The following is a 57,671-nucleotide window of genomic DNA, read 5'->3' on the forward strand; positions in this document are numbered from 1 at the left end:
AGACGCTGCGCGCCACAAGACACTACGGCCGGACGTTCTGGAAGCACTGGACCGGATACCACGCCCGAAGCCGCATCAAGGCGAAGATGCGATGCCTCAAGGCATTCGGCGAGCGCATCGCCGCACGGGACCCCGACCGCCAGACCTCCGAAATCCACATCCGCGTCGCACTCATAAACCGCATCTCGGCCCTCGGCACCGCCGAGATCCTTCGCGTGGCATGACATCGGCGGGGAAAGGGAAAGTCACGCCTCAGGCGTGACTTACGCAACAATGCCGACCCGCAATGTGAATCCCGGGGCAGGCTTTGCGCAACAAGGCCCCCGCAAAGCGAACCCCGGGCACGCTCTGGGCAACAAGGTCGGTCACAGTGATAAAATCAAAGCTGCAGGTTTCAGCTTCATTCCTAACCTACGGCCTTCGCGACGTACGTCGTATTGACTCCAAATTGGCATCATTTCCGCCGCTCAACCTCCGCATTGACCGAGGATGGCAATCGGTCCGCAAGGTTTGCCGTCGATACGGGGCTCGTGAAAGCTCAACAGAGAAGGTATTCCGAGATGCACCAGCGTCGTGGGTTGAAGCATGTAGTCCTGAGTCTCTCCGCCATCGTTACATTGTGCGGAACGGCCTCGGCAGAAGCCTCGGTGGATTTGGAGTCAACAGCCGCCAAAGCCGCGGCTGCGATAGAGCGTCTGCATTACAATGCTTCAAAGGCCCTTGTCACAGCCGCGCAAGACAAGACGTTCGGCGCTTACTTCCACACTCACGACCATGAGGGACGAGAGGAAGTGAAGGGACGGATCGACAACGTCTCGCTCGCCGTGCAGGAACGATTCCACGTCGAGGAAATGTGCCTTATCGATCCAGAAGGAAAAGAGATTTCCCGTATCGTAGGCAAGGAGATCGCGCATGATCTCGCCATCGATGAAGCAGACGCACCCTTTTTCGAACCAGGGTTTAGCACTCCCCATCGCAAGGTCCACATTTCCCCCATCTATATGTCACCAGACGCCGAAAAGTGGGTGGTCGCGTATGTTACACCGGTGATCCTCGACGGCGAAAAGAAGTCGATTCTTCACTACGAGCATTCCCTTACTGCATACACCCTTCCGCTTGAGCACCAATCCAGAGCGACAGGTGCCAACATCATGCTCATGACTGAGTCCGGTCATGTGATCTATGACAGCACCCGAGAAATTGCGATCGAACTTGAAGAAAATTTCGAGAATCTAGACGATTACTTCTCTGAATTGCAGCTCTTCGATATCGAATATTTCAAGGCTGTAAACAGCGGTGGTTTCGGAGAAATCGCCGGCCCAAATGGCCCGATCGAAGTCGCTATCCGTGACGTCGGCGACTGGATCGTCGTGGCCTGGAGCGACATCTGAGCACGTTTGCAGAAATTGACTGGCTAAGGCAATAAATTATGGGACTTCGTCTTAAGGCGGCAGCTGCGCTGTTTTTCAGCGCGTTGCTGCCACTCGGGTTGGGAACGCTGGTCGCTACCGAGTTCAGTGAACGCGCGCTCCGTACCGAGGTGGAGAACAGGCTCGAACGCTCGCTGAGCACCGATCTCCAGCAGATCGAACGAGAATTTTCTCTTCGTCTCGATGATCTCACCACGATCAGCGAAGCTGGCGTCATGCAGGACGTACTGATTGCCGACGACGCGGGAGAAATTGCTGCATCGCTCTCGACACTCCGGAAACGCTACAGAGAGTTCGGCGCCCTTATCGTAGCGGACGAGTTCGGCAACATCCTGGCGTCTGACGGTATTCAGACGTCTGCCGACCTCCTGGCGCAGACCGAACAATTCCAAGCCACACTCTCCGGGGAGGCTGCGGTAAGCAAGTTCGGCGAAGCTTACGAGATTGCGGGCAACTCGGTTTTGATGAGCGTCCCGATCCGCGCGGCATACGATTCTGACACGGTTATCGGAGCCCTCGCCGGAGTCGTCGCGTGGGACAAGTTCCAGAAACGCCTCGCCTCGCTGTCCATCGACGGGAACACGCAGAGCAAGGATCGGCTACTGACTTTGACGACCGACGGCGGAAGCCGCGTCATCTACGAAACGGAAGTTTCCGCTGCCGATCCCGAGGTTGCGAAGGTTCGGGAGGCGATGGAGCGCACCACCCCTCTGGGTGTCGTCAGCGAGCAACATTACCTGATCATGTCAATGAGACTACCTGCGAAGAGCCCGTTCGGACATCTTGATCTCAGCTTCCATTCTGCCGTCGCCGAGCGGGTCGCTCTCTCTGGAGCGAAGACTCTCAAGCGCGACCTGATAATCACTGCGAGCCTTCTGGCAATCGCGCTGGTACCGCTGGGCTGGTTCGGGTCGCGATCGATGACGGGTCCTCTTGTCGCCATGTCGTCGACGATGTCGCGGATCACCCGGAATACCAATCACTCCCGAGAATGGGACATGGCTGGCTCGCAGCTGCTGTCCTCCAGCGTGCAAGCCCGCAACGACGAAATCGGGCTGCTGGGCCGCAGCTTCGCGGCGCTCATGGATCAACTCTCCGCAGCCCGACGTGAACTGATCGAGAAATCGGAAGCCGAGATCAATAAGCGCCGCGAGCGGCTCGACGCCGCGCTCGACAACATGTCGCAAGGTCTATGCATGTTCGACAATGAGCATCAGCTGATCGTCCACAACCGCCGGTTCCTGGAGATGCACGGGCTGACCCTGGACGCGATCAAGCCTGGAATGGAAATCGAAGAGGTCATCCGCAGGATGCAAAGGGCCGGCAATTATACAAGCCGGCTTTCATCGGACCTTGCCGACGACCTCACCGTCGAGATGGAGAGCAGAAAGCCGCACTTCTTCTCTGATCAGATTCAGGGTGAGCGAAGTGTGGCTGTTTCTCAGGTGCCGCTGGAGAACGGTGGCTGCGTCATCACGTTCGAGGACACCACCGAACGCCGCCGTGCCGAGGCGCGGATGGAGTACCTTGCGCATCATGACGAGCTTACTGGACTACCAAACCGCACCACATTCCGCAAGGAACTCGACCGCGCCCTAGCCTTCGTACGGCGCGGTGGCGAACTCGCGGTCTTCTGCCTCGACCTCGATCACTTCAAGTCGGTGAACGATACGCTGGGCCACCCGATCGGAGACCGCCTTCTCCAGCAGGTCGCGGATCGCCTGCGGTCCTGCGTGCGCGAAACAGACGTGATTGCTCGCCTGGGTGGGGACGAGTTCGCAATTCTTGCGCATGGTGCAGTCGAAACGCCCTCGGCTCTCGCGGACAGGGTCATCGAGACCCTTAGTGCGCCCTTTGAAATCGATGGCCATCAGGTCGTCGTGGGTGCCAGCGTCGGTATCGCCCTCGCGCCGACGGACGGAAATGATCCCCATGTGCTTGTCAAGGCGGCCGACTTGGCGCTCTACCGGGCCAAATCGGACGGTCGAGGCGTCCATAGCTTTTACCAGCCCGAAATGGATGCCAAGTTGCAGGCCCGGCGGGCCCTCGAACTGGACCTGCGTGCGGCTCTGGCGAAGGACGAGTTCTACGTCACGTACCAGCCGATCATCAACGTCGCGACCGATCAAGTCGCCTGCTTCGAGGCGCTGCTCAGGTGGCGTCATTCCGAGCGGGGCCTCGTGCCGCCGGATCAGTTCATAGCCCTTGCTGAGGATATCGGCCTTATCCACAAGATCGGTGCCTGGGTACTCAGACAGGCCTGCCGAGACGCGGCAACCTGGCCCTCGGATATCCGCGTAGCGGTCAACCTCTCACCGGTGCAGTTCAAGAACCCCGCCCTCGTGAGCGAGGTGGAGGCCGCGCTGATCGAATCCGGACTTGGCCCACGCCGCCTGGAACTGGAGATCACCGAGACCGTCCTGCTGAACCAGACGGACGCGACGCTCGAGGTTCTGATCCAATTGCGCGATCTCGGCGTGAGGATATCCATGGACGATTTCGGAACGGGCTACTCTTCGTTGAGCTATCTGCGGAAATTCCCATTCGACAAGATCAAGATCGACCGCTCCTTCATCAGTGACCTTCCTGATAGTCCTGACGCACTTGCGATCATCCGAGCTATCTCCGGTCTCGGCTCCAGTCTTCATATGTCGACGACGGCGGAAGGCGTCGAGACGCTCACGCAACTCGAAGCCATCCGAGCCGAAGGCTGCACCGAAGTTCAGGGCTATCTTTATAGTCCGTCGGTCGAGGCGGCAGAGGTGATGCATCTTCTGCAGAAATTTACACGAGAAGAGAGGAGCGTCGCGTAGGGCCTGGCGCAGGACTCGTTGCACAAAGGGGTTGAAGGCCAGGCTCCCCCTTTCCCCGTGGGGGTCATCCGACGGGCTGCGTGACGGGGATGCCGAGGGTGGTGTAGCGGTTGAAGATGGCGATGCGGGTTCGGCGGTCTGGCGGTCGAAGTCTCGGGCGGCGAGCTCCTGGCTAGGGGCTTCATGCAGTTCATTCTGGTCTCGGCGCGACTGCGGCGATGGTCCCCGCTCCAGCGGCGCCAGATCGTCCGGCCGAGGCGCTTGATGGCGCATAGGGCCTCGTTCCGCGCACCGGCTCCGGGGCTGTCCTTTTTCCACGACTTGGCTTACTGCTATCGGTCAGCGTATAAATGGCGCTTCACATTACATCCCATCGTGACAGACTTTACCATAGTGGTCTCCAGTCTTCGGAGAATTGCCGTTTTTTCCAATTTCGGCTCGTGGGCGCCTCGCGCGTCCACCCATGCGCGTGCGTCATCCGCTGTCTTGACAGTATCGTTGTATCCGGGCGCATAAACCGTCTCGAAGAAGGTAAAGCCATGAATGGCAAGCTCGATCGCTGGACTATCGAGAAAGAACAGCAAGGCGCAGGTGCCGACTGTAGGTGGCCGGTCACCAATCTCTGCGCGCATCTTACGCATCATCCATGGCGGTATCAGTGTTAACGGTGGCCCGCCCTCTTCCTTCAATGCTTTGCGCTTTTCTCTGAAAAGTTTTCTCAATCTGGATTTATGCCAATGAGGATAGACGATTCCTCCGACCTGATTCTCGAGTAAGAACGACGTCGGAATAGCGCCGGCGCTTCTGTCGCCATACTCTCGCAGGTTGTGAACCAATAGATCTGTTCTTTGACCTAGAATATCCGGGGACGCGTTTTTAAGGGCTATCCCATTGTTCAACCTGACCACGACATCATAGTTATCGACTATCGTGTTCTTCAGATCGTCGAGTACGGTTTCGGCCGGCCCAACAACGATCACTCGCTTTCCCTCGAATGCTTCCGGTTGAAGGAGCTCCGGGCCCCATGGAGCCCATGGACTTGCATATAGCTGATTAATCGCATTTCCGGGATGGCGAACAATATCTCGGATCAAATTCGCCATTCTGCGATCCCTTCGATCGGTCCACAATTTCGAGTGTTACATTGCATATATAGGCCAGCACGGCACGGAATTTTAACGCCAAGAAACCTTACCTTGCAGAAGGTTATATATAGCATGAATCACTATTTCCGTCATGAGCGATAAAGACAGTCTTGCTTCGATCCAAGTCGGTTCACGTAAGGGCGCGGCGAGACCACGCAAGTGAGCAGCCAAAGCGGCACGTCGGTGAGACATGGAAGTTTCTGCGGTCGCGAAACCATAATCAGGAGAATATTCGAAGAAGGATTCATAGCGAACTCTCTCTGCCGACTCCGGCCAAGCTCATAGATCTGCTCGGCCGGCCGTTCCCTTTCCCTTTTCTGCTCGCGCGCCCGCTCCGCCATGTCGGCGCGCCCGAGGTCAGCGTTGATGTCCCGTGCCCAGGCTTCCCCGATCCTGCGGGTGGGACGGCGCGAGGAGCTCCGTGTGATCGACACCGCCGCGCGCCCCGTCGTCGAAAACGATCAGGCGCGTGATCCTCCAGACACTCCCGTGGGCGAAAGTTGACATCTCCGACGGCGCCACGCAACACGGGAGTCCCCGCCAACAGGCCCGGCGGCATGAAGTCCACTGGCCTCGCCGGCCCTACGGAAAAGCCCTGAGATGACCCGTCCGATTGCCATCGTCTTTGCCAACCTCAAGGGCAATATCGGCGATTTCGCGATCCTTCACGCGATGCTGCTGGACATCGGGACCGCCTTTCCCGACCAACCTGTCCATGTCTATTCGCATGGTTTTCTGCCGGTCGATCAGGCGCGGATGGCGGCCTTCATGCGCGAGGCCCCATTCTTTGAACATGCGGGGGTCACCTTCGCCGGAGCCCGGAAGCCGGCAGCGGCGACCTCTCGCCTCCTGCGGCTTTTTCGGCTCCGGCAGCGCTATCAGGCACGGCGCATCCGGTCGCTTGCCGTGAAGTCAACCCCCAAGGCAGCGCGGTTCTCGACGTATGACGCTGTCTATCTCGCCGGAGGCGCACAATGGACGGGGGTCACGACCGGCGTTTCCATGTTCGCCACACTTCGGGCCATCCGTGCCCATACAGATCGCGTCTTCAGCTATCCGTTCTCCGTTTCTCCCTCCTTATGGAAGGTGAACAGCCGGGCAGGCCTCAGGGAGGATCTGGCACGGATCCGGTCGCCGCTCATCGCAAGAGACAGCGGCTCGGCAAGCGCGCTGTCGGAACTCGGCCTGGAAACGGTCCTCGGCGCCGATTGCGTGTTCTCGCTCGCGGAAGCGGCTGAACGGATCGCGCCAATATCTGAGCGGGATCCGGCGCGGATCCTCCTCGTTTTGACCGGTCAGAAGCCGCAGGTGCTGTCGGAGACGCTGCAGGCGCTGCGGGGACAAACCGGACCGATGGCGCTGCTCACCACGTGTGCTCCCGAGGATGTCCCGGTCCTGGGGCCGGTCGCCAAGGCCGCCGATGTCCCGTTGCTTGCGCCGCTAACCTGGCAGGAGACGGTGGCCGAGATGAAAGCGAGCTCGATGGTGATCACCAATCGGCTGCATGGCTTTATTCTGGCTTCGTTCGCCGGGGTTCCCGTTCTTCCGCTTGCGGGTCGTCCCAAGCTGGAGGCGGTGGTGCGGGATGCGGGCCTGCCGCTGGAGCTCCCTGATCTGTGCAAACTCGATGCCGGCCTGATCCGTTCGGTCCAATCCCGGCGCGCGGAGATCGTCGAAAAAATCGCCGGCTACCGCGAGACAATGCAGGGGCGGCTCCGCAGTCCCGTTCAGGCGCATGACGCAGGACAGCTGTGACATCGAAAACATCAGGTCGGGTCGCGCGCTCCACCGCGGTCAGCGCCAACCTCGCTTCCGTGCTCGCAAGTCCCGGGCGGATTCGTGCCGCGGACCAAATCCGCCGCCGTGGGACAGCTTACGCGGCTCGCTACGAGGACATGGCCAAAACGGGGCAGGATGCGCGGGCCCGGATCCGCGCCATCGTGGATGCGCTAAGAGACGTGACGCACCTCGCACGCGGATCGAAGATTGACCACCATCGCGTCGCCCGACTTCGGTCGCGCGACCTACATCGTGGATGACAATGCGAAAGCTCCTTCGATGGCTCCGCGCGACTGACGCCCCCGCCCGCGGCACGTCGCGCTCAGACGGGAGACGGCTTCCCGTTTGGCACGGAAAGCGCAGCGACAACCTGATCGTGGAATTCATCGGACCGCCGGCGGTTGGAAAATCGTTCCTCATCTCGATGGTGGCGAAACAGGGCAATCTGCGGAAGATGAGGCTCGAGGCCGGGGCTTCCATGCGTGGTCAAGCGATCTCCGCGGGCGACCTGCGCGTTGCCGCGCAGGCTTTGCACGATGTGACCGGAAACTCGCTCGAATTGAACTGGCAAGACCTCGAGACCGGGTTCACGAATGCCGCCCGGCAGCTCAACTATCTCAAAGAGGACGCCCTGATCAGGCAGATGAGCGGAGCCTTTCTACTGGACGAGACCGGTCTTTTCCGGAAGTTCAGACCGCAGGTGCAGAGCCTGCTGTCGCAGGGCCGACCGGAAGACCTGGACTTCCTCCGCCGTCTGCTGGCCCGCCGGGTTCTGGTGCATGTCGTTGCAGCGCCCGAAACAATCTCCGATCGGCTCAGAGACAGGGCACTCAGTGGCGAGAAGTCGCGGGACCGACGCGATGTTGCGTTCGGAGACGAGCTGTCCGGGCGCATTCAGGAGCGGCTTGACCGCAATGAACGGTTCATTCAGCAGATAGCGGAGCTCGGAACAGGCCGCTTCATTCGGGTCGACACGGAGCACGATCTGGCCGGGGCGGCGGCGGACATCCTGCGCGCGATGAAAACCTGATCGAGAAGTTCGAGCCTTCGTCGTCGTTGTTTGAGGGGAGGCTGACAATCGAATTTCCGCCCCAATTTCGAGACAAGGAAGCCATACTCTTGCGGCGATGCGCTCGCGGAGTGCCCCGAGGCGTCGCGTCTTCGCCTCGACACGGCTTCTGGCGCGGTATCCGGTCAAGCGCTTCCGGACCGCGCGGCCGTGGTGTTTCGTGGCGCGCAACGTCGCGATCCGAGCTTCGCTGTCGGGCAGTCTTCCTTCCAATGGTGTCCGTTTTTCCGGATCGGAATGATTGGTCCGGCTCGCCGGTCGATGATGGCGGCATGGCAGCGGGGGTGAAGGGCGTCCCGGAATTGATCCCGTGGATCAATTCAGTCCTGAACGGGCGAAGCCCCGGGGTGGCAAGCCCCGTCGGCGATCACGGAGCCTGTCTGCACGTCCTTCCCGCGAGGGAACTGACGACGGCGATCGTTATGAACTTGAACGGCCTGATGCGCTCGCCCGAAGGATCGGCGCAATATCGCGATCCGTTGGAACAGGTGCAGCGACCTGTTCCTCGCTGCCATTCGCCTCTCGTCTCAAGATTGATCGCTGCGCAGGCCCGCGGTGCCGAGGATCGCAGCCAAGCCGGCTGAGAGCCCTCTGGCGGATAGCTCGGGCTCCACATCGATCCATTCCTCGAGCGAGTGCGCGCGGCCCCCTGTCCCGCCGGATCCCAGACAGATGGCGGGGATGCCGAGGCTTATCGGGATATTCGCGTCCGTCGAGCCTGCGCGTTCACGCGCCTCGAAGCCGAAGGCGGCCAGCGCGGCAAACGTCGCCTGTACGATGGGCGACTGGTGGTCCGTCTTGCCCGCGGGGCGCTGGCCGATCCGCTGTAGATCCGCTGTGATCGCGCCGACCTCGGTCTTGCGGCGCGCGTTCTCGGTCGTGACGGCGGCCTCCACGAGCGCATGCAGGGCGCCATCCAGCCGGTCGAGTTCTTCCTGGCTCTCCGACCGCAGGTCGATCTCCACCCAAACCTCTTCCGGAATGGCATTGATCGACGTGCCGCCGCCGAAAACGGAGGCGCAGTAGGTCGTGCGTGGCTTGTCCGGGACTTCGAGCTTCGCCATGCCCGCGAGAACGTCGCCGAGCGCATGCGCGGGGTTCACGATCCCGAACGCGCTGAACGAATGGCCCCCTGGGCCGCGAAACGCCACCCTGTACCGGTGGGACCCCACGGCGATCGTGGTAACCTCCTCGACCTGAAGTCCGTCGATCGTGAAGAAGGCATCGATCCGGTCCCGGTACTGACCTTCCGTAAACAAGTGCCGCACGCCGCGCAGGTCGCCCTTCCCCTCCTCGCCCACGTCGCCGACGAACAGGAGGTCGGCCTCGGTCTCGACTCCGCCCGCGTCAAGCGCGCGGACGAATGCCAGAAGCGCCGCGAGGCCTCGGCTGTCATCGCCGATACCCGGAGCGAAGAGCTTCGTTCCCTCCCGCCGGACGGTGCAGTCGGTGCCTTTGGGAAAGACGGTGTCGAGATGCGCCGCCAGAACGACAGCGCGTCCATTGGCACGGCCCCGCCGGATCCCGGTGACGTTGCCGATGGCGTCGCGCCCCACCTCTTCCAGTCCGTGTTCGCGAAACATCCCCTCGTAGGCCGCGGCGCGCTCGTCCTCCTCGAACGGGGGCGCCGGGATCTCGGCGATCCGAACGATATCCTCGACGAACCGGTCGTGGTTCTCACGCAGATCATTTGCGGCCGAGGAAAACGCCGCCGAAGAAAGTATCTCGCCAATCTCGTACGTCGTTCTCATGCTGTCGTTCCTCTTCGCGTCCCGCGTCCGGATCATGTCGCCGCCTCGCGCGGCCCGTCTTCCTTCTGTTCAGGCATTGACGGCACCGGTGCCGGCGCCAAGCGTCTCGGCCGATGGCAACCCGCCCGTGAACCACAGGCCGGCGGCGGCGCGGCCCATGGCGTTTCCGTCATGGTCGACGCCCGGCACCTCCGTGAGGCGCCAGCCGAAGGAAATGCCGAGCGCCTCGGCCGCGGCGCGGCCCGTCTCCAGATAGTTGCGCGCGCGGTGCAACCGGCCCGGCCCCTGCGCCCGCGCTTCGGGCTGGGAGGGAAGGTTCTCGGCGCCTGCCTCGCAATCCTTCTGGCCCGCGAGAATCCATAGATCGGAGGCGAGGAGCCGACGCAGATCGTCCTCGCCAAGACCGATCCCGCCGAGGCCCGCAGGGAACTCCACGTCGAGTGTCGGCAGGGAATACCAACCCGCATTCGCCGCGATCACCGAATCGAAGGGGCCATAGCCAACCAGGGAGACCATGCGGTGCAGGAACTGGCCCCCGGCCGAGTGGCCGAAGATGCGTGCCTTGCCCTCGGCCATCAGTCCGGCCTCGGTCATGGCATCGACGACGCGGGCGGGGACGTGGTAGATCCAGCTCTCGCGGCGGGTGATAGCGCCGTCGTCATCCCGCACCATGCCGTTGTTGTAGCGTTCCGCCTCCGGAAAGAGGTCGTCCGAAAAGGTCGGCGCCACGATCAGCAGATCGTGCCGGTCGGCGGCATCGATCCAGAAGTCGCGGTAATCGTCACCGTTCCGCTTCATGCCATGCTGCACGAGAACCACGTCGCCCCCCGGGCGATAGCCTGCTGCGCGATAGCAGTTGAGCAGGATGCTCCGCCCCGGCTGTCCATCGAAATCGAAGGGGATCGCGCTCGTTCCCTCGCGCTCAAGAAGTGTGGCTAGTGTCATGCGGATTTCGATCCTTGTCGTGAAGATGGCAGGCGGCGGTGCGGCCGGGCGCGATCTCTCGCAGCCTCGGGGCTTCGAGCGAACAGCGGGGCATCGCGTTCGGGCAGCGCGGATGGAAGGGGCAGCCCGGGGGCGGCGCGAGGGGGGACGGCAATTCGCCCTTCACCGCCTCGAACTTGCGCTTGCGATTGCGGACCGACGGGATCTGCTCGAGCAGGGTCCGCGTATAGGGATGCGCCGGCGCGGCGAAGAGTTCGGCCGCGGGCGCCAGCTCCACGATTTCTCCCAGATACATGATCGCGACGCGGTCGGCCATGTAGCGGACCACGGAAAGATCGTGGCTGATGAAGAGGTATGTGAGCTGCCGCCGCGACCGCAGGTCGAGGAAAAGATTGATGACCTGCGCCTGGATGGAGACGTCGAGCGCGGCGATCGGCTCGTCGCAGACGAGGAATTGCGGCTCGACGATCAGCGCGCGGGCGATGCCGATGCGTTGGCGCTGCCCGCCCGAGAACTCGTGCGGATAACGGTCCCGGTAACTGGCGTCGAGACCGACTTCGGCGAGCGCCGAATCGACCCTTTCGCGGATCTCCGCGGCGCCCAGGTCGCGGCGGTGAACGCGGAGTGGCTCGGTCAGGATGGCGCCCACGCGCTGACGCGGGTTGAGCGAGGCATAGGGATCCTGAAAGATCATCTGGACGCCCAGGATGAACGCTTTCCGCGCCGCGCGGTCGAGCTCCGAAACGGGCCTGCCGTCATAGGCGACTTCGCCCCGCGTCGGCGGGGTGATTCCGGTGATCATGCGCCCGAGTGTGGACTTGCCGCAGCCGGACTCGCCGACAAGGCCCAGAACCTCGCCGCGCCGGATGGAAAGGTCGACGGACCGCACGGCCTTCAGCACCGGAATATCCGGCGCCCGGCCCATGAGCGACAGCACGCGTTCCGCCATGACCGGCTTGCGCGTGAAATCGCGGCCGAGTCCGCGCATCTCCAGAATGGGCGCGGACCGGTCGGCGGTCGCGTGCGGTGGCGACACGCGGGCGGTCATGCGGCGGCTCCATCGTCGAGCGGGTGGTGGCAGAGCCAGCTTCGGCCGGAGGGATCGGCATCCCGCGCCGGCTCCTCGCGCCGGCAGATTTCCGTGGCACGGTCGCAGCGCGGGTGGAACGGACAGCCGACCGGACGGGCGGAAAGCGGCGGCGCGGCACCCGGCACCTGCCGCAGCCCCTGCCCCGGCGGGGCATCGCCGGGAACGGATTCAAGAAGACCCTTGGTGTAGGGATGGCGGGGACGATCGAGAACCTCGTCGGTCGAGCCGGTCTCGACGATCCGGCCGGCATACATGACGGCGATCCGGTCGGCGAGCTCGGCCACCACCCCGAGGTCGTGGCTGATCCAGATCAGCGCCGCACCGCTCTCGGCCTGGAGGCGCTGCATCTCGGCGATGATCTGTCCCTGAATGGTGACGTCGAGCGCGGTCGTCGGCTCGTCGGCGATGATGAGCGCCGGATTGTTCAGCAGCGCCGTCGCGATCGCGACGCGCTGGCGCATCCCGCCCGAGAACTCGTGCGGATATTGATCGAGACGCGCCCGGGGCGAGGTGATGCCCACCTTCTCGAGGCTTTCGGCGGCGCGGCGCCGCGCCTCGGCCGGCGCGACATCGGCGTGTTCGGTGATGGCTTCGACCATCTGCTCACCGATGGTGAGGACCGGGTTCAGGGTCGTGAGCGGATCCTGGAAGATCATCGCGAGCTCCGCGCCGCGCAGACGCCGCAACCCTTCCTCGTCGAGGCGGCGCAGGTCCTGCCCGCGGAACGTCACCTGCCCGTCGGTGATCTCGCCGGGCGGGTCGATAAGGCCCAGGATCGAGAAGCCGGCGACGGACTTGCCCGAGCCCGACTCGCCGACGAGGCCCAGAACCTCACCGCGATGGACCGTCAGGTCGATCCCGTCGACCGCCGGCCAGGCGCCGGCGGCGTCATGGAACACCGTTCGCAATCCGCGCATGTCGAGAACAGGGGAATTGTCGGTCATGAGCGCCTGGGGTCGAGCGCCGTCCTGAGACGGTCGCCTACGAGGTTGAGCGAGGAGATCAGGACGAGGAGCGCGATGCCCGGATAGAAGCTGATCCAGTAATCGCCGCTCAGAAGGTAATTGAAACCGCTCGCCACCAGCAGGCCGAGCGAGGGCTCCGTGACCGGGACGCCGACGCCCAGAAAGGACAGCGTCGCCTCGAGCGTGATCGCCGAGGCGATCTGCACCGTCGCGACGACGAGCACCGCGTTGAGGCTGTTCGGCATGATGTGCCGGAACATCACGCGGAGCCGGGAATAGCCGAGGTTCTCGGCCGCCTCGACGTATTCCTTGCGCCGCTCGGACAGGGCCGCAGAGCGCATGATGCGGGCATAGTTCGCCCATTGCACGATGACGATGGCGATGATCACCTTGTCCACGCCCCGCCCGATCATCGCCAGCAGCACAAGCGCGACGAGGATCGACGGAAACCCGAGAACGAAGTCCACGAACCGCATGAGAAGCGTCTCGATCCGGCCGCCCATCACCGCGGCGACCAACCCGACGCAGATGCCGATGATCATGGCGATCGACGTGGAGATGAGGCCGACCAGAAGGCTGACGCGCAGGCCGTAGAGAATCGCCGACAACATGTCGCGGCCCTGACTGTCAGTGCCCAGAAGGAAGACCTGACCCTCGAAGCTCTCCCCGCCGGGCGGGAGAAGATTGTCCATCACGCTGAACGCGTTGAGGTCGTAGGGATCCTGCGGCGCCAGGAACGGCAGGAGCAGGCCCGCGAGCACGATCGCCGCAAGGGTGAGCAGCGCGCCCCTGACGCTCGGCCGGCGCCGGAGCTTCCGCAGCATGGCGCGGCGCTGTGGCGTGTCGGTGAGCGGCGGCCGGGTTGCCGGCCCGTCCGTGGCTCCGGTCGTGTCGGTCATCCCATGTTCTCCACCAGCTTCACGCGTGGATCGAGCGCGGCATAGGTAAAATCGACGAGCAGGTTCACGGCGACGAAGATGAACGTGACGAGCATCACGTAGGCGACCACGACGGGCCGATCGAGCTGGTAGATCGACGTGATCAGGAGGCGCCCCATGCCGGGCCAGGCGAACACGGTTTCCGTGATCGTGGAGAAGGCGATCAGCGACCCGAACTCGACGCCCAGAACGGTAACGATCGGGATCAGGATGTTGCGCAGGACGTGCCGGCGCACGATGCGTTTCGGCCGCACCCCCTTCGCCCGCGCGAAACGGACGTAATCCTGATGGACCGCCTCCGCCGCGCCGGCGGCCGTCAGGCGGATCATCAGCGCGATGTTGGGAATGGCGAGATTGACGACGGGCAACGTCATGTGGCGCAGTCCGTCGAGCGTCAGGAAGCTGAGGGGGATGCCGAGGAGGGACACGGTCTCGCCCCGCCCCGCGGCCGGCAGCCATTGCAGCCAGACGGCGAAGATCAGGATCAGGACCATGCCCTTCCAGAAGCTCGGGATCGAATAGCCCAGGATCGAACCCGTCATGGCGGCCCGTGCCGTGCGGGTCCCGTCGTTCAGGCCGATCCAGAGGCCGATCGGAATACCGATCGCGCTGGCGATCGCGAGGGCCCAGAAGACGAGTTCGAACGTCGCCGGCATCCGGGACAGGATGAGGCTCAGCGCCGGGCGACCGTGGACGAAGGAGGTTCCGAGATCCCCCTGCAGCGCATTGCCGAGAAAGGTCAGATATTGGGCCCAGACCGGCCGATCCAGGCCGAGGCGCGCGATCATCGCCGCCCGCTCGGCCTGCGTCGCGTCGGGCGGGACGAGCAGGTCGGCCGGGTTGCCGACGGAATAGACCGCGAGAAAGATCGCGATCGAGACGGCGAAGAGAACCGCGATGCTCTGCAACAGGCGTTGCAGGACGAAAAGAGCCATGTCAGCCGTTCCCGGTTTCGGAAAGGCTCCGGCGCCAGCGCGCCGAAGATCGCATGTCAGATGCCGCCGGCAATCATTCCGCCGTTTGCGTCACTTCGTGGGCCAGCGTGTACTGGTCGGCCCGGCCGGGATAGCTCAACCCGTCGCGGAAGGCCCAGATCGAGCTCTCGAAGTGCAGCGGGATGAAGCCGAGCTTGTCCACCGCCATCTGTTCGGCCCGCTGCAAAAGCGCCGCGCGTTTCTCCTCGTCGACGGTGCTGATGGCCTCGAGCAGGATCGCGTCGAACTCGGGGTCCGACCAGGCGCCGTAATTCGACGCGCCGACGCCCAGATCCTCGTTATCGGTCGTCACGTACTGGCGCAGGAAGGAGGCCGCGCCGCCCTCGCTCGAGCCCCAGCCGCCCATCGCGAAGCTGAATTCCTTGTCACTGCGCCGCGAGAAGAAGATCGAGCGCGTCATCGCGTCGAGTTCCGTCTGGATGCCGATCCGCGTAAGGAACTGCGCCACCACCTGCGCCACCTGGCTGTCGTTGATGTAGCGGTCGTTGGTGGCGTGCAGGGTCAGGCCGAAACCGTCTGGATAGCCCGCTTCCGCCAGCAATTCCGTGGCCCGCTCCGGGTCGTATTCCAGCGGCTCGGGATCCGGGATCGCGCCGAACATGTTGTCGGGGATGAACTGGTAGGCCGGCGTGGCGAAGCCGTCCATGATCCGGTCGACGATCGCCTGCCGGTCGATGGCCATCGACACCGCCCGTCGCACGCGCTCGTCCTGGAAGGGGTTCGAGCCGTCCCCGGTGCGGATGAAGGGGCTGTCGTCGCGCCCGATATCCATCTGCAGGAAGATGATGCGGTTGGACGGGACCGAAACATAATCGAGCCCTTCTTGCGCCTCGATCTGCGTGATGTCCCGCGCGGCGGGGTTCTCGATCAGATCGTAATCGCCGGAGAGAAGCCCTGCGAGCCGCGGACCGGACGCGGGGACGGGCACCATCCGCACCCGTTCCCAGACGGGCGCCTCGCCGAAGTAATTCTCGTTCCGGCCAAGCGTGATGCCGGACCCCAGGGTGAACTCCTCGAGCACGAAGGGACCCGTGCCGATCGCCGCCTCACCGGTATTGAAGGCATCGACGCCGGGCCATTCGCCGGTGACGCCGCAATCATTCTCGAGATCGAAGGTGATTTCGTCGTGCTCGACGATGCCCTCGCTCAGGATCATGATCTGCGCCAGAAGCTCGGGCATCAGCGGCTCGATCTCCTTGGTCGTGATCCTGAGCGTGTGGGGGTCGGGCGTCTCGACCGACGCGAAGTTCGTGACGACCGACTCGCCGACCGTCCCGACCGACGTCTCGTTGTTCATCGTCCGGCAATAGGTGAAGATCACGTCATCGGCGTTGAACTCCGACCCGTCGGAGAAGACCACGTCGTCGCGCAGCTGGAACACCCAGGTGTTGTCGTCCTCGGCCTCCCATGACGTCGCGAGCCCGGGCTGGATATTCTGCTGCGCGTCGGCCCGGCCCAGGGCCGAATAGATATGCTCCGCCACGGCGTTGTTGGATGTAAGGTCATGATAATGCGGGTCGACGGCGGTCGGCTCCGAGGCGAGCGCGATCGTCAGTTCCTGCGCGGCGGCGGGAGACGCAGCGAGAGCGAGCAGCATCGCCGTCCCCGCTTTCAGGTTACGATAAGTCATTCTGTCCCTGTCTTTGCTATTGTTCGTCAGCGGAGCATGCGGAATGTGAAACGTTTGTTGCAACCTCATGCAACCCATGAAACCCACACTGGGTCAAGAGGCACGGGCACGATGAACAACGTTTTTCAAACCGACATCGCGCAGCGCGTCTCGCGGGCTTACGAAAAGCTCAGCCCGGGGCACCGCCGCATCGCGGACTTCATCCTCGAGAACCCGACCGAAGCGGCCCCCCTGAACAATATCGAGCTTGCGACCCGTTGCGAGGTTTCGACCGCCACGGCGACGCGGTTCGCCCGCGCGATCGGATTTCCGTGCTTCTCCGACTTTCGCGAGTCCCAACTCGAGGCGATGCGCGCCGCCCGCTTCCACGTGGAGCGGTTGAGCCGGGAGATCGACGCGGAGGCCACGCATTTCGACGTGGTCCGCAACGGGCTCGATCAGGACATCCGCAACCTGCAGACGACACGCGACCGTCTGGACGAGGCCAGCTGCGGCCGCGCGGTGGAGATGATCCTGAACGCGGAGCGCATCTTTGCCTTCGGAGCCGGGCTGAGCCAGTACGCGATCGGCGTCCTGATCCACGGGCTGGAGCCCTATTGCCGGGGCAACGCGATCAATATCGGGCCGATGGGCAACGGCAACGTCGCGATTCGCCGGGCCGTGCACTGCACCGATCGCGACCTCGTCATCACCTGCTCCCTGCCGAACTACGCGGCCGACACGATCGAGGTCACGCAAACCGCGCGCAGAAAGGGAGCGACGATCCTCTGCATCACCGACCGACCGACAAGTCCGCTAACGAAATATGCCGATGCCGTCTTCTATGCCGACGCCACGCGGAGGCTCCTGCCGAACTCGATCACCTCGGCGATCGCCGTCTCCGAAGGCATCATCGCCGCGATCGCCAATCGAAGGCAGGAAGGCCTCGACGGGTAGATCGTCCGGCCCTTTTCGGGGTTCCGCCGGCCGCATCGCGATCTCCGCCACCCGAACCCATCGTATCCGGCCCGGTCGAGTGCGCTCGGAACCCCAAGCGCGGCCTGCCGCCGACCGGCGTCCCGGCGCGGCCGGACGGGCGGCCGTGCCGCCGCCCCCGCCCCCGACCCCGACCCCGACCCCGACCCGCGGAAAACATCGGCGCGGATACGCAATCTCAACGTTTTTCGGCGAAGCCGCCGGCACTCAGAACGAGCGGCGCATGAATTCGATCGGCCACGTCCTCCTCCTTGCGGCGCTCTTCGCGCTCGAAGCCGGCGCCGCGGCGGCGCAGGGCTACTCGCTGCTGGGCAAGGGGGGCCTGCACGGCGCGCGACCGCCGCTCTTCGTGGAGACGTCCCTCGGCGACACGGCGCGACCGCTGATCCGCAGCCGCGCCGAGATCCCCGACAGCGCCGAAGCGGAAGAACGGCGCGGCCACGCGCAGAGCCTCTTCATCGGACAGGCGCGCCGCGGCTTGTTCGCGCCGCGCCCCTCCCCCGGCGACGTTCACGCCTACGGGCCGATCCTCGGCGGGGACCGCCATGCGGAGATGATCCGTCACCTCATCGCCCGTGCGGAAGCCGGTCCCGAAGGCTACGACGCGGTGCAATACGGCGCCCGGGTCAGGCCCGCGCGCCGTCCCACGGAAATGACGCTGGGCGAGGTCTTCGCCTGGATCGACGCGACGCCGGGGCAGCCGCACGCGATCGGGCGCTACCAGTTCATCCCCTCGACGCTGGCCCGTCTCGTCACCATTCTCGATGCGGGACCGGACGAGCGCTTTTCGCCACGGATGCAGGATCGCCTCGCCGACATCCTGCTGCAGGATGCGGGGCTCGACGCGTTCCGCGCGGACGAGATCACGCGGCACCAGCTCATGAACAACCTCGCGCGGATCTGGGCGGGGCTTCCGAACGCCTCCGGTCGCTCGCATTACCACGGCTATGCCGGCAACGCCGCCACCATGACGTGGTCCGCGTTCGACAGCGAGATGACGCGCATCTTCCAGAGCTGAGGGAAGGCCCGCGCGCCCCGGCTCCGGACGTGGCCCCGTCCCGGACGGCCGGGATCACGCCGCGCCGGCGCATTCGGCGTCGGGTTCCGGCGCGACGGCGTCCGGGGCGAGGCCGAACACGGCCCCCACATCGGGCACGTAGCGCACGAGATCGGCGCGCAGCCGTTCGAGCGCGAGATCCTTCATCTTGGCCTCCAGCATCACGTCGAAGGGGCGCCGGGCGACGAGCGGCGCGCAATCGCGCAGGAAGCGGACGAACTCGAAGGGCTGGACGAAATCCGCATGGCCCGTCCAGATCGGCGGCTGCATCACGGTCCTGGGCTTGCCGGTCTTGCGGTCCTTGCGCGTGATCTGCCGCATCTCGGTGCGCGGGCTGGAGAAATGCATCTTCGGGCGAACGTCATCGGGCCAGGTGTCGAGCACGCGGCCGAAGGCTTCGACCACGCCCAGCCCCTCGGGGTTCATGCACCAGTGGTGCTGGTGGTCGAAGATCAGCCGCACGCCGGTCTCGCCGTGGATCCACAGCGTGTCGGCGGCGGAGAAGCGGATGTCGTCGTTCTCCAGCACCAGACGCGCCCGGACATGGGCGGGCAGCCGATGCCACGCCTCGACCCAGCGTCGCCGGGCCGCCGGGCGGTCGTCGTAGACGCCCCCCACATGCGTCACCAGCACCGCTTCGGGGCCGAGGCCCATGCGGTCGAGCATCTCGGCCTGCGCGGCGAGGTCGCGCACGCTCCGGGTGACGATCTCCGGATCGGGGGCGTTCAGCAGCACGAACTGCGAGGGATGGAAGGACAGGCGGATGTCCAGCGCGCGGGCCTTGGCGCCGATGGCCGTCAGCTCCGCGTCGCTCTCGGCGATCATGTCATGGAACTGCGGCATGTCGGGATGGGTCGCATAGGGCGCGAGGTCCGAGGACATGCGGTACATGCGGATGCCGCGCGCCGCGCAATGGTCCAGGATGCCGTCGAGATATTCGAGCGAGACCTTGAGATGCGGCGCGTTCTGCCAGCGCCGCGCGTCGTTCGACTTCAGGTCGGGCCGGGCCATGACCTTGACGGGAAAGCCCAGGCGCATGGGCTCGGCGGGGGCGGAATGTCGGGGTGCGTCGGTCATGGCGTCCCAACCCCGGGCGGGCGCGCCCGTTCCCCGGGCGGACCGTTCGCCGCGGGGCGGACCCGCGGCCCGCATCCGCGCGTTCGGGCCGCATGGATGCGATGCCCCCTTCCCTCGCGCTCGACCCCCGAAGCTGGGCCGGGGATGCCCGCGCCCGTTTCGCCGCCTTCGCGGATGGCGCCACGCCCCTGATCGCCTCGCACGACGATGCCGACGGCCTGTCCTCGGCCGCCCTGCTCGCGCGGGCCTGGGACGCCCATCGCGGCGCCCGCCCCGAGATCCGCCTCGTCGGTCGCGGCGAGAACGCCTGGGACGACGCCTTCGCGGCCGAACTCGCCGAGCGCGATCCGCCGGCACTGGTGGTGGCCGATCTGGGCCTTGCCGGGCGCCGCCCCGCGCCCGGCGCGCCGATGGCCGTGATCGACCACCACGTCCCGACGGGGGTGCCGGACGACGCGACGGTGATCTCCGGCTACGGTCTCGCGCCCACGCCCTCGACGAGCCTGCTTGCCTGGCACGCGGCCGGGGCGCTCGGCGACGTGGCCGCGCTCGACTGGCTGGCCGCCGTGGGCCTCGTCGGCGATTACGGCGACACGGCCGACTTTCCGCTGATCGCGGCGGCCAAAAAACGTCATGGCGCGGGTCTCCTGCGGGAGACCGTGAGCCTCGTCAACGCCCCGCGCCGGTCCGCCTCGGGCGATGCGGACGCGGCGCTCGCGCTGCTTCTGAAGGCGCGCGACCCCAAGGACGCCGTGCGCGGCGGCCATTCCGAAACCACGGCCTGCGACGCCGCGCGCGAGGAGGTCAAGGCCGCCACCGCCGAGGGCCGCCGCCAGCCGCCCCGCTTCGGACGCCGCTACGGCCGCGCGGTCGCCGTGATCCGGCTCCACAGCCCGTGCCAGATCCACCCGCTGGTGGCGCAGTCCTGGACGGGACGGCTCAAGGCGAAGGACGCGCCCGGCGTGATCGTGTTCGCCGCGAATTTCGGCTTTCGGGAGGGCATGGTCGCCTTCGCGGGCCGCGCGTCGGGCGAGGCCGACATCGTCGACGTCCTCGCCCGCCACCGCCCCGACGGCGCGGACCCGACGCGCTACGGCAACGGCCACCGCCGCGCCGCCGGCGGAACGCTGCCGCACGCGCAATGGAACGCCCTGATGGAGGATCTGGGCTTCGGTCCGGAGCTGCGCGCCTGAACGGCGGCGCGGCTGGCCCCGATCCCGGCCCGGGCGACCGCGGCCGAGACGTTGAGCGACGGCGCCGTCCGCGCTAGGTGAGGCGTCGCGCGGGACGACCCGCGCCGTTCGCGCTTTCCTCGGGACGACCCGACATCGTTGCAAAAGGCGGTCCCTTGGCCTGGTTCGTTCTCGTTCTCGCCGGCGTTCTGGAAATCGTCTGGGCGTTCTTCATGAAGAAGTCGGCGGGGTTCACGCTGCTCGGGCCCAGCGTGATCACCATCGTCGCGATGGTGGCGAGCTTCGCGCTCCTGTCGTTCGCCATGCGGTCGCTGCCGCTCGGAACCGCCTACACCGTCTGGACCGGCATCGGCGCGGTCGGCGCGTTCGCCCTCGGAATCGTCGCGCTCGGGGAGGCCGCGACGCCGATGCGCCTCGTCGCGGCGATCCTGATCGTGGCGGGCATCGTGCTGATGAAGCTGTCGAGCCCGACCGCCTGAGGCCCCGCACCGGGCGCGACGTTGCCCCTCGCCCGCAGTGCGCGGGCCGACACAGAGGGCGTCGTTCGACACCGGGACCGGTCCCTCCGTCCAGCCCCGCCGGCGAGGGCGGGCGCCCCTACCCGTCGCTCCAGGGGTCGATCACGACGATGCCGCAGCCCGCGAACCCGCCCGCGTCGCGCGTCGCGACCGCGGCGCCGTGCGCCCGGGCCGTCGCCGCGATCTGGCAATCCGGGAACGAGATCGCCTGCCCGGCGCCGCGGCGCTCGGCGAAGACGACCGCGAACGCCGCCGCCGCCGCACTGTCGAAGGGCAGCACGCGGTCCTCGAAATCCTCCGCCACCATCGCCTCCACCGCCGCGAGAAGCGCGGCGCGCCGGCGGCCGCCGGGCAGGATGGCGACCCCGCGGCGCAGCTCGGCCTCGCTGACCGCGCTGAGATAGAGCCCGGACGCGTCCTGCCGTCCGAACCACGCGACCACCGCCCCGGCGGGCGCCGGCCGCATCAGCTCGGAGACGACGTTGGTGTCGATCAGGATCAAGGCCCCGCCTCAGCCGAGGCGGGGCGGCTCGGGCATGGGCTCGCGCGGCGGCAACTCCAACTCCACCCCGCCGATCGCGGCGAAGCGTCGGTGGATGCGTTCGCCGAGATTCGCGCGCGACGGCGACCGGCCGACCGAGCGGCGCAGGATCTCGCGCACCTCCTCCTCCATGGATCGGCCGTGTTCGGCCGCGCGCATGCGCAGGCGCCGCTTGAGCGCGTCGTCGAGATTGCGGATCGTGATGCTGGCCATGCCGTCCTCCGATTCTCATGACAATCTAGGCCGTGATTGCAATGCAATCAACACGCCCCAGGGTGGGCCACCCGGAAACAATATCCGGAAAATGCGAATAATGACGCGCGGGGCTGGCACAATGCGTCGAAGTGATGTGATCTCCGAAACTTGGACAGGACATGCGAACACAGACCGGGAGAACACCAATGAAACGACTTGCCCTCACGATCACGACCGCGATGGTCGCCGCCACCGCGGCGGCCCCCGTCGCGGCGCAGAACCGCATCGACGGGCAATCGCCCGACGCGCCCGAACTCGCGGCCTATGGCGGGATGCCCGTCGGCGTTCGCCGGATCGAGCTCGTGAACGAGAACCAGCTCGACATCCTGGCCATCGATCCCGCGGGGGAACGGCCGGCGGAGCTGCCGCGATACGACCGCCCGCTGACCGTGGAGACCTGGTACCCCGCCGCGCAAGGCTCGACCGGCGAGACGTCCTTCGACACCTATCTGCGCGACGCGACCACGGAGGTCACCCTCACCGGGCGCGCGATCCGCGATGCCGCCCCGGCGTCGGCGGCGGATCCCTTCCCCCTCGTGATCCTGAGCCACGGCTATCCCGGCAACCGGTTCCTGATGTCGCATCTGGGCGAGAACCTCGCCTCCAAGGGATACGTGGTCGCGTCCATCGACCATACCGACTCGACCTACCGCACGCAGGCCGCGTTCGGCTCCACCCTCGTGAACCGGCCCCTCGACCAGCAATTCGTTCTGGACGAGATGGCGCGGCTCGGCGACGACGGGACGTCGTACCTGTCCGGGCTCGTGGATGCCGACCGGACCGGGGTGATCGGCTATTCGATGGGCGGCTACGGCGCGGTGATCACTGCCGGGGGCGGCGTCACCGACGCGGCCGTGGAATCGGGGGCGCCGCAGGGCACGCTCGACGTCAATCGGGAGGGCAGCCCCACGCAGGAGGCGCGGCCCGACCCCCGCATCAAGACCGCCGTGGCGATCGGGCCCTGGGGCATGAACACCGGCTTCTGGGACGAGGAGGGCCTGGCGAGCATCGACATCCCGATGCTGTTCATCGCCGGCTCGGAGGATGCGACCTCCCTCTACGAGGAGGGCGTCCGCGCGATCTGGGAGGGCGCGACGGGCGTGGACCGCTCGCTGCTGACCTTCGAGGGCGGGGGCCACAACACCGCGGCGCCGATCCCCGCCCCGGAGGAGAGCTTCTACTTCAACGAGCGGCTCGGCTTCGACGTCTCCGAGCACTACACCGACGCGGTCTGGGACACGGTGTTCATGAACAACGTCGCGCAGCACTTCTCGACGGCCTGGCTGGACCGCGCCCTCAAGGGCGACGCGAGCATGACGGATTATCTGGACCTGCCCGAGGCGGGAAGCGCCGGCTGGTTCGGCTTCGGGGACGGCACGGCCGAGGGCCTGCGCTTCGAGACCCTGTCCGCCGCGACGATGCCCGCGCCCGTTCCGCTGCCCGCCGCGGTCTGGATGCTGGGCGCGGCGCTCGGCGGGCTGGGCCTTCTGCGCGGGGGCCGCAACCGGAACGCCTGATCGCGTCCCGCCCGAACCGGGGCCGCGCCGATACCACGGCGCGGCCCGCCTCCGACCCGCCGGTCGCCGTCAGGGCGCACCCGCGCGATCACCCCGGCAAGCACGCCGGGCACTCCGGCCGCCACGCGATCGAGCAGATGCGGGTCTGCGGCCTCCACACCCCCGCCCCCGAGCCGTGCCGCCCCGCCGGCAGCTGACCATCGGTTCCGCGCCGGCGGGGCCATCCCGCGCGGCAAGGCGATGCCGTCGCTGGCGGAGGTCACGCTTCACCCGCCGGGCACCCGAAGGATTGATGGGCCACGACGCGGCCCGAACCCGCCGGGCGGACAGAGCGCCGGACAGTCGATCCATCCGTAGCCGCGATTTTCAGAGAACGGCTCCGGGCCGCGAACGAGGGCAAAGCCCCCTGCCCCTGCCCCCCTCCTACCTCCGTGCTCCCCTGTCCCCCTGCCTCCGTGCCCCCGCGCCCCCGTGCAGATGGGACGTTCAAACGACGCAGGTCGATTCCAACGCCCCCTCGTTCTTCGGCTCCGCCTTTCATCTCACTGCGAATGTCGGGCGGATGGGCGCTGACGCACCTGTGGAATGGCAGCGATTCAAACGGCGGGCGCCGACGCCCGCCGCAATCGGGCACGGATCCCACCCCGATCCGGGGGCGGAAGCGACATGCGACGTTACCTCAGCAAGTCGTTGCCCTGATCGTCAGGACAGCCTCCCGTCACACCGACGCGAAGACGCACCGCCCCTGACCAACGTGGGAAAACAGGAACCCTCGCCTCGAATTCGTTCTATAACAATGGCTTACGATCCACATCCTTGCCCACATGACGCGTCACGGCACCTAGGACCGATGTTCCGCGCCGGCGATCCTGTCCCCCTCAGGGCCGCTCCAGCAGCCGTTCGATCTCGGCGATCAAAGATTCCATGATCGCGTCATCGAGCCCCGGCCCTTCCAGCCGCAGCACATGCGCCTTGCGGTCCCGCGACCGGGTGATGGTGATCCCGCTGTTCAGGCGCGACGCGACCGGCCGGTCGGGCGCGGGTTTGGCGCTTCGCGGCCGCCCGCCCCGCGCGGCGTCCGGCGCGGCCCGCGCCTCGATGGCGACGACGGCGGGCTCCAGCGCGCGCCATTCGTCGGCGAAGCTCTCGGCCCGGAGCGATTCCAGCGCGTCGCGCAACTCCGGCTCGCCTCCGGCCCGAAGCGCCGCCGCAAGGCGCAGACCCTGCTTCTCGGTCATCGCCTCGGGATAATGCAGCAGATCGCCCAGATCCTCGAAGATCAGCGCGAAGGAGCGGACCTTGGACCGCTTGGCCTTGGACGCGGCGGCGAACAGCGCGTCGACCGCCGCCTCCACGTTCGGGTAGACCCCCTGCCCCGCCGCGATCACCGCGATCCGGCCCCGCTCGAAATGCGACAGGCTCGCGCGGACCTCGTTCTCCTCGACCATCGCCGCGAACGGCCCGCCCATCTTCTCGGGCTCCCGCACGACGGCCTTGATCGTCGCGTAGACGTCGAGCTTCGTCATCTCGTGCAGTTGCCGTACGGCCAGGAGCCGCCGGTAACCCGACAGCAACCCGTAGCGCCGCTCGCCTTGACTTTGCTCCAGCTCGAAGACCTCGATCGGCAGCCGGAGCCCGTTCCGCGAAATCGAATCGCGCAGCTCCAGAAGCTCCCCCTCGTCCATCACCGCCCGGTCCCGCACCAGCACCGTCTCGTCGATGGCCCCGAGCGGCACCTCCAGCAGCACCAGCCCCCTGGCCCGCGCCTCGGAGAACGCTTCCGAATCCGCGCGATACCGTTCCCCCTCGGCCCGTTCGTCGACATCCCGCAGATCCGCCGCCGCCGCCGAATCCGCCGCCAGCGCCCCGATCGGGGCCACCTTGGTTTCGCGGCGAAACCTCTGCTCGAACTCGGCGAGGTCGTCCGGGTTCGGCGCCTCAAGCTTGCGTCGCTTAGCCATCGTTCGCCTCCATCTTCTGATCCCGCCACCACGCGCCGAGGATGACCTCCTTCACCTCGGCCCAGGTCCGGTCGAACGTCTCCCGCCCGCGCACATAGGTCTCCCGGTTGAACTCGCGGTAGTCGGCCTCGTAGATGCCGTTCACCTGTTCGCCGGCCTGCCCGATCATGGCGGTGAATTCCTGCCGGTAGGCGGTCATCAGATCGCCGAAATAGGCCTGCACCACGTTCGCCAGATCGGCCTGCTGGCCGGCGTCGAAGCGGGTGATGATGGCGCGGACGGCGTCCCATTCGAAGCGCATCTCGGGCAGGTCGTCGCGGCGGCGGGCGGCGTTCTCGCCGTCCTCGATGGAGGCGAAGGTGGAGTAGAGCATGTCGAAGAAGCGGCCCGTCGAGTCGAACTCGAGGAAGCTCGCGCCCAGGGGGACGAGGAGGATGTCGGAGGCGGCGAGGGCGTTGATCGTGAGGTAGCCGAGGGCCGGGGGGGTATCGAGGAAAACGAGGTCGTACTCCCCGAGAATCCCCTCGCCGCCGAGCGCGTTGGTGAGCGCGTCCCAGAGCGGCCAGGAGCGCAAGGCCATTCGCCAGACGGGCACCTGGAACTCGGCCCAATAGAGGTTGAGCTGCGCGCCGATGAGGTCGATGTTGGGCCAGTGCGTCGGCTGGATCACGTCGCGGGCGGCGATGCCGGAGGCGGCGCGCAGCGTTTCGTCGAGCGGGATGGGCGCGCGGCCGCCGGCCTCCCGCACCCGGTTCTCGGCCTCCACGGCGCGGGCGTAGTCCTTGGCGAGAAGGGGGAACGCGGTCATCCATTCGTCGTCGACCTTGCCGCCCATGATCGAGGTCATCGAGCCCTGCGAGTCGAGGTCGATCACGAGAACCTTGTAGCCGTCGAGCGCGGCGGACATGGCGAGATGGGCGCAGGTCGAGGTCTTGCCGACGCCGCCCTTGAAGTTCGCGACGGCCACGATCTTTGCGTCGAGCCCTTCCGGCCGCCAGGGCCGGTATTCGCGGTCGGCGGCGCCCTCGGCGGCGAAATGATCGCGAAGGGCCAGCACCTCGGCCAGGGTGAACCACTTCGAGTTGCCCTCGCCGATGCCCTGCGGCAGGTCGGGATGGGCCTTCAGGACGCGCCGCAAATGCGCGGGCGCGACGGGGATCAGGTAGCGGCAGACCTCCCATGTGGAGAACCGCCTGAGGCGCTTGGCGCCGTCGGGGGCGTAGCCGCGCTTTGCCAGGTCCTCGCGACCCTTGGCGGCGAAGGCGGCGGCCTTGGCGAAGCGCACCGTGTCGATCGGAGGTCCGAGCTTGGCTGCCGCGCGGGCGGGGTCGATGTTCGAATACGGGGGCAGGGGGCCCTTGCCGGATGATGTCATGCTGCCTCGACGACGTGCGATTGTTTTCCGCTTATAGTGCGAACTCTGGCACGTCCCGAGGCGTTTGCAAATCGTCCAGGGGCAATGTGGCCCCGATCGGGCCGGTTTCGCCACGAAACCACGAGCAAAACCCGACGCAACACTTGTCTAGGCTTTCGGATCTTTAAGGACTTTGCGACGGAAAATCCGTTCCGGGCCAACAGCTTGTTCCGCAACGGGCACCCGTGAACGGGGCGACGGGTATCCGTCTGCGGGACGACAGGTCGCCGATTCCGGGCCAGACGGTTCCGATTCGCGGGAACGACGGGCCTTCCCGCGCGATCATGCCCGAAACACGAGGCGACAGCGGGATATGGGAGGGGCAGCGTCCCGTGAACGGGTGCCTTTGCGGCGCGGCACGCCGGCGGCAATTCGACAAGGTGCCCGGATGCGGGATGCGCGGACCCGATCCTCGGGATGGAACAACGGGCATCGTCGGTGGATTGGCCCCGGAGGCCGGCGGGGCAGGGCCGGCAGCCGAAAGGGGGGACGCCGCATGGATCAGGACGCCGCGGAGACCGGAGCGGCGGAGGGGGCCGGCCCCCGCCTCAAGGACAATCCGGACGTGTTCTACCTGCTGCGGGAATTCGAGACGCTTTACCGGTTCGGCTCGGACGGCGGGAGCCGGGCCATTCGGGCCCACCGGCGCCGGGTGCGCGAAACGCTGTCGGCCGTGATCGCGAGGAATCCGGCGATGCTGGCGCGGGACGCGGCGACGAAGCCGATCACAGGGCATCTGTCCCGCGCGCTCGACCTGGGGGAACGGGGGGCGATGGGGTCGATGGCGCGCGCCTTGCGCGAAATCCGCGCCCGGCTGACCTGGGAATACGGATACGAGCGGATGCCGGCGGCTCTGGCGCGGAAATACGCCTATTGCGAGGTGCTGGGGCCGCGGGGGCCGGTGTCCTGCGAGGCGCTTGTCCTGGGCTTCGTCCTGTTCGCGCCCGACACGACCTATCCGCAGCACAGCCATCCCGACATCGAGGAAAGCTATGTCTCCGTCGCGGGCGCATGGTCCGAGAACGAGGCGGCCGTCTACGCGCCGGGATCGCTGATCCTGAACCGGCCGGGCGAGGCGCACCGGATCACGACGGGGCCGGCCGATCCCTGTCTGCTGGCCTATGCCTGGACGGGACCGGCGGCGGCGCTGGCGGCGCCGGGCATGACGCTGAGCGGGACGCGGACGGGACGGGGATGAGGCGGGAGGAGGCACGCGGCGTCGTGCCCTTTCCGTGACGCCGCCGCCACGCAGACGGGGTCCGCATCGCGGAAAGGGCGGCCCCCGCCCCGAGGGGCGGACGGGGGCGGCCGGGCGTTTCGCCGCGCGGTCCATCCTTCGGAGGCCGGCCCGGATCCTCGCGAAGCCTTGAGGAACCCGTCTACGGGATGACATCCACGCCGGCGCCCCCCGTCCCGAAAGTACCCGGACGGGGCTGGATCGCGGGTGCCTTCTGGGGCATGGTCCCCGCAGATCCCGACAGAGGATTCGGGCGAGGAGGGCATCATGGGCGCATCCGGGGCGGGGGCCTTGGCGGAAAACGGGATCGACCGGTCGCGGCTGACCGGCGCGCTCCGGCGGCCCTCGGTCAAGAAGAACGTGGCCGCGATCCACGTCTCGGGCAAGCTCACGCTGTTGCAGCGGAAGCTGTCGAACGTGCTGCTGCTCAACGCCTACGACACGCTCGTCACCGCGACCCGGCACGAGATCGACGCGCGCACCCTGTGCCTGATGATCGGCTACAACTCGAACGATTTCGAGACGCTGAAGGCGAGCCTGCGCGGGCTGGCCGAGACGGTCGCCGAATGGGACATGCTCGACGAGCGGGGGCGGCAGGAATGGGGGATCTCCGCGCTTCTGTCCTATGCCAAGCTCAAGGGGGGCGTGTGCGAATACGCCTATTCGCCCGCGCTCGCCGAGAAGCTGCACGATCCGCGGGTCTTCGCGCTCATCAATCTCGACATCCAGCGGCGGTTCACCTCCGGCCACGCGCTGGCGCTCTACGAGAACTGCTACCGCTTCGTGCGCACCGGCAGCACGGGGTGGTGGCCGCTCGAGACCTTCCGCCGGCTGATGGGGGTGGAGGAGAGCGAATATTACCGGGTGTTCAAGCATCTCAACGCCAAGATCATCAAGCCGGCGGTGGCCGAGGTGAACCGGACCTCCAACATCACGGTGACGCCCGAGACGCGGCGGCGGGGCCGGGCGGTGACCGACATCCGGTTCCTGATCGCGGAGAACCCGCAGCTCTCGATCCTGCCGATCGACGACGGGGCGGGGGTGCGGGGGGCGCCGGTCTATGCGCGGCTCCAGGCGCTCGGCGTGTCCGACCGGCTGGCGCGGCAATGGGTGGCGGAGCACGGCGAGGCGGCGGTGGTCCGGAAGCTCGACTTCGTGGAAGGGCAGGGGGGCGTGAAAAGCCCGGTGCGTTATCTCAGCGCGGCCTTGCGCGACGGATACGGGAACGGGGGGGAGGCCGCGGCGGCGGCGCCCTCGGAGCGGGCGCGGCGTCTGGAGCGGGTGCGCGACCTGGCGGCGGCCCGCTCGCCCACGCAGCGCGACGCGGATCGGCGGCTGTTCCTGTCGGGGCTGCGGGACGGGGCGCTCCGGGCGGATTTCGAGCGTCACGGCTGGATGTCGCCGCTGAACGCGGAGGCGATCTTCGCGTTCTGGGAGGACATGGCCGGCGGCTAGGGCCGGAGCGCGGTCCTGTGCCCCGGGGGGGTGGCCCCCCGGGGTTCGGCCCGGCCGCGCCGGATCAGTCGTATTGCGCTTCCAGCCGGTCGGTCAGGCGCTCGCCCTCCGCGATCTCGGCATGGGCGCGGACCAGCACCTCGCGGGTCTGCACGTCGAGGGTGCTGTCCTCGAGCGCCTCGCGGAACTTCTTCTCGATGTGGTCCTCGCCTTCCTCCACGCGCTCGGCCGCGCTTTCGTCGCCGCTCGAGAACGCGTCCGTGAGCGAGGTCCAGGCCTGGTGCGCGGCGCCGAGGGCGGAGCCGGACGTGCGGGCGCTTCCGCCGAGGCGGACGATCTCGCCGTTCAGCGTTTCCACGAGGGCGCGGCGCTTGGTGGCCTGTTCGCGCAGGACGTTCTGGAGGCCGGGGGTCTTGGCGACCTCGCTGGCCTTCTCGTAGCCGTTCGCGCTGTCGATGGCGGTGTCGGTGAGGGTTTCGAGGGTCTTCAGGTCGTTCGACATGTCTTGTCCTTCCGAATTCCGGTTGCCGGACAGAACACGTTGGACTTCGCGAGGTTCCAGACCGGCCGGCCCGCCGCCGCGTCGTGTCGCGGGGCGGTCAGGACGGCCCGTCGAGGGTGACCGTCGCGGCGTGGCGCCGGCCGTCGCGCAGCACCACGAGTTCGACCTCGCTGCCGGCTTCGCGCATGTCGAGGGCGACCAGGAGGTCCTCGGTCGTCGCAACGGGCTGCCCGCCGAGCTCGACCACGATGTCGCCCGGCACGAGGCGGCCGTCGGCGGTGACCTCCGCGGGCCGGAGCCCGGCGCGCGCCGCCGCCGAGCCGGGCGCGACCCCGAGGACGAGGACGCCGCTCAGGCCCTGCCGCCGCGCCAGCTCGTTGATACGCGCGTCGTAGTCGATGCCGAGCGCGGGCGGGGCGTAGCGCCCCGTGGCGATGAGCTGTGGGACGACGCGGTTCACGACGTTCACGGGAACGGCGAAGCCGATGCCCGCGCTGCCGCCGGAGGGGCTGTAGATCGCGGTGTTCACGCCGATCAGCCGTCCCGCGCTGTCGAGCAGCGGTCCGCCGGAATTGCCGGGATTGATCGCCGCGTCGGTCTGGATCAGGCCGCGAAGCGTGCGCCGGTCCGCGCCCGGAAACTCCCGGTCCAGCGCCGAGACGATGCCGGTGGTCAGCGTCCAGTCCAGCCCGAACGGATTGCCGATGGCGAGCACGTCCTGCCCGACCTGGATGTCGTCGCTTCGCCCGACGGGAAGCGGCGGGGCGTCGCCGCCCTCGATCCGGAGCACGGCGAGATCGTGGGCGGGATCGGTCCCCACGAGGCGGGCGCGGTAGGTCTCCCCGTCCGCGAGCTGCACCAGGGCGGCGGCGGCGCCTTCGATGACGTGGTTGTTGGTGACGATGTGCCCCCGCGCGTCCCAGACGAAGCCCGAGCCGCTTCCGCGCGGCACCACGTTCGAGGTCCGGCCCCAGAGGTCGGTGACGCGCGGGGACGTGGTGATGAACACGACGCTTCCGCGCGCGGCCTGAAAGGTCTCGATCACGGAGCGCTCGCGCGCCGGCAGGTCGGGACGCGGCGCGACGGGCCGGGGCAGGGCGGGCGGCGCGAGGAGCCTGTCGAGGATGTCCGGCCCGCTTTGCCACGACACCCCCACGAGGATCGCCGCCAGCGTTGTCAGGGCCAGCCGGGAAAGAAAGCGTCGCTCGTCCATCGTGTCCGTCGTCCTGCCTGTGCGTCGTCCTGCCTGCGCGTGCGGGGGCGACGGGTCGCGCGCGGGGATGCCCGTCGCCCCCAAGATGTCGCGCCGGCGCGCCGGTTCAACGGTGTCCGGCCGCCGCCGGGGCAAGGGCGGGGCCGGGCCGAGATCGGGATCGCGATCGGGATTGTCTACCGCCGGACCGGCCGCCGCAACCGTCCGGGCCGCGCGGAGGCGCCGGAACGTTTCCCTTGGGCCGGGATCGGCGAACCCGCAGGCCGCCGCCGGACACCGCCGATCCCGAAGCCCGGCCGCCGGGCATCGTCCGGGGGCGCTGCGCGGGCCGTCGCGACCCTGCCGGTGCGGCCGGCATGGCGTCGGATCAGGCCCGCATCCGTTCGCCCTTCGGGTCGAGGAGCGGGCGCAGCGACGCCTCGGCGTCGACCGGGGTTCCGGCCACCTCGATCCGGTAGCGGGAGGCCAGCACCTCCGCCGCGCTTTCGCCGGAGCAAGGGACGTAGCCCAGGCCCACCGCGCCGCCCAGCGTGTGGCCGTAGCCGCCCGAGGTGAGGTGGCCGACCATCTCGCCGTCGCGCAGGATCGGCTCCGCGTGGAACAGGAGCGGTTCGGGGTCGAGCAGCCGGAACTGGACCAGCCGGCGCCCGAGGCCGCGCTCCCGCCGGGCGGCCACCGCGTCGGCGCCCACATGGCCGCCGGTCCGGCGGCAGGCGAAGCCCAGCCCCGCCTCCAGCACGTGATCGGCGGGCGTGATGTCGTGCCCCATGTGGCGGAAGCCCTTCTCCAGCCGCAGCGAATCCATCGCGTGCAGGCCCGCGAGCGCGAGACCCCGTTCGGCGCCGGCGGCGAGGAGGGTCTCGAAGGCGTGAACGGCCATGTCGGCGGACACGTAGACCTCCCAGCCGAGCTCGCCCACGTAGGACAGGCGGTGCAGGCGGGCGAGGCCCAGCCCCAGCTCGACCTCGCGGGCGGTGCCGAAGGGGTGGGCGGCGTCGCTCATGTCCGCCGCCACGCAGGCGGCGAGGATCTCCCGCGCGCGGGGGCCCATCACGGCCATCACGGCCTCGCCCGCGGTCACGTCCGTCACCGTCGCGGCCATGTCGCCCGCGAGCCGCCGGAGCCGCGTCTCGTCGCGCAGCCGTGTGGCGGCGGGGGTGACCATCAGGAAGGCGGTCTCGGACAGGCGGGTGACGGTGACGTCCGCCTCGATCCCGCCGCCGGCGTTGAGCATCTGCGTGTAGACGATCCGGCCCGGCGCGACGTCGAGATCGGCCGCGCAGGCCAGCGCCATGAGGCGCGGCGCGTCGCGGCCCTCCACGCGCAGCTTGCCGAAGGAGGACATGTCGTAAAGGCCCGCGCCCCCGCGCACCGCCAGATGCTCGGCCCGCTGCGCGTGCCACCACGTCTCGCGGCCCCACCCGTAGCGGTAGCCCTCGTTCGGGGCGCCGAACCAGTTCGCGCGCTCCCACCCCGCGAGCTCGCCCATGACGGCGCCGCGATCCAGAAGCTCCCGGTGGAGGGGCGAGCGGCGCACGCCACGGGCGGTGGCCTTCTGCCGAGCGGGCCAGTGGTCGGCGTAAAGCAGGCCTAGCGTTTCGGAGGCGCGTTCGCGCAGGTAGCGGCGGTTGCGCTGGAACGGCTCCATCCGCGCGATGTCCACGTCCATCAGGTCGAAGGGCATCTCGCCGCCCTCCATCCATTGCGCCAGCGCCAGCCCGGCGCCGCCCGCCGACTGGATGCCGACGGAATTGAAGCCCGCCGCGACCCAGACGTTGCCGGTCCCCGGACAGGGGCCGAGATGGTAGGCGTCGTCGGGGGTGAAGCTTTCGGGGCCGTTGAAGAAGGTGTGGATGCCGGCCTCCGCCAGAATTGGCAGGCGGGCGCAGGCGCGTTCGAGGATCGGCTCGAAATGGTCGAAATCCTCGGGCAGCTGGTCGAACTCGAAATCGGCGGGGATCGGGCCCCAGGGCTTGGCCACGGGCTCGAACGCGCCGAGCAGCAGCTTGCCCGCATCCTCCTTGTAGTAGGCGCATTCGTCGGGCACGCGCAGCACCGGCAGCGCGCCCAGCCCCGCGATGGCCTCGGTGACGATGTAGAAATGCTCGCAGGCCTGAAGCGGCACCGGCGCGCCCAGCGTCTCGCCCAGATCGCGCGCCCACATGCCCGCGCAGTTGACGACGTGATCGCAGGCCACGGCCCCCGTCCCGCCGTCCTGGCGCCATTCCACATGGGTGATCCGGTCGCCCCGACGGCGCACGCCCGTGACCTCGGCGCCCTCCAGCACCCGCGCGCCCTTCGCGCGGGCACCCCTGGCGAGGCTCAGGGCGATGCCGGTCGGGTCGCCCTGTCCGTCCCGGGGCAGCCACACGCCGGAGCGGACGTCGGACGTCTCCAGATGCGGGTAGCGGCGTTTGACCTCGGCGGGCGAGATCTCCTCCACTTCGACGCCGAAGGCCCGGGCCATGGCGGCCTGCCGGGCGATCTCCTCGCGGCGGTCGTCGGACAGCGCGACGGTGATGGAGCCGGTGCGCCGGAACCCGGTGGCGAGCCCGGTTTCGGCTTCCAGCCGGCCGTAGAGCTCCTGGCTGTACTTGGCGAGCCGGGTCATCGCGGGCGTCGCGCGCAGCTGCGCGATGAGGCCGGCGGCGTGCCATGTGGTGCCCGAGGTGAGGCGGCGGCGCTCCAGAAGGAGGGGATCCCAGCCGAGCTGCGCCAGATGGTAGGCGACGGAGCAGCCGACGACGCCGCCGCCGATGACGACGACGCGGGCGGAGGCGGGGACGTTCATGCGCGGAGCCTCGTATGGTCGGGATCCCAGGCGGCGCCGGGCAGGACCCGCGCGGCTGCGGGCATGCCGAAGAGGTCGATGGCGAGTTCCGTGCCCGGCCCGGTCAGGTCGGCGGGCAGCATCGCGAGCGCGAGCGCCTTGCCCGCGCGGTGGCCCCAGGCGGCGGAGGTGACCTCGCCCACGATCGCGCCGTCATGGAGGACGTTGGACATGGCGAGCGGCTCCGTCGCGCCGTCGTGCTCCAGCAGCGCGAGGCGGCGCGCGGGGGTGCCGGGGTCGCGCAGGAGGCGCGCGACGCCCAGCTCCTCGGGGGTGTAGTCGATCGAAATCTCGGCCTTCCAGGCGGGCCAGCCCTTTTCCAGCCGCATGGATTCGAGGGCGATCATGCCGAAGGGCCGCGCGCCCGCCGCGAGGATGGCATCCCAGAGCGCGGGCATGGCGGCGGGCGGGGCGTGGAGCTCCCAGCCCAGCTCGCCCGCGAAGGACACGCGGGCGAGGTGGCAGGCCCGGCCCGCGACCGTGGCGGGGGCGTGGCGCAGCCAGGGGGCGTCGAGATCGGCGTCGGCGTTCGCGGCCCGCAGCACCTCGCGCGCCTTCGGTCCGGTCACGAGCAGGCACGACACGTCGTCCGTCCGGTCGCGCAGCGTCGCCCCGTCCGGCAGGCCCCCCGCGAGGGCGTCGCGGTCGTGCCATTGCGCGGCGGCGGCGGTCAGGAGGGTGAAGCGGTCGGCCTCGTGGCGCAGGATCGAGAACTCGGCGAGGCAGCGCCCGCGCCCGTCGCGGAGATAGGCGAGGCCGAGGCGGCCGATGCGGGGCAGCCGCGTCGCGATCCGCCCCGCGAGCCAGTCCGCCGCGCCCGTGCCGGCGAGCTCGAAGCGGGAAAAGCCGCAAAGGTCGATCACGCCCGCGCCCTCCTGCACGGCGGCGACCTCCTCCGCCACGGCGTCCCACCAGGGGCCGTGGCGCGCGAAGGTGGCGGACGCCGCCCCGGAGGTGTCGTCGCCCGGACGCGCGTACCACAGCGCCCGCTCCCAGCCGCCGAACGGACCCATCTGCGCGCCCGCCGCGCGGACGCGGTCGTGCACGGGCGAGAGGCGCTTGTCGCGCCCGGCGGGCCAGGCGCGATGCGGGTGGTGGATGGCGTATTCGTGGCGGTAGGTCTGCAGGCCCATCGCGTCGGCGGCGGGCTGATCCACCCAGCCTGTGAAGCGGCGCGGGTCGACGCACCACATGTCCCATTCGGGGGCCCCGTCGACGATCCATTCCGACAGGACCTTTCCGGCGCCGCCCGCCTGCGCGATGCCGAAGGTGAACACGCAGGCCTCGAACGCGCCGGGCACCCCCGGCATCGGCCCGATCAGGGGCAGGCCGTCGGGGGCGTAGGGGATCGGGCCGTTGATGACCCGGGAAATACCGGCGGAGGCCAGCAGCGGGACGCGCGCCATCGCGTCCTCGATATAGGGTTCCAGCCGGTCGAGGTCGTCGGGGAAGAGCTGGAACGAGAAGTCCTCCGGCATCGGCTGGTCCGGCCCGATCCAGTGGCCCCGACCGCCGCGCTCGTAGGGGCCGAGGTTGAGGCCGGTCTTCTCCTGACGCAGGTAGTAGCTGACGTCCGGATCGCGCAGCAGGGGCAGCTTGGCGCCGGTCTCGCGGGTCCAGGCGGCGATCTCCCCGATCTCCTCGGTCAGCAGGTACTGGTGCTGGAGGACGACCATCGGCACGGTGCGGCCGCCATGCGGCCGGAACCATTCGCCGACGCGCTGCGCGTAGTATCCGGCGGCGTTGACGACGTAGCGGCATCGGATGTCGCCCTTCGCGGTATGCACGATCCATTCGTCGCCCGCGCGGCTGACGCCGGTGGCGGGACGGAAGCGGTGGATCGTGGCGCCGCGCCGACGCGCCCCCGCGGCCAGCGCCTGCGTGAGCGAGGCGGGGTCGGCATCGCCGTCATGCGCGTCCCAGAACCCGCCCCGGAGGTCGTGGGTCTCGAGAAAGGGGTAGCGGTCGCGCATGTCCGCGACGCTCATCATACCGGTCGGCATGCCGAGCTTGCGGCCCCAGGATGCGACATGCTCGAACTCGCGCATGCGGTCGTCGGTATGGGCCAGCCGGATCGCGCCGGTGACGTTGTAGGTGAACGGCGTTCCGGTGGCCTCCGCGAGCCCGCGGTAAAGCTCCATGGAGTAGCGCTGCAGCCGGGTCATGCCGAGCGAGGTGGAGAAGGTCGGGCAGTTCCCGGCCGCGTGCCAGGTCGAGCCGGCGGTCAGCTCGTTCTTCTCCAGGAGGGTGCAGTCGGTCCAGCCGCGCAGGGCCAGATGGTAGAGGCAGGACGCGCCCACGGCGCCGCCTCCGATGACGACGACGCGGGCGGTCTCGGTCATGCGTTGCTCTCCTGCGAGTAGATGGCCGGCGAGATGATCCAGAGCGCGACGGCCGGCGCGGCCCGGTCGTTGGCCCAGCGGAAGGGCCGGCCGCGCAGCCGCGCGGTGTCGCCCGGACGAAGGTCGTGGCGATCCTCGCCCAGCCACAGCGTCAGGCGGCCGGACAGGAGGTGCACGATCTCGGTGGTGTCGCGGCGCACGGGATCGGTGCGGCGCGCACCGGGCGCGAAGGTCGAATGGATGACCTCGAACCCGTCCGTGAGATCGGGCGAAAGAAGCTGCTCGCGCAGGCCGGGCACCCGTTCGCCGATGGGACGGCGCGCGGCGGCGCGGACGATGTCGCCCCCCGCGCGGTCGGTGAGCAGCGACAGCGGCGCGTCGAATATCTCCGCCAGCTGCCCGAGCCTGGCGATGTCGGGCGTCGAGAGGTCGCGCTCCACCTGGCTCAGCCAGCCGACGGACCGGTCGAGCCGGGACGCGACCTCCGTGAGGGTCAGTCCGCGGGCGATGCGCAGGGCGCGCAGGTCGGCTCCAAGCGCGGTCATGGCCGTCTCCGTGAAATATCGGAGTCATATTTCACCGTGCCGCCACGCCGGGCAAGCGCGAAATCGCGGTCGCGATAAGCGCACGGGGCGGCGTGGAATCCGTAAAGGACTGTTTTGCCTAAAAGGCTTCGTCTTCGGACGGGACGTTTTTCACGCTCCGTTCACCCGTTTGGGGCGAGGCGTCTCGGAAACATCATCGAGGCATATCGTCATGCGCGAATACGTGTTTCTCAACCTGCTGGGCACCGCGCCGATCTATGTGCTGACGGCGCTTCTGGTCTGCATGGTGATGGCGGGGACGCTCATCCTGCTGTTCCACCACATCGACTCGACCTCGGGACGCATCCGGATCGGCTGGGCGGCCCTTTCGGCGCTGGTGGCGGGGGTGGGCGTCTGGACCACGCATTTCGTGGCGATGCTGGGCTACCGGCCGGATCTGACCCTCGTCTACGACGGGCTGACGACCTTCGTCTCGGCGGTGGCGGGCGTCGCCCTCGTCGGCGGGCCGATCGCGGCGAGCTTCTTCGTCACCGGATGGCGCCGTGCGACCGCCGGCGCCTTCGCCGGGCTCGGCGTGGGCGCCATGCACTTCACCGGCATGTCGGCCCTGCAGGGGTGCCTTCTCGCATACAACGCGGTTTCCGTCGCGCTCGGCCTCGCCTTCGGCGCCGGATTCTTCGCCTTCGCGATCGGAAGCGACCTCGCCCGGCGCCGGGTCCTGCTGCGGGCGGGCGCCATCGTCGCCGGCGTCTGCACGCTGCATTTCACCACGCTGGCGGGCCTCTCGATCGAGCTTCTGACGCCCGACCTGTCGGCCATCGACGGCGTGATGCTGTCCGCGCTGATCGCGGTGACCTCGCTCGGGCTGTCGACCGTCGGTCTCGCCGTGACCGTCAGCGCCCGGCGGCTGCAACTGGAGCGGGAGCGGTCCGCGGACGCCCAGGCGCATCGGAACGCCGCCTTCGCGACCGCGCTGCGCCACATGTCGAACGGCCTCGTCATGGTCGCGCCGGACGGGCGGATCAGCGCGATCAACGAGCGTGCGTGGGAGATCCTCGGACTGGACGGGACCCAACTCGAGGAGGGGGCCTCCCTGCGGGGATTCCTCGATGGCGTGGGAACAGGCCAGAACCGGGGCGCGGACGACCTTCATTCGATGATCCGCAAGCATTTCGACAACCTCGCGGCGGAGGGGTATTCCCGAACGGAGGAGAAGCTCGAGGACGGCCGCATCATCGCGGCGACCTGCAAGCGGACGCCGGAAGGCGGCGTCGTCCTGACCTTCGACGACCTGACCGAGTACCGGACAGCCGAGGCGGAGATCGCGCATCTGGCCTTCCACGATTCCCTGACCGGCCTGGCGAACCGCCGTGGCTTCCGGGAACATGTGCAGACGGTCGTCGGGCGCGACCGGCAGACCACGCTCCTCGTTCTCGATCTCGACCGGTTCAAGCCTGTCAACGACACGCTGGACCACCCCGTCGGCGACGCCCTTCTCGTCGCCGTGGGAGAGCGCCTGACCGGAATCGTGGACGGCCGGGGATCGGTGTTCCGCCTCGGCGGAGACGAGCTTGCCATCGTCCTGAGCGGCCTCGACGACGGCGCGGCGCGCGCATTGGCCGAACACGTCGTCGCCGGCGCGGCCGAGAGCTTCCAGATCGGGGCCCACACGATCTCCATCGGGTGCAGCATCGGCATGACGGTCCTGGCGCCGGGCGAGCATCCGGCCGAAGGTCTCCAGCGGGCGGATCTCGCGCTTTACCGCGCGAAGGAGCGGGGCCGGAGCCGGGTCGAGGTCTACGAGGCGGGCATGCTCGAACAGGCGCAACGCCGGCGGCAGATGGAGCTCGACATGCGGCACGCGCTGGACAACGACGGGTTCGAGCTGCACTACCAGCCGCTCTACCGGCTCCCGGATCAGCGACTGCTGGGCTTCGAGGCGCTGATCCGGTGGAAGCATCCGGAATTCGGTTTCGTCTCTCCCGCCGACTTCATCCCCCTCGCGGAGGAGACCGGCCTGATCCTCGGCATCGGCGCCTGGGTGCTGGACCGCGCCTGCCAGCAATTGCGCCGCTGGCCGGACAACATCCACGTCGCGATCAACGTGTCGGCCGTGCAGATGCGGATGTCCGATCTCGCGGACGACGTGGCCGCCGCCCTCGATCGCCACGGCGCGACCGCGGACCGGCTGGAGATCGAGCTGACGGAAACGGCGCTGGTCGAGGACGGCGAGGCGATCGCGGAAACGCTCCGCCGTCTGCGCAGGCTCGGCGTCCGGATCGCGATGGACGACTTCGGAACCGGCTATTCGTCGCTCGCCCATATGCGCAACTTCGAGCTCGACCGCATCAAGATCGACCGCAGCTTCGTGGATACGAGCGACGACGACATCGGCGCGCGCGCGGTGATCCGGGCCGTCACCAGCATGGCGCGCGACCTTTCGATCCTGACGATCGGCGAGGGCGTCGAGACGCCCGAACAACTCGCGCGTCTGACGGAGCTCGGCTGCGACGTCGCGCAGGGCTTCCTGCTGGGCCGGCCCCTCGCGCAGGACGTCGCCAGCGCGCTCGTGACGGAGCAGGACATGGCCGACGACGCGGCGGCGGACGCCACGGTGGTCCCGCTCAGCCGCAAGGACGCGGCCTGAGAGCGGGGCTTGTCCGACGTATCCGCCCCGAACGGGGCGATCGGTCGGGCGTCGGTCCAAGCAGGGCGAAACCGAAGCGGCGGGTCCGGCCGGCGCGGGGCGGCCGCGGATCCCGCTTTGAGTTTTGCTGACGGGCTGTCACTATCCGTCGCGGCGCGGCCGGGGGGGTCGGCCAACCGCATCTGGGAGGATCCACATGAAAGCCGCGACCTGTCTCGCCCTGACCACCGCGCTCGTCGTGGGCACCGCCGCGACGGCCGACACGCCCGACAAGCGCATCGCCCTGTCGAACAACTATGCCGGAAATTCCTGGCGGCAGGCGATGCTCGAAAGCTGGGAGGCGGCGACGTCGCAGGCGGTCTCCGGCGGCATCGTGGCCGCGGCCGACGCCTTCACCACCGCCGAGAACCAGGCAACCGAACAGGCCGCGCAGATCCAGAACATGATCCTGCAGGGCTACGACGCGATCGTGCTGAACGCGGCCTCGCCCACGGCGCTGAACGGCGCGGTGAAGGAGGCCTGCGACGCGGGCATCGTGGTCGTCTCCTTCGACGGGATCGTGGAGGAGCCCTGCGCCTGGCGCATCGCCGTCGATTTCGAGCAGATGGGCCGCGACCAGATCGAGTACCTCGCGAACCGCCTTCCCGAGGGCGGCGCGCTTCTGGAGATCCGGGGCCTTGCCGGGGTGTTCGTGGACGACGCCATCTCCCGCGGGATCCATGACGGGGTGGCGGCGCATCCGGACTTCACCATCGCGGGCTCGGTCAACGGCGACTGGGCGCAGGACGTGGCGCAGCGCGCGGTCGCCGGCATCCTGCCGTCGCTGCCGGAGATCGTCGGCGTCGCGACTCAGGGCGGCGACGGCTACGGCGCGGCGCAGGCCTTCGAGGCGGCGGGCCGCGACATGCCGATCATCGTGCTCGGCAACCGGCAGGACGAGCTGCAATGGTGGGCCGAGCAGCGCGACGCGTCGGGTTACGAGACGATGTCGGTGTCGATCGCGCCCGGCGTCTCGACACTGGCCTTCTGGGTGGCGCAGCAGGTGCTCGACGGCGCCGAGGTGCCGAAGGACCTGACGGTGCCGTTCCTGCGGATCGACCAGGCGGACCTCGACGCGGCGCTCGAGACCACGCCGGAAGGCGGCGTCGCCAATACCGAATACGACCTCGAGGCGGCCAGGAAGGTAATCTCGGACGCCGCGTCCTGAGCATGGGCCACGACGATCGGGCGCCTGCGCGGGGCACGGGCGGCGCCGTCGGCGCGACTCCGATCGTCCGGTTCGAGGGCACGGGCCGCGCGTTCGGCGCGGTGCGCGCGCTGCACCCGTCCGACTTCGCCGTCCGGCCCGGCGAATGCGTGGCGCTCGTGGGCCATAACGGCGCCGGCAAATCGACGCTCGTCAATCTCGTCAACGCGGTGTTCCCGCCGAGCGAGGGCGCGGTCGTCTACGACCTGCCGCCCGGGGCCGCGCCCGCAGGGCGGAGCTTCGAGGCCGGGGCGGTGCGGGCGCGCCGCGCCGCAGGGGTGCGGGCGGTGCATCAGGAGCTGTCGCTCGCGCCGAACCTTTCCGTGCTCGAGAACCTGCGGATCGCGCAGCGCGACCTCGCGGGACGCGGGTGGCGCCGGCGGGCATCGGACCGGATGCGGGCATCGCTCGACGCGGTCTTTCCCGGCAACCGCATCCCGACCCGTGCCGTGGTTGGCGACCTCGCCCTGGCCGAGCGGCAGATGGTGGAGATCGCGATGGGCTTCGCGGACGGGATGGAGCCCGCGCGGCTCGTCATCCTCGACGAGCCGACCTCGTCGCTCGACGCCTCGGTCGCGGCGCAGCTCGTCGCCCATGTCCGCGCCTTCTGCGCCTCGGGCGGCGCGGCGATCTTCATCAGCCACATGATGGCGGAGGTCTTCGACATCGCCGACCGCATCGCCGTGATGCGGGACGGCCGCATCGTCGAGGACCGGCCCGCAAGCGCCTTCACGCAGCGAAGCCTCGTGGCGGCGATGGGCCACGTCGCGCCGGAAGCGACGGCTGCGGCGCGGGCGGCGCCGTCCGGCCCCGACATCCTCGGCGCGGATCATGGCCTTTCGGCCCGCGCGGGCGAGATCGTGGGGCTCGCCGGGCTGGCCGGTCACGGTCAGGCCGAAGCGCTCTCGCGGCTCTATCTGGCGCTTTCCTCGGACTGGCGCGCGGCGGGGGCGCCCCGCGCGGCCTTCGTGGCGGGCGACCGGGCCCGCGACGGCCTGTTCCCGCTCTGGTCCATCCGGCGCAACGTCTCGGCGGCGGGGCTCGGCCGGCTTGTCCGGCGCGGTCTCGTCGACCGGGCGGCGGAGGCGGCGCTGGCGCGGGACTGGAAGGCGCGGATCGGCATCCGCACGGACGACCTGTCGGCGCCGATCCTGTCGCTGTCGGGCGGCAATCAGCAGAAGGTGCTGTTCGCCCGCGCCCTCGCCACCGGGGCGCCGGTTGTCGTGATGGACGATCCGATGCGCGGGGTGGACGTCGGCACCAAAGCGCAGGTCTACGACATCATCCGGGCGGAGGCCGGGGCCGGGCGCACCTTCCTGTGGTATTCCACCGAAATGGACGAGATCCGCCTCTGCGACCGGGTGTTCGTTTACCGCAACGGCCGGATCGGTGCGGAGCTGCGGGGCGACGCGATCACCGGGGAGGCCATCGTGGCGAGTTCCTTCGAGATGGAGGCGGAGGCATGATACCCCGGATCGACATCCGCCTTCTGCTGCCGGTGCTGTCGCTGGCGTTGCTGCTCGCGGCGGTGTTCTGGCTGCAACCGCGCGCGATGAGCTATCTGGGGCTGAACCTGCTGTTCAATCTCGCCGTGCCGGTGGCGCTGGCCACGGTGGCGCAGATGATCGTGATCATGGTGGGCGATATCGACCTGTCGATGGGCGCCTTCGTGAGCTTCGTCGCCTGCGTGACCGCGACGCTCGTCGTCGATACGCCCGCCCTGGGTTACCTCGCGCTCGTCGCCGCGATCCTCGGCTACGCGGCGCTCGGCGCGCTGATCCAGGCGCGGCGGCTGCCGGCGATCGTGGTGACGCTGGGCATGTCCTTCGCGTGGGGCGGGCTGGCGGTGTTGCTGCTGCCCTCGCCGGGCGGCTCCGCGCCCGGATGGCTGCGCGCGCTGATGACGGCGAAGCCGCCGCTCGTGCCGATGGCGGTCCTGGCCTCCGTGGCCATCGCGCTCGTCACCCATCTCGTCGTCATGCGCTCCGCCTTCGGGGTGCTTCTGCGCGGGCTCGGGGGCAACGAGCGCTCGCTCGGCAAGGCCGGCTGGTCGCCGGTCCTGCTGCGCGCGGCGGCTTACGGGCTCGCCGGCATCTTCGCGGTCCTCGCGGGCATGACGCTGGTGGGACTTTCCACGGCGGCGGACGCGAACATCGCGCTGCGCTACACGCTTCTGTCGATCGCGGGGGTGATCCTCGGCGGCGGCGAGTTCACCGGCGGCCGCGTCTCGCCCGTGGGCGCGGTGGTCGGGGCGCTCACGCTGACCCTCGCCGGCAGTTTTCTGTCCTTTCTGCGCCTTTCGCCTGACTGGCAGATCGGCGCGCAGGGCGCGATCCTGATCGTCGTGCTCGCGGCGCGGCTCCTCTTCGCGCGGCGGCGGGCCCGATGACGGCGCTGCTCGACCGGCCCTGGATCTGGGCGTGGCTCGCGGCAATCGCGGCCTTTGCCGCCACCGCCGCGATCGGCCAGTCGCAGGGCATCGCGGGGCTTCTCGTCGCGGCGCTGACCTTTTCGGCCTTCACAACGCTGGTGGGGCTCGGCCAGATGTTCGTGATCACGCTCGGGCCGGGCAACATCGACCTGTCGATCCCGGCGACCATGACGCTCGCGGCCACCCTGTCGCTGAAGTTCATGGGCGGGGCCGGTGCGCTGGCGCTTCCGGGCTTCGCGCTGGCGCTCGCGATCGGCCTCGGCGCGGGGCTCGCGAACTACGCGTTGATCTGGCTGCTTCGCATCCCGCCGATCATCGCGACGCTCGCGGCCTCGTTCGTGTACCAGTCGCTGGCGATCTGGTCGAACCGGGGGCTGCGCATCAAGCCGCCGGAGATCCTCTCGGACGCGATGCTCGGCCGGACGCTCGGACTGCCCAACGTCGCCTATGTCGCGCTTCTCCTCTGCGGCCTGGCCTGGGTCGTGCTGGAGCGGGCGCGCTTCGGCCGCGAGGTGACGGCGATCGGACAGAACCCGCGCGCGGCGCGGCGCGTCGGCATTCCGGTGGAGCGGGTGCGCTGCGCGACCTACGTGCTATGCGCCGCGCTGGCCGCGCTCGCCGGGTTCCTGCTGGCCTGCTTCTCGGGGGGCGCGGCGCTCAACATGGGGCAGGAATACCTGCTGTCCTCCATCGCCGTCGTGGTCATCGGCGGCTCCTCCATCGGTGGCGGCCGGTCGAACGTCCCGGGCGTGCCGGCCGGCGCGCTGTTTCTGTTCCTTGTCGTGTCCATGCTCAATTCCTACGGACTCGGCGCGGGCGTCCGCCTGCTGCTGACCGGCATCATCATCGTCGGCATCGTGGCGCTCGGCGCCCGGCCCCGAACCGCGGAGTAGCGCCATGCCCCCCATCTACGAGATCGAGGATCCCCGGTTCCGCGCCCTGATCCAGCCGAACGCGCATCTGGAACGGCTGACGACCGGCCTTCGCTGGGCCGAGGGACCGGTCTGGTTCCCGGCCTTCGGCGTCCTGCACGTCTCCGACATTCCGAACGACCGCATCCTGCGGATCACGCCGGAGGGCGAGACCTCCGTGTTCCGCGACGGGGCGGGCTTCGCGAACGGCCATGCCCGCGACCGGGAGGGGCGGATGGTGTCCTGCCAGCACGGCACGCGCTCGGTCACGCGGACCGAGCCCGACGGACGGATCACGGTGATCGCCGACAGCTACGGGGGCCGGCGGCTGAACTCGCCCAACGACCTGGTCGTGGCCTCGGACGGGGCGATCTGGTTCACCGATCCGACCTACGGCATCCTCGGCGATTACGAGGGCCACCGCGCCGAGCGGGAGCAGCCCTGCAACGGCGTCTACCGGGTGGATCCCGACGGCACGGTCGCGCGGGTCATCGACGACGCCTTCGTGCAGCCGAACGGACTGGCCTTCTCGCCCGACGAACGCGTCCTCTACGTCGCCGAAAGCGGGTCCAGCCACGATCCCGACGTCCCGCCGGTTGTGCGGGCCTTTCCGGTGGCGGACGGGCGCTGCGGGCCGGGGCGCGACCTGTTCGCGGTCGATGCCGGATTGCCGGACGGCCTGCGCGTGGACCGGCACGGGCATGTCTGGTGCTCGGCCGGGGACGGCGTGCAGGTCTTCGACGCGGCGGGCGTCCGGCTCGGGCGGATCCGCGTGCCCGAAGTGGTGGCGAACCTCGCCTTCGGCGGACCGCGCGGCAACCGTCTCTTTATCGCGGCGACCACGTCGGTCTATTCCGTGTACGTGGAAAGCTCGGCCTGCGGGTGGCCGGCCCGCTGATCGCGGCCGGCGGTGTTCGCGACGACGCGTCGCGCGGGCGCGTCCCGCGCCGGATCCTTGCCATCCGTCGTTGCCGTCGATCAGGACGCCTTCGGCTTCTCGACGCTCGCGTGGATCGCCGTGACGAAGGCGCGCGCGGCGGCGGAGGGCGCCCGGCTGGCGGGCAGGAGGATGTGGGCGGTGTAGTCGATCGCCGGCCGGAACGGGCGGAGGACGATCCCCTCCACGAGCCGGTTGGAGATCGGGAACGGATTGACGATGGTGATGCCCATTCCCGCGGCGACGAAGGCGGCGGCGGCGATGTTGGTGGACGCCTCGATCACGACGCGCGGCGTCGTGCCCGCACGTTCGAGGACGCGGTCGATGGCGCTGCGGCAGGAATGACGGCGGGCCAGCGAGATGAAGGCCTCGCCGTCGAGATCGGCGGGACCGACGACGTCGCGGGCGGCGAGGGGGTGGCCGCGCGGGATCAGGCAGACCGCCTGCGTCGAGATCAGCGGCTCCGTCAGGATGCCTTCATGCGCGGAGCGGCTGTCCGTGAGGCCGAGGTCGAAGCGCGCCTCCGCGATCCCCGTGAAGAGCGCGTCGCTCGCCAGCACCTCGTAGACGATCCGCATCTCGGGGTGGCGCTTGCAGAACGCCACGACCAGCGACGGCAGGAAGCTGTCGGCGATGGTCGGCGGCGCGACGACGGAAAGCGTGCCGCTGTGCCCCGCATCCTCCGCCTCCGCATGTCCGGCGATGCTTTCCAGCGTCGCGAAGACCGGGCGCAACTGCTCGTTGATCGAAAGCGCGTCGACGTTCGGAACGAGCCGCGCCCCGGTGCGGACGAAGAGCGGGATACCGAGTCGGGATTCGAGCTGCGCCAGACGGCGGCTGACGGCGGATTGCGAGATGCCGAGCGCGCGTGCGGCGTTCATCGCCGTGCCGGTATCGATCAGCCTTTGCAAAACCTCGAGTTCGCGCAACGTGATGCCGGAACGACGGTCGCGCGCCTCCGCGGAAGAATCGCCCGGACTTGAGAGGCTGCCTGCCACGGGAATCTCCGTGTTAACCTATGCATGCCGCGCATAGTTATTTTCTGTTGACTTTCCTTTAACGCATAATAGCGTGGCGGCCAAGTTGCATGACGACGCGGCCCGGGGGCCGAAGATCGAACGAAGCGACGACCGGCAACAGGAAGGACAAGTCATGAAGGTATCCAGGATCGCCCTCACCGCAGGGCTCGTCGCGGCAGGTCTGCCGGCGATGGCGCAGGATCTGTCGATCGGGGTCAAGTCCGAGGCGACCTCGATGGACCCCCAGTTCCATCAGCTCTCGACCAACATCCAGGTTCTCAAGAACGTCTTCGAGGCGCTGACCACGCAGGACGCCAATCAGATGGTCGGCCCCGGCCTCGCCACCGAATGGGAGGCGGTGGACGACACGACCTGGCGCTTCAAGCTGCGCGAGGGCGTCAAGTTCCACGACGGCAGCGACTTCACCGCGCGCGACGTGATCTATTCCTTCTGCCGGGTGCCCCTCGTCGAGAATTCGCCCTCGGCCTACACGCTCTACACCGCCGGCATCGCCAACATGACGGCGGAGGACGACCACACGCTCGTCGTCGAGACGCAGTCGACGAACCCGCTCCTGCCGGCCGAGATCTGGAGCATCGCGATCCTGTCGGCCGACACGCTCGGCGCCGAAGACGAGATCGCCTACGCGCCCGAGGGGAATTGCGAGGGAATGGGCGACGTCCCGCAGGCCCCCGCGTTCAACTCGCCGGACGTGGCCGTGGGCACGGGCCCCTACATCCTTGACACCTACACGCGCGGATCCGAGATGGTGGTGACGCGGTTCGACGATTACTGGGGCGGCACGCCGGACTGGGCGCGGGTGACCATGCGTCCCATCACCTCGGACGGGCCGCGGGTGGCGGCGCTCCTCGCCGGCGACGTGGACATGATCGAGTCCCCGCCGATCCAAGATATCGGACGGATCGAGCAGGCCGGCTTCAAGATCGTCGACGCCCTGTCGAACCGGATCATTTACCTGCACATGCAGCAGGTCGAGGACGCGCCGGGCATTTCCGGCACGGACGGCAAGAATCCCCTGATGGACGCGCGGGTGCGCGAGGCGATCTCGCTCGCCGTCAACCGCGAGGCCATCGCGGACCGGATCATGGGCGGCTACGCGCAGCCCGCGGGCGAGCTGTTGCCGCCGCCGATGTTCGGCACGTCCGGCCGCGAGGTCGATGCCTACGATCCGGAGCGCGCGCAGGAGCTTCTGGCCGAGGCGGGCTACCCGGACGGGTTCCAGATCACGCTCGGGACGCCCAACGACCGCTACATCAACGACGAGCAGATCGCGCAGGCGGTGGCGCAGATGCTGGCCCGGATCGGCATCGACACCCGCGTCGATGCCTCCACCGCCAGCCAGTTCTTCTCCCGCCGCAACGCGCTGGAATTCCCGATCTACATGGCGGGCTGGGGCGCGGCCTCCGGCGAGATGTCCTCGCCGCTGAAATCGCTCGTGGCCACCTACGACGAGGCGACGGGGATGGGGCCGACCAATGCGGGCCGCTACTCCAACCCGGAGATGGACGCGGTCCTGATCGAGGCGATGTCGACGATCGACGACGCCGAGCGCGACCGGCTCCTGCAGGAGGCCGAGACCATGGTGCTCGAAGATTACGGCATCATTCCGCTGCATTACGAGCAGACGGTCTGGGCGATGAAGCCCGAACTCACCTACGAGCCGCGGATGGACCAGTACACGATGGCCTCCGAGGTGAAGCCGGCCGAGTGATCGCCCGGCGTGGCCCCGACACGAGGGGGCCGCGCCGCCCGCATCCCGCCCCACAGAGGAGAGCGGTATGATCGTCTACCTCGTCCGGCGCTTCGGACAGAGCCTGCTCGCCATCGTGGCGATGGCGATCCTCGTCTTCGTCGGGGTCTACGCCATCGGCAACCCGGTGGACGTGCTGATCAACCCGGAGGCGTCGCAGGCCGAAATCGCGGCGACCACCGCGCGGCTCGGCCTCGACAAGCCGCTCTGGCAGCAATTCGGCATCTTCGTGTGGAACGCGGCGCAGGGCGACCTCGGGACCTCCTTCGTCTACGGGCGCCCGGCGCTGGAGATCATCGTCGACCGGCTGCCGGCGACGATGGAGCTCGCCCTGGTCGCGCTGATCCTGTCGGTCGGGCTCGGCGTGCCGCTCGGCGTCTGGGCGGGATTGCGGCCCGAAAGCGTCGCCGGCCGCACGATCATGGGCGGCTCGATCCTCGGCTTCTCGCTGCCGAACTTCTGGCAGGGGATGCTCCTGATCCTCGTCTTCGCCGTGCTGCTGGGCTGGCTGCCGGCCGGGGGGCGGGGCGAGACGGTGGAGGTGCTGGGAATGCGGCTGAGCTTCCTGACGCTCGACGGGCTCTCGCACCTGATCCTTCCGGCGATCAACCTCGCGCTCTTCAAGATGTCGCTCATCATCCGGCTGGCCCGGGCCAACACCCGTGAGGTCTGCCTGCAGGACTACGTCAAGTTCGCCCGCGCGAAGGGCCTGTCGGGCCGGCGGGTGGTGATGGTCCATATCCTCAAGAACATCATGATCCCGGTCGTCACGATCATCGGGCTGGAGCTCGGCTCCATGGTGGCCTTCGCGATCGTCACGGAAACGGTGTTCGCCTGGCCCGGCATGGGCAAGCTGCTGATCGACTCGATCAACCTGCTCGACCGGCCGGTGATCGTCGCCTACCTGATGCTGACCGTCCTCATCATCGTCACGATCAACCTCGTCGTGGACGTGATCTACTCGCTCCTCGATCCGCGCATCCGCCTGTCGGAGGTGAAGGGATGACCGACTCCATCGCCTCCGATCTCGAACCCGTCGGCACGCCCGCCCCGGCGCGCGTGGATCATCCGGCGAAGCGCGTGGCCAAGCAATTCGTGGAGGATCCGGTCGCGGTGGTGGGGCTCGTGCTCTTTCTCCTCGTCGCGCTGGTGGCGCTGCTCGCGCCGGTCCTCGCGCCGCAGAACCCCTACGATCTCGCGCAGCTCGACATCATGGACGGGGGCCTGCCACCCGGGGAGGCGAGCTTCGGCACCGGCATGACCTACTGGCTCGGCACCGACACGCAGGGCCGCGACATGGTCTCGGCCATCATGTACGGCCTCCGCATCAGCCTGTTCGTCGCGACGGTCTCGCTCGGCCTTGCCATCACCATCGGCACGGTCGTGGGCGTGACGGCGGCCTATTTCGGCGGCCGCATCGACAGCCTCATCATGCGGATCGTCGACCTGCAGCTGTCTTTCCCGGCGATCCTGATCGCACTCATCCTTCTCGCGCTGCTCGGGCGGGGCGTGGACAAGGTCGTGCTCGCCCTCGTGATCGTGCAATGGGCCTATTACGCGCGGACTGTGCGCGGCTCCGCGATCGTGGAGCGGCGGAAGGACTACATCGACGCCGCGCGCTGCCTCGCGCTGTCGGACCGGCGGATCATGTTCCGCCACCTCCTGCCGAATTGCGTGCCGCCGCTCATCGTCGTGGCGACGGTGCAAATCGCGCAGGCCATCGCGCTCGAGGCGACGCTGTCCTTTCTCGGCGTGGGCGTGCCGATCACCGAGCCGTCGCTCGGATTGCTGATCGCCAACGGCTACGATTACCTTCTGTCGGGGCGCTACTGGATCAGCCTGTTCCCCGGCATCGCCCTGGTCGTGACGATCATCGCCATCAACCTCGTGGGCGACCGCCTGCGCGACGTGCTGAACCCGCGGCTGTCCTCATGACGAAACTGCTCGAGATCGAGGGCCTTCAGACGCATTTCTTCACCCGCGACGGGGTGGCGAAGGCGGTGGACGGCGTGAGCCTGTCGCTCGACCGGGGCGAGATCCTGGGGCTGGTCGGCGAATCCGGATCGGGCAAGTCGGTCACCGGCTTCTCCATCCTCGGCCTGGTGGATCCCCCGGGACGCGTCGTCGGCGGGCGGATCGTGTTTGACGGGGCCGACCTCGTCGCAGGGGGGGAACGCATGATGCGGGGCCTGCGCGGCCGGCGGATCGCGATGATCTTCCAGGATCCGATGATGACCCTGAACCCGGTCCTTCGGATCGACACGCAGATGATCGAGACGGTGCGCGCCCATGCCGACGTGTCGCGCGCCGCCGCACGCGAACGCGCGCGGGAAGCGCTGGTCCGGGTCGGCATCTCCTCGCCCGATGAACGGCTCGAAAGCTATCCGCATCAATTCTCGGGCGGGATGCGTCAGCGCGTGGCCATCGCCATCGCGCTTCTGCACGAGCCCGACCTGATCATCGCCGACGAGCCGACCACCGCGCTCGACGTGACGATCCAGGCGCAGATCCTGTCGGAGGTGCAGACCCTCTGCGCCGAGGCGGGGACCGCGCTCATCTGGATCACCCACGACCTCGCCGTGGTGTCCGGCCTCGCCGACCGGCTGGCGGTGATGTATGCGGGCCGGATCATCGAGGCGGGCCCGACGGCGGGGATCATCGCGCGGCCGGCGCATCCCTATACGAAGGGCCTCATCGAAAGCGTGCCGCAGGGCAAGCGCCACGGCACGCTCCTGAAGCAGATCGGGGGCATGACGCCCTCGCTCCTCCATTTGCCGCGGGGCTGCAAGTTCGCGCCGCGCTGCCCGCGCGCCGACGCGGCCTGCGACCCGGAACCGCCGCTCGCCGAGATCGCGGCGGGACGCGGGGTCCGTTGCGTCCATCCCCATCTCGAAGCCGAGGAGAGCGCCGCCTCGTGACCGAACCCCTTCTTGAAATCGACGACGTCTCGAAGCGTTTCACGACCGAGCTCGACATCGCCGAGCGGATGGCGCGCCGTCTCGGCGCCGACCTCGCGCCGAAGACGGTCCATGCGGTCGATCGCGTCAATCTCGCGATCCGGCCGGGCGAGGTGATGGGGCTTGTGGGCGAATCCGGTTGCGGCAAGTCCACGCTGGGCCGGATGGTCGCGGGCCTGCTGTCGCCGAGCGACGGGCGCATCCGCTACCGGGGGCGCGAGATCGGCACGCTCGACGGGGCGGAGGCGCGGGACGCGGCGCTGAAGATCCAGATGGTGTTCCAGGATCCGATGTCCTCGCTCAATCCGCGGCTGCGGGTGCGCGACATCGTGGGCGAGGCGCCCCGCGTCCACAGGATCGTGCCCCGCCGGGAGGTCGCCGCCTACGCGGAGGAGATGCTCGCGCAGGTCGGGCTCGACGCCGCCACGTCGAAGCGCTACCCGCACCAGTTCTCGGGCGGGCAGCGGGCCCGGATCGGGATCGCGCGGGCGCTCGCCGTCAAGCCGGACTTCCTCGTCTGCGACGAATCCGTCGCCGCGCTCGACGTGTCGATCCAGGCGCAGGTGCTCAACCTCTTCGTGCGGCTGCGCGAGGAGTTCGACCTGACCTACCTCTTCATCAGTCACGATCTCGGCGTGGTCGAGCACATCTCCGACCGGATCGCGGTGATGTATCTCGGCCGCCTCGTGGAGCTCGGTCAGGCCGAGGATCTGCTGGCGCGGCCGAACCACCCCTACACGCAGGCACTCGTCGCCGAGATCCCCACCTTCTCGACGGAAAAGAAGGTCTATTCCGCGATCAAGGGGGAGATCCCCTCGCCGCTGAAGCCGCCCCCCGGCTGCCACTTCCACCCGCGCTGCCCGCACGCGCACGAGCGCTGCCGTGTCGAGGTGCCGGCGCTGAAGGAGGTGGCGCCCGGCCGGCTGTCGGCCTGCCATCTGAACGACGCGGCCTGACGGCCGGCATTTCGAAGGAGATTCCGATGCAAAACGAGAACCCGATCTGGTCGCTTGTCGAGAACCGCCGCGAGGCCTTCACGGGGCTGGCGGACCGGGTCTTCGACACGCCGGAACTCGCCTATACCGAGACGCGATCCTGCGCCGCGCATACGGAGATGCTGCGCGAGCAGGGGTTCCGCGTGACCGAGAACCTGGCCGGCATTCCGACGGCCGTGATGGGCGAGGCGGGGCAGGGGGGGCCGATCATCGCCATCCTGGGGGAGTACGACGCGCTGCCCGGCCTGAGCCAGGCGCCGGGCATGGCGGAGCCGCAGGCCATCTCCGAGACGGGGTTCGGTCACGGCTGCGGGCACAACCTGCTCGGCTCGGCGGCGATGTCGGCGGCGGCGGCGGTCAAGGACTGGCTCGAGGCGGAGGGGATCGAGGGGCGCGTGCGCTACTACGGCTGCCCCGCGGAAGAGGGCGGCGCGGCCAAGACCTACATGGTGCGCGACGGGCTTTTCGACGACGTGGATATCGCGATCACCTGGCATCCAGGCAGCTACAGCGCGGTGGACGACATGCGCTCGCTCGCCAACACGCGGATCGACTTCACCTTCACCGGCAAGGCCGCCCATGCGGCGGGCGCCCCCGAGCTCGGCCGGTCGGCTCTCGATTCGGTCGAGCTTATGAACGTCGGTGTGAACTACATGCGCGAGCACATGCCGGACGCCGCGCGGGTCCATTACGCCTATCTCGATGCGGGCGGGATCGCGCCGAACGTGGTTCAGGCCAAGGCCACCGTGCGGCAGCTCATCCGGAGTCCCGACCTGCAAGGGTTGCAATCGCTGATCGAGCGGGTGCGGGCCATCGCCGACGGCGCCGCGCTGATGGCGGGGACGCGGGTCGAGTCCCGGGTCTTCTCGGCGGTGTCGAACCTCGTGGAGAACCGGCCCCTTTCGGAGGCGATGCAGGCGGAGTTCGACGCGCTCGGCCCCGTGCCCTTCGACGAGGAGGACCGCGCCTTCGCCGAGAAGATCCGCCGGACCATCAGCCGCGAGGACATCGCCGACACCTTCCGCAGCGTCGGCCGGAAGCCGGATTACGAGCTTCCGCTCTGCGACTTCGTGGCGCCGCTCGACCGGCCGATGACGGGCGGCATGGGGTCCACGGATGTGGGCGACGTGAGCTGGGCCGTGCCGCTCGTGCAGGCGCGCGTGGCGACCTGCGCCGTGGGCACCGCGCTCCATTCCTGGCAGCAGACGGCGCAGGGCAAGACGCCGGCGGCGCACAAGGGGATGCTCCATGCGGCCAAGGTCATGGCGGCCACGGCCCGCGCCGCGATCCTCGACCGGGAACTGCGCGATGCGGCCCGGGCGGCGCACGAGGCCCATCTCGCCGCGGCGCCCTACAGCAATCCGATCCCGGCCGAGACGCGCCCGCCGATCGCCGCGGAGTAGGTCTGGCCGGCGCGCGCGATCCTCGGACGTGTCGCGAAACCGTGGTATTCCCCGAGCTTCGTCCGCATGCGGGCGAAGCCCGCTCGTTGCGTGGACAGGTTTCCGCCCCTGTATGATTGTCGGCGATCGAACCTTCGCGGGGTCGGGAAACAGGCGCTTGCGCAGCCCCCCGGGGTGAGACCGTAATGGTCCTCCAGCGGCGCCCCGGCGCGGTCCGTGTCGCGGTCGAGGGTCGTCTCGTATTCGGCCAGCGCGTCGCCGCGTCGGGCGAGCGCGAACTTCACCGAAAGGTCCGATGGCGGATCGAGTGGTCCACCATCTGGACGCGGATCTTCGCGAGGCCCGGAAAGCTCGGGCACGCCCACCATCGCGTGGGTCTCGACCAGTTCCCCGATATGCGTCGCTTCGACGCGCCGGTCCGTGAGGAAAGCGTATTTCGGCATCACGCTTTCCGGCACGACGCTCTGCGGATCCATCAGGTGGTCGACATGCCATTCGTCCGAGTAGCGGCCGCCGACGCGGGCAAGGTCCGGCCCGGTCCGCTTGGAGCCCCACTGGTGGGGGTGGTCGTACATCGACTCGGCGGCGAGCGAGTAATGCCCGTAGCGCTCCACCTCGTCGCGCATCGGCCGGATCATCTGGCTAAGGCAGGTGTAGCAGCCCTCGCGGATGTAGATGTCGCGCCCGGCCAGTTCGAGCGGGGAATAGGGGCGCATCCCTTCCACTTCTTCGATGGTGTTCTCGAGCCAGAAGAGGGGCGCGATCTCCACCGCGCCGCCGACGGTGACGACCGCGAAGCTCGCCGCGAGCAGGAGCGTCGCGTTTCGCTCGAGCCGCTGGTGGAAGGTGATCCTCTTCGTCTCCGGCGGCAACTCGTTCGGAATGTCGCCCTCGCGCAGCGCCGCCCCGGTGGTGACGATCTCGGGGTCGTCGGTGGGATCGTAGTCGGGGCTACGGGGGCCCTTCGTCATCTCTTTCACTCCGCGGGGGTGGCTGCGAGGACGGGGCGCGCCTCGGGCGCGCGGATTGTCCGCCACATGTTCCAGACCATGACGAGCCCGCCCGCGAGGTAGAGGACGCCGCCCAGGGCGCGGACCACGTACATCGGGAACTTGGCGGACACGGCGTCGGCGAAGGCGTTGACGAGGAAGCCGTTGGCGTCGACCTCGCGCCACATCAGGCCCTCCATGATGCCCGAGACCCATCGATGCCGCGTAGAGGACGATCTCCAGCGTCGCGAGCCAGAAGTGCAGGTTGATCGCGGCGACCGAATGCATCTCCGTGCGGCCCCACAGGCGCGGCGTCAGGAAGTAGAGCGCCGAGAACACCATGCCGAGCGTCGCGGCCCGGTCGGGCAATGCGGTGTAGTGCAGGTGGTGCGGCCCCGCCCAGATATAGAGGAAGATCAGCGCCCAGAAATGGATGATCGAGAGCTTGTAGCCGGAGATCGGCCGCCCGGCCTGCTTGGGGACGAAGTAATGCATCATTCCGAGGAAGCCGGCCGTCAGGAAGAACCCGACGGCGTTGTGGCCGTACCACCACTGGGTCATGGCGTCCTGCACGGCGGCGAAGATCTGCACCGACGTCGAGCGCCAGATGCTGACGGGAACCGAGAGGTTGTTGACCACATGCAGCATCGCCACGGTCACGATGAAGGCGAGGTAGAACCAGTTCGCGACGTGGATGTGCCGCTCGCGTCGATGCAGGATCGTTCCGAGGAAGACGGCGAGATAGACCAGCCAGACGACCGTGAGCCAGATGTCCACGTACCATTCCGGTCCGGCGTATTCCTTGGACTGCGTGGCGCCGAGCAGGTCGCCGGTCGCGGCCAGCACGATGAAGAGGTTGTGGCTCCAGAACACGAATCACGCCGCGTTGCCGCCCCAGAGCCGCGCGCCGCAGGTCCGCTGCACCGCGTAGAGGGACGCCGCGATCAGGGCATTGCCGCCGAAGGCGAAGATCACCGCCGAGGTATGGATCGGGCGCAGGCGCCCGAGATTGGCGTAGGGCTGCGGCCATTCGATGTTGAGCGCGGGAAAGGCCAGTTGGAAGGCGATCCAGGTGCCCACGAGGAAGCCCACGACGCCCCAGAGCCCGGTGGCGATCACGCCGGCGCGGATCGGGCCGTCCATGTAGCCCGCGGGGGCGGGACGCGGCGCCGGCCCCCGGCCATCGGCGGGCATCGCCCTGAGCGTCCACAGAAACGCCCCCGCCGCGAGGAGCAGGACGAGAATCGCAGGGACCATGTCGGCCGCGTCCCGCGCGCAGTCCGCCGCCATCGCCGCGAGGAATGCGGGCAGCCCCAGCCCGGCCAGCTTGGGATAGTCCGACATGCCGGTCCTTTCCCGATCGTCGTGGGTCCGGTGACATGTCCGTCGCGGGCGTGGCCTCGATCGAGATCAAGCCGCGTGAAAAAGCCGCCTCAGACGGGCAGCGCGCCGTCCTCGTCGTCGCCGGACTCGGCCGCCAATGCGGCAAGGTCGTCGCAGGAAAGGCCGCGCGCCCCCTCGAGCCGGATCAGCCCCGCCTTGCGCAGCGCGGTCATCTGCCGGCTCACCGTCTCGATCGTGAGGCCGAGATAGGCCGCCATCGCCTCGCGGGTGAGCGGTAGCTCCGCGCGGAGCGGCCGGTCGGCCACGGAGGCGCGCCGCAGGACGAGCGTGAGCAGCGTCGCGACCTTCTCGCGGGCGGTCTTGCGGCCGAGGACCAGCATCCAGTCGCGCGCTGCGTCGAGCTCATCCAGCGACATCTCGAGGAGCCGCCCGGCCAGATGCGGCGTCTCCACCATCATCCGCTCGAAGGCTCGCCGGTCGAACATGCACAGCGTCACCTTGGTCGCGGCCGTGACCGCATAGGGCGCGGCGGCCCGACCCGGCCGGCCGAGGAAATCCGAGGGCATGAGCAGACCCACCATCTGCATCCGTCCGTCCTCGAGCGAGCGCGTGAGCGTGGCGCAGCCCTCGACCACGGAGGCCACGAACGCGAGCGCCTCGCCTTCGAGCACGATCGTCTCCCCGGCCTGCCAGGAACGATAGCTCTTCATCGCGGCGAGGCGCGCGAGATCCTCGCCTTCGCAGGTGGCGCAGACGGCCCGGTGCCGGATCGGGCAGGCGGCGCAGTCGGGCGTGGCGAGCGAAAGGTCGATGCGGGACATGGGCTGAAGGCCGATCGGTGAGTGGAGGCGGCGAAGATGTCACGTCCGCTGATCTGCATCAAGGCGCGCGTGACGGGTGTGGGGCAAGCGCGGAGCATGGACCGTCTCGACGCCGGCCTCACGGCCCGCGCGCTCACCGCCTGCGCATCCCGCTACACCAGCTATCCGCCCGCCACGCACTTCTCCGACGCGGTCGGACCCGAGACGATGCGCGACCGGCCGACCGAGGTGCCGGCGCGGCCGCGCATCTCGCTTTGCGTCCGCATCCCGTTCTGCCGGCGGCTCTGCTGGTTCTGTGCCTCTCGGATCCAGGGAACCGGGACCGAGGCGCCGCTCGCCCCCTATCTCGACGCCCTCGAAGCGGAGATCCCGCTCGTCGCCGCGGCGCTTCCGGGCGGCATCACGGTCGAGCAAATGCATGTGGGCGGCGGCACGCCGACCTTTCCGCCGCCCGACCTGATGCGCCGCCTCTTCGCGATGATCGCCGCCACGATGCCGCGCGCCCCGACTCGACACGCTGACGAAGGGCGGGATCACGCGGGCGAGCCCTGGCGTACAGGATTTCGACCTTCGCGTGCCGAATGCCATCGGCCGGCCGCAAAGCTTCACGCCCGACCGGATCGCGCTCGAGGGCTACGCGCATGTGCCCCGGGTCTCGAAGCGGCAGGTAATGATCCGCGAGGTTGACCTGCCCGACGCCGGGCAGCGCCTCGACCTCGCCGCCCGCGCCTCGGACCGCCTCCGCGATGCGGCGTTCCGGACGATCGGCATCGACAATTTCGTCCGCCCCGCCGATCCGATGGCGAAGGCGGCGGAAGCCGGAACCCTCCAGCGGAACCTCCAGGGCTATACCTGCGACGAAGCGGAGGTGCCGATCGGGCTAGAGGCCTCCGCCATCTCGAGCCTGCCCGCGGGTCATGCGCAGAACACGCCGCGCACCAGCGACTCGCGCGCACGTATGGGCCAAAGTCGATTGGGGACGACGCGGGGACACGCCCTCTTCGACGAGGATCGGCTC

45 protein-coding genes and 5 pseudogenes (1 of these 50 running past the window's edge) are annotated in these 57,671 nt (G+C 68.6%); 26 read left to right on the plus strand and 24 right to left on the minus strand.

The genetic code is table 11. The features are described from left to right. From Q1B08_RS14335 to Q1B08_RS14345, 3 genes and pseudogenes are all read left to right on the plus strand, one after another. Positions 1-224, plus strand: a pseudogene (locus tag Q1B08_RS14335) (IS5/IS1182 family transposase); the annotation flags it as partial. A gap of 336 nt (positions 225-560) precedes the next feature. Continuing rightward, positions 561-1,391 carry a PDC sensor domain-containing protein gene (locus tag Q1B08_RS14340; RefSeq protein WP_299820191.1) on the plus strand — a complete coding sequence of 277 codons (831 nt, stop codon included), beginning with the start codon at positions 561-563 and terminating at the stop codon, positions 1,389-1,391. 38 nt (positions 1,392-1,429) lie between these two features. Further along, positions 1,430-4,243 (plus strand): EAL domain-containing protein, encoded by a 2,814-nt coding sequence (locus Q1B08_RS14345; protein ID WP_299820193.1) that lies wholly within the window; start codon positions 1,430-1,432, stop codon positions 4,241-4,243. A gap of 64 nt (positions 4,244-4,307) precedes the next feature. On the opposite strand, the pseudogene Q1B08_RS14350 reads toward Q1B08_RS14345, so the two are convergent. Both Q1B08_RS14350 and Q1B08_RS14355 read right to left on the minus strand, forming a co-directional pair. Then, positions 4,308-4,575 (minus strand): annotated as a pseudogene (locus Q1B08_RS14350) (IS5/IS1182 family transposase); the annotation flags it as partial. Continuing rightward, the gene (locus Q1B08_RS14355; RefSeq protein ID WP_299820195.1) at positions 4,576-5,346 is read right to left on the minus strand and encodes a hypothetical protein; all 771 of its coding nucleotides are present in this window, start codon (positions 5,344-5,346) and stop codon (positions 4,576-4,578) included. It lies immediately after the preceding pseudogene. A 642-nt stretch (positions 5,347-5,988) separates the two neighbouring features. Here Q1B08_RS14355 and Q1B08_RS14360 point away from each other — a divergent pair. Then, entirely contained in the window at positions 5,989-7,143 is a 1,155-nt protein-coding gene (locus Q1B08_RS14360) for a polysaccharide pyruvyl transferase family protein (protein WP_299820197.1), read from the plus strand. 400 nt (positions 7,144-7,543) lie between these two features. Further along, a complete protein-coding gene (locus Q1B08_RS14365; protein WP_299820200.1) occupies positions 7,544-8,197 on the plus strand; it encodes a hypothetical protein in 654 nt (217 codons plus the stop codon). An 87-nt stretch (positions 8,198-8,284) separates the two neighbouring features. On the opposite strand, the pseudogene Q1B08_RS14370 reads toward Q1B08_RS14365, so the two are convergent. The 8 genes and pseudogenes from Q1B08_RS14370 to Q1B08_RS14405 all read right to left on the minus strand — a co-directional run. Continuing rightward, a pseudogene (locus Q1B08_RS14370) lies at positions 8,285-8,517 on the minus strand (IS5/IS1182 family transposase); the annotation flags it as partial. 246 nt (positions 8,518-8,763) lie between these two features. After that, on the minus strand, positions 8,764-9,987 hold the full coding sequence (locus Q1B08_RS14375) for a M20/M25/M40 family metallo-hydrolase (RefSeq protein ID WP_299820202.1): 1,224 nt from the start codon (positions 9,985-9,987) through the stop codon (positions 8,764-8,766). 69 nt (positions 9,988-10,056) lie between these two features. Continuing rightward, the gene (locus Q1B08_RS14380) at positions 10,057-10,932 is read right to left on the minus strand and encodes a hypothetical protein (RefSeq protein ID WP_299820205.1); all 876 of its coding nucleotides are present in this window, start codon (positions 10,930-10,932) and stop codon (positions 10,057-10,059) included. Next, the gene (locus Q1B08_RS14385; protein ID WP_299820208.1) at positions 10,910-11,980 is read right to left on the minus strand and encodes an oligopeptide/dipeptide ABC transporter ATP-binding protein; all 1,071 of its coding nucleotides are present in this window, start codon (positions 11,978-11,980) and stop codon (positions 10,910-10,912) included. The genes Q1B08_RS14380 and Q1B08_RS14385 overlap by 23 nt, the downstream gene beginning before the upstream one ends. Continuing rightward, the gene (locus tag Q1B08_RS14390) at positions 11,977-12,966 is read right to left on the minus strand and encodes an ABC transporter ATP-binding protein (RefSeq protein WP_299820211.1); all 990 of its coding nucleotides are present in this window, start codon (positions 12,964-12,966) and stop codon (positions 11,977-11,979) included. The genes Q1B08_RS14385 and Q1B08_RS14390 overlap by 4 nt, the downstream gene beginning before the upstream one ends. Further along, positions 12,963-13,886: an ABC transporter permease gene (locus Q1B08_RS14395; protein WP_299820213.1), complete on the minus strand. Its 924-nt coding sequence runs from the start codon at positions 13,884-13,886 to the stop codon at positions 12,963-12,965. The genes Q1B08_RS14390 and Q1B08_RS14395 overlap by 4 nt, the downstream gene beginning before the upstream one ends. Next, positions 13,883-14,860: an ABC transporter permease gene (locus Q1B08_RS14400; RefSeq protein ID WP_299820215.1), complete on the minus strand. Its 978-nt coding sequence runs from the start codon at positions 14,858-14,860 to the stop codon at positions 13,883-13,885. Before Q1B08_RS14400 ends, Q1B08_RS14395 begins: the two co-directional genes overlap by 4 nt. Positions 14,861-14,933: 73 nt before the next feature. Beyond that, on the minus strand, positions 14,934-16,550 hold the full coding sequence (locus tag Q1B08_RS14405) for an ABC transporter substrate-binding protein (RefSeq protein ID WP_299820218.1): 1,617 nt from the start codon (positions 16,548-16,550) through the stop codon (positions 14,934-14,936). A gap of 111 nt (positions 16,551-16,661) precedes the next feature. Here Q1B08_RS14405 and Q1B08_RS14410 point away from each other — a divergent pair, with 111 nt between their 5' ends. Further along, a complete protein-coding gene (locus Q1B08_RS14410; protein WP_299820221.1) occupies positions 16,662-17,486 on the plus strand; it encodes a MurR/RpiR family transcriptional regulator in 825 nt (274 codons plus the stop codon). 262 nt (positions 17,487-17,748) lie between these two features. Continuing rightward, the gene (locus Q1B08_RS14415; protein ID WP_299820224.1) at positions 17,749-18,543 is read left to right on the plus strand and encodes a hypothetical protein; all 795 of its coding nucleotides are present in this window, start codon (positions 17,749-17,751) and stop codon (positions 18,541-18,543) included. Between the two features lie 54 nt (positions 18,544-18,597). On the opposite strand, the gene uvsE is transcribed toward Q1B08_RS14415, so the two are convergent. After that, positions 18,598-19,659, minus strand: coding sequence for a UV DNA damage repair endonuclease UvsE (uvsE, locus tag Q1B08_RS14420; protein WP_299820227.1), 1,062 nt, complete (start codon positions 19,657-19,659; stop codon positions 18,598-18,600). Positions 19,660-19,760: 101 nt separating this feature from the next. On the opposite strand from uvsE, the gene Q1B08_RS14425 reads away from it, so the two are divergent. Together Q1B08_RS14425 and sugE are read left to right on the plus strand one after the other, a co-directional pair. After that, positions 19,761-20,852: a hypothetical protein gene (locus Q1B08_RS14425; RefSeq protein ID WP_299820230.1), complete on the plus strand. Its 1,092-nt coding sequence runs from the start codon at positions 19,761-19,763 to the stop codon at positions 20,850-20,852. 155 nt (positions 20,853-21,007) lie between these two features. Next, positions 21,008-21,331, plus strand: coding sequence for a quaternary ammonium compound efflux SMR transporter SugE (gene sugE, locus Q1B08_RS14430; RefSeq protein WP_299820233.1), 324 nt, complete (start codon positions 21,008-21,010; stop codon positions 21,329-21,331). A gap of 118 nt (positions 21,332-21,449) precedes the next feature. On the opposite strand, the gene Q1B08_RS14435 is transcribed toward sugE, so the two are convergent. Then, positions 21,450-21,872: a type II toxin-antitoxin system VapC family toxin gene (locus tag Q1B08_RS14435; RefSeq protein ID WP_299820236.1), complete on the minus strand. Its 423-nt coding sequence runs from the start codon at positions 21,870-21,872 to the stop codon at positions 21,450-21,452. 9 nt (positions 21,873-21,881) lie between these two features. After that, the gene (locus tag Q1B08_RS14440; RefSeq protein ID WP_299820239.1) at positions 21,882-22,124 is read right to left on the minus strand and encodes a plasmid stabilization protein; all 243 of its coding nucleotides are present in this window, start codon (positions 22,122-22,124) and stop codon (positions 21,882-21,884) included. A gap of 188 nt (positions 22,125-22,312) precedes the next feature. Between Q1B08_RS14440 and Q1B08_RS14445 the strand changes: the two genes are divergently transcribed. Further along, positions 22,313-23,683, plus strand: a complete 1,371-nt coding sequence (locus tag Q1B08_RS14445; RefSeq protein WP_299820242.1) for a dienelactone hydrolase — start codon at positions 22,313-22,315, stop codon at positions 23,681-23,683. Positions 23,684-24,561: 878 nt separating this feature from the next. Here Q1B08_RS14445 and Q1B08_RS14450 read toward each other — a convergent pair. Beyond that, the gene (locus Q1B08_RS14450) at positions 24,562-25,644 is read right to left on the minus strand and encodes a ParB N-terminal domain-containing protein (RefSeq protein ID WP_299820245.1); all 1,083 of its coding nucleotides are present in this window, start codon (positions 25,642-25,644) and stop codon (positions 24,562-24,564) included. After that, positions 25,637-27,019: an AAA family ATPase gene (locus Q1B08_RS14455; protein ID WP_299820248.1), complete on the minus strand. Its 1,383-nt coding sequence runs from the start codon at positions 27,017-27,019 to the stop codon at positions 25,637-25,639. Before Q1B08_RS14455 ends, Q1B08_RS14450 begins: the two co-directional genes overlap by 8 nt. A 535-nt stretch (positions 27,020-27,554) precedes the next feature. Here Q1B08_RS14455 and Q1B08_RS14460 point away from each other — a divergent pair. Together Q1B08_RS14460 and Q1B08_RS14465 are read left to right on the plus strand one after the other, a co-directional pair. Then, positions 27,555-28,256 (plus strand): dimethylsulfonioproprionate lyase family protein, encoded by a 702-nt coding sequence (locus tag Q1B08_RS14460; protein ID WP_299820251.1) that lies wholly within the window; start codon positions 27,555-27,557, stop codon positions 28,254-28,256. 306 nt (positions 28,257-28,562) lie between these two features. After that, entirely contained in the window at positions 28,563-29,750 is a 1,188-nt protein-coding gene (locus Q1B08_RS14465; RefSeq protein ID WP_299820254.1) for a replication initiation protein, read from the plus strand. Between the two features lie 64 nt (positions 29,751-29,814). On the opposite strand, the gene Q1B08_RS14470 is transcribed toward Q1B08_RS14465, so the two are convergent. From Q1B08_RS14470 to Q1B08_RS14490, 5 genes are all read right to left on the minus strand, one after another. Further along, on the minus strand, positions 29,815-30,252 hold the full coding sequence (locus Q1B08_RS14470; protein ID WP_299820257.1) for a PA2169 family four-helix-bundle protein: 438 nt from the start codon (positions 30,250-30,252) through the stop codon (positions 29,815-29,817). Between the two features lie 97 nt (positions 30,253-30,349). Beyond that, the gene (locus tag Q1B08_RS14475; protein ID WP_299820260.1) at positions 30,350-31,465 is read right to left on the minus strand and encodes a trypsin-like peptidase domain-containing protein; all 1,116 of its coding nucleotides are present in this window, start codon (positions 31,463-31,465) and stop codon (positions 30,350-30,352) included. Between the two features lie 367 nt (positions 31,466-31,832). Then, the gene (locus Q1B08_RS14480; protein WP_299820263.1) at positions 31,833-34,256 is read right to left on the minus strand and encodes an FAD-dependent oxidoreductase; all 2,424 of its coding nucleotides are present in this window, start codon (positions 34,254-34,256) and stop codon (positions 31,833-31,835) included. Continuing rightward, entirely contained in the window at positions 34,253-36,637 is a 2,385-nt protein-coding gene (locus tag Q1B08_RS14485) for an FAD-dependent oxidoreductase (RefSeq protein ID WP_299820266.1), read from the minus strand. Before Q1B08_RS14485 ends, Q1B08_RS14480 begins: the two co-directional genes overlap by 4 nt. Then, on the minus strand, positions 36,634-37,182 hold the full coding sequence (locus Q1B08_RS14490; RefSeq protein ID WP_299820269.1) for an XRE family transcriptional regulator: 549 nt from the start codon (positions 37,180-37,182) through the stop codon (positions 36,634-36,636). The genes Q1B08_RS14485 and Q1B08_RS14490 overlap by 4 nt, the downstream gene beginning before the upstream one ends. 211 nt (positions 37,183-37,393) lie before the next feature. Between Q1B08_RS14490 and Q1B08_RS14495 the strand changes: the two genes are divergently transcribed. The 6 genes from Q1B08_RS14495 (at position 37,394) to Q1B08_RS14520 (ending at position 45,315) form a co-directional block, all read left to right on the plus strand. After that, complete coding sequence (locus tag Q1B08_RS14495) at positions 37,394-39,829, plus strand: EAL domain-containing protein (RefSeq protein WP_299820271.1); 2,436 nt, start codon at positions 37,394-37,396, stop codon at positions 39,827-39,829. A 196-nt stretch (positions 39,830-40,025) separates the two neighbouring features. Then, complete coding sequence (locus Q1B08_RS14500; protein ID WP_299820273.1) at positions 40,026-41,036, plus strand: ABC transporter substrate-binding protein; 1,011 nt, start codon at positions 40,026-40,028, stop codon at positions 41,034-41,036. A gap of 2 nt (positions 41,037-41,038) precedes the next feature. After that, entirely contained in the window at positions 41,039-42,541 is a 1,503-nt protein-coding gene (locus Q1B08_RS14505) for a sugar ABC transporter ATP-binding protein (RefSeq protein ID WP_299820275.1), read from the plus strand. Beyond that, positions 42,538-43,464, plus strand: coding sequence for an ABC transporter permease (locus Q1B08_RS14510; protein ID WP_299820277.1), 927 nt, complete (start codon positions 42,538-42,540; stop codon positions 43,462-43,464). Before Q1B08_RS14505 ends, Q1B08_RS14510 begins: the two co-directional genes overlap by 4 nt. Continuing rightward, a complete protein-coding gene (locus Q1B08_RS14515) occupies positions 43,461-44,399 on the plus strand; it encodes an ABC transporter permease (protein ID WP_299820280.1) in 939 nt (312 codons plus the stop codon). The genes Q1B08_RS14510 and Q1B08_RS14515 overlap by 4 nt, the downstream gene beginning before the upstream one ends. Before the next feature lie 4 nt (positions 44,400-44,403). Then, positions 44,404-45,315, plus strand: a complete 912-nt coding sequence (locus Q1B08_RS14520; protein ID WP_299820283.1) for an SMP-30/gluconolactonase/LRE family protein — start codon at positions 44,404-44,406, stop codon at positions 45,313-45,315. A gap of 80 nt (positions 45,316-45,395) precedes the next feature. Here Q1B08_RS14520 and Q1B08_RS14525 read toward each other — a convergent pair whose 3' ends face one another. Continuing rightward, entirely contained in the window at positions 45,396-46,352 is a 957-nt protein-coding gene (locus Q1B08_RS14525; RefSeq protein WP_299820285.1) for a LysR substrate-binding domain-containing protein, read from the minus strand. A gap of 154 nt (positions 46,353-46,506) precedes the next feature. Here Q1B08_RS14525 and Q1B08_RS14530 point away from each other — a divergent pair, with 154 nt between their 5' ends. The 6 genes from Q1B08_RS14530 to Q1B08_RS14555 all read left to right on the plus strand — a co-directional run bounded on the left by Q1B08_RS14530 (position 46,507) and on the right by Q1B08_RS14555 (position 53,499). Continuing rightward, positions 46,507-48,105, plus strand: coding sequence for an ABC transporter substrate-binding protein (locus Q1B08_RS14530; RefSeq protein ID WP_299820287.1), 1,599 nt, complete (start codon positions 46,507-46,509; stop codon positions 48,103-48,105). Positions 48,106-48,172: 67 nt separating this feature from the next. Beyond that, complete coding sequence (locus tag Q1B08_RS14535; RefSeq protein WP_299820289.1) at positions 48,173-49,150, plus strand: ABC transporter permease; 978 nt, start codon at positions 48,173-48,175, stop codon at positions 49,148-49,150. Further along, positions 49,147-50,079, plus strand: coding sequence for an ABC transporter permease (locus tag Q1B08_RS14540; RefSeq protein ID WP_299820292.1), 933 nt, complete (start codon positions 49,147-49,149; stop codon positions 50,077-50,079). Before Q1B08_RS14535 ends, Q1B08_RS14540 begins: the two co-directional genes overlap by 4 nt. Beyond that, positions 50,076-51,062: an ABC transporter ATP-binding protein gene (locus Q1B08_RS14545; RefSeq protein WP_299820295.1), complete on the plus strand. Its 987-nt coding sequence runs from the start codon at positions 50,076-50,078 to the stop codon at positions 51,060-51,062. The genes Q1B08_RS14540 and Q1B08_RS14545 overlap by 4 nt, the downstream gene beginning before the upstream one ends. After that, entirely contained in the window at positions 51,059-52,057 is a 999-nt protein-coding gene (locus tag Q1B08_RS14550; protein WP_299820297.1) for an oligopeptide/dipeptide ABC transporter ATP-binding protein, read from the plus strand. Before Q1B08_RS14545 ends, Q1B08_RS14550 begins: the two co-directional genes overlap by 4 nt. Positions 52,058-52,083: 26 nt before the next feature. Beyond that, on the plus strand, positions 52,084-53,499 hold the full coding sequence (locus Q1B08_RS14555) for a M20 family metallopeptidase (RefSeq protein ID WP_299820299.1): 1,416 nt from the start codon (positions 52,084-52,086) through the stop codon (positions 53,497-53,499). 353 nt (positions 53,500-53,852) lie between these two features. Here the strand turns inward: Q1B08_RS14555 and ccoO are convergent. From ccoO to fnrL, 3 genes and pseudogenes are all read right to left on the minus strand, one after another. After that, positions 53,853-54,470: pseudogene (gene ccoO, locus Q1B08_RS14560) on the minus strand (cytochrome-c oxidase, cbb3-type subunit II); the annotation flags it as partial. A gap of 5 nt (positions 54,471-54,475) precedes the next feature. Further along, positions 54,476-55,832, minus strand: a pseudogene (locus Q1B08_RS14565) (cbb3-type cytochrome c oxidase subunit I). 89 nt (positions 55,833-55,921) lie between these two features. Then, a complete protein-coding gene (fnrL, locus tag Q1B08_RS14570) occupies positions 55,922-56,653 on the minus strand; it encodes a transcriptional regulator FnrL (protein ID WP_299820301.1) in 732 nt (243 codons plus the stop codon). Between the two features lie 36 nt (positions 56,654-56,689). On the opposite strand from fnrL, the gene Q1B08_RS14575 reads away from it, so the two are divergent. Both Q1B08_RS14575 and Q1B08_RS14580 read left to right on the plus strand, forming a co-directional pair. Next, positions 56,690-57,340, plus strand: coding sequence for a hypothetical protein (locus tag Q1B08_RS14575; RefSeq protein WP_299820303.1), 651 nt, complete (start codon positions 56,690-56,692; stop codon positions 57,338-57,340). Further along, positions 57,324-57,671: the 5' portion of a hypothetical protein gene (locus tag Q1B08_RS14580; RefSeq protein WP_299820306.1), read on the plus strand. It continues 180 nt past the right edge of the window; the window shows 348 of its 528 coding nt (coding positions 1-348); its start codon is at positions 57,324-57,326; its stop codon lies off the right edge, out of view. Before Q1B08_RS14575 ends, Q1B08_RS14580 begins: the two co-directional genes overlap by 17 nt.

The sequence above is a fragment of the uncultured Jannaschia sp. genome, from assembly GCF_947494025.1.
GTDB lineage: Bacteria > Pseudomonadota > Alphaproteobacteria > Rhodobacterales > Rhodobacteraceae > Jannaschia.

Coding starts and splice junctions, on each gene's coding strand:
- Q1B08_RS14340 (WP_299820191.1), top strand. CDS start 561: ATGCACCAGCGTCGTGGGTTGAAGCATGTAGTCCTGAGTCTCTCCGCC.
- Q1B08_RS14510 (WP_299820277.1), top strand. CDS start 42,538: ATGATACCCCGGATCGACATCCGCCTTCTGCTGCCGGTGCTGTCGCTG.
- Q1B08_RS14380 (WP_299820205.1), bottom strand. CDS start 10,932: ATGACACTAGCCACACTTCTTGAGCGCGAGGGAACGAGCGCGATCCCC.
- Q1B08_RS14515 (WP_299820280.1), top strand. CDS start 43,461: ATGACGGCGCTGCTCGACCGGCCCTGGATCTGGGCGTGGCTCGCGGCA.
- Q1B08_RS14395 (WP_299820213.1), bottom strand. CDS start 13,886: ATGACCGACACGACCGGAGCCACGGACGGGCCGGCAACCCGGCCGCCG.
- Q1B08_RS14540 (WP_299820292.1), top strand. CDS start 49,147: ATGACCGACTCCATCGCCTCCGATCTCGAACCCGTCGGCACGCCCGCC.
- Q1B08_RS14425 (WP_299820230.1), top strand. CDS start 19,761: ATGCCCCCTTCCCTCGCGCTCGACCCCCGAAGCTGGGCCGGGGATGCC.
- Q1B08_RS14575 (WP_299820303.1), top strand. CDS start 56,690: ATGTCACGTCCGCTGATCTGCATCAAGGCGCGCGTGACGGGTGTGGGG.
- Q1B08_RS14480 (WP_299820263.1), bottom strand. CDS start 34,256: ATGAACGTCCCCGCCTCCGCCCGCGTCGTCGTCATCGGCGGCGGCGTC.
- Q1B08_RS14450 (WP_299820245.1), bottom strand. CDS start 25,644: ATGGCTAAGCGACGCAAGCTTGAGGCGCCGAACCCGGACGACCTCGCC.
- Q1B08_RS14360 (WP_299820197.1), top strand. CDS start 5,989: ATGACCCGTCCGATTGCCATCGTCTTTGCCAACCTCAAGGGCAATATC.
- Q1B08_RS14440 (WP_299820239.1), bottom strand. CDS start 22,124: ATGGCCAGCATCACGATCCGCAATCTCGACGACGCGCTCAAGCGGCGC.
- Q1B08_RS14445 (WP_299820242.1), top strand. CDS start 22,313: ATGAAACGACTTGCCCTCACGATCACGACCGCGATGGTCGCCGCCACC.
- Q1B08_RS14415 (WP_299820224.1), top strand. CDS start 17,749: ATGAATTCGATCGGCCACGTCCTCCTCCTTGCGGCGCTCTTCGCGCTC.
- Q1B08_RS14385 (WP_299820208.1), bottom strand. CDS start 11,980: ATGACCGCCCGCGTGTCGCCACCGCACGCGACCGCCGACCGGTCCGCG.
- Q1B08_RS14545 (WP_299820295.1), top strand. CDS start 50,076: ATGACGAAACTGCTCGAGATCGAGGGCCTTCAGACGCATTTCTTCACC.
- Q1B08_RS14535 (WP_299820289.1), top strand. CDS start 48,173: ATGATCGTCTACCTCGTCCGGCGCTTCGGACAGAGCCTGCTCGCCATC.
- Q1B08_RS14405 (WP_299820218.1), bottom strand. CDS start 16,550: ATGACTTATCGTAACCTGAAAGCGGGGACGGCGATGCTGCTCGCTCTC.
- Q1B08_RS14495 (WP_299820271.1), top strand. CDS start 37,394: ATGCGCGAATACGTGTTTCTCAACCTGCTGGGCACCGCGCCGATCTAT.
- Q1B08_RS14490 (WP_299820269.1), bottom strand. CDS start 37,182: ATGACCGCGCTTGGAGCCGACCTGCGCGCCCTGCGCATCGCCCGCGGA.
- Q1B08_RS14505 (WP_299820275.1), top strand. CDS start 41,039: ATGGGCCACGACGATCGGGCGCCTGCGCGGGGCACGGGCGGCGCCGTC.
- Q1B08_RS14465 (WP_299820254.1), top strand. CDS start 28,563: ATGGGCGCATCCGGGGCGGGGGCCTTGGCGGAAAACGGGATCGACCGG.
- Q1B08_RS14470 (WP_299820257.1), bottom strand. CDS start 30,252: ATGTCGAACGACCTGAAGACCCTCGAAACCCTCACCGACACCGCCATC.
- Q1B08_RS14355 (WP_299820195.1), bottom strand. CDS start 5,346: ATGGCGAATTTGATCCGAGATATTGTTCGCCATCCCGGAAATGCGATT.
- Q1B08_RS14530 (WP_299820287.1), top strand. CDS start 46,507: ATGAAGGTATCCAGGATCGCCCTCACCGCAGGGCTCGTCGCGGCAGGT.
- Q1B08_RS14555 (WP_299820299.1), top strand. CDS start 52,084: ATGCAAAACGAGAACCCGATCTGGTCGCTTGTCGAGAACCGCCGCGAG.
- Q1B08_RS14390 (WP_299820211.1), bottom strand. CDS start 12,966: ATGACCGACAATTCCCCTGTTCTCGACATGCGCGGATTGCGAACGGTG.
- Q1B08_RS14455 (WP_299820248.1), bottom strand. CDS start 27,019: ATGACATCATCCGGCAAGGGCCCCCTGCCCCCGTATTCGAACATCGAC.
- Q1B08_RS14375 (WP_299820202.1), bottom strand. CDS start 9,987: ATGAGAACGACGTACGAGATTGGCGAGATACTTTCTTCGGCGGCGTTT.
- Q1B08_RS14460 (WP_299820251.1), top strand. CDS start 27,555: ATGGATCAGGACGCCGCGGAGACCGGAGCGGCGGAGGGGGCCGGCCCC.
- uvsE (WP_299820227.1), bottom strand. CDS start 19,659: ATGACCGACGCACCCCGACATTCCGCCCCCGCCGAGCCCATGCGCCTG.
- Q1B08_RS14410 (WP_299820221.1), top strand. CDS start 16,662: ATGAACAACGTTTTTCAAACCGACATCGCGCAGCGCGTCTCGCGGGCT.
- Q1B08_RS14400 (WP_299820215.1), bottom strand. CDS start 14,860: ATGGCTCTTTTCGTCCTGCAACGCCTGTTGCAGAGCATCGCGGTTCTC.
- Q1B08_RS14500 (WP_299820273.1), top strand. CDS start 40,026: ATGAAAGCCGCGACCTGTCTCGCCCTGACCACCGCGCTCGTCGTGGGC.
- Q1B08_RS14485 (WP_299820266.1), bottom strand. CDS start 36,637: ATGACCGAGACCGCCCGCGTCGTCGTCATCGGAGGCGGCGCCGTGGGC.
- fnrL (WP_299820301.1), bottom strand. CDS start 56,653: ATGTCCCGCATCGACCTTTCGCTCGCCACGCCCGACTGCGCCGCCTGC.
- Q1B08_RS14475 (WP_299820260.1), bottom strand. CDS start 31,465: ATGGACGAGCGACGCTTTCTTTCCCGGCTGGCCCTGACAACGCTGGCG.
- Q1B08_RS14345 (WP_299820193.1), top strand. CDS start 1,430: ATGGGACTTCGTCTTAAGGCGGCAGCTGCGCTGTTTTTCAGCGCGTTG.
- Q1B08_RS14520 (WP_299820283.1), top strand. CDS start 44,404: ATGCCCCCCATCTACGAGATCGAGGATCCCCGGTTCCGCGCCCTGATC.